The following is a 55,969-nucleotide window of genomic DNA, read 5'->3' as shown; positions in this document are numbered from 1 at the left end:
GTGATGAATATCGTCTCGAGGATTCGACGAGGTCGAGGTTTGTAGAGTGGAAGTAAAGAGCCAGCAACGATACCAACGCTCAGAAGCAACGCCCAGTACAGCGAATCACCGGTTAGTACGGTCACTTCAAGACGGTTGAACAGCGGAACGTAGGTGGTAAACAGATACTGAGACGCCGGATGGTTAGCGGCAATGACAGCGATACTGGTCGCCAGTATCACCCCGAACATACTGATAATACGATATCGCCATCCGGTAAGCATTCGATACAAGCGAGGGCAGGGCAATGATATAAACTTGTTGACTATGTCGAGAAATATGAGTCTATTTGGTTCTTTCGACGGACCGATTGATAGTATAAAATATCTCTCAGCAGAGGTTGGGAGCCGATGAGACCACATCAACTGTCCGCTGCTCACTTTCTCAGTGATCAGAGTCGGACTTGTCGGTGTTCTCGGCCTCGGTCTCCGAGTCGGAGTACGGAGTGAACCCCCGATTCGGCGTCACAGTTCCCGACTTCAGGGCCAGTTGACCATGGCCCGTCCGTTGCGAGGACTGTAGCCCGCAACGGAGGAATTTCCAACCGATATTCTTTGCCGCATTGTAATCCGCGTGCGTTTCCACTCCACATTCCTCACAGACGAAGTGATCTCGAGAGACTCGGTTCTGTCGGCTCTCGTGGCCGCACTCACAACAGCGTTGACTCGTGTACGCGGGGTCGACAAAGACGACTTCAAGACCTTCTTCCTCAGCCCGGTACTCGACGAACTCAACAAGCGTGCGGTGCGCCCACTGATGGAACGTCGGAGCGGTCGAGATCCGATCCCGGATGTGTCGGAGGTCCTCGAAGACGATGTGCGAACAGTCGTACTTTCGAGCCTCCTCGAGAATTGCATTCGCTACCTGATGAAGTGACTCTCGCTGAACGCGGCTTTCGCGATCGCCGATATCGGCGAGCGTGCGATGTGCCGATTGGGTACCGGTTTTCTGGAGTCCACGGCGAACGGCTTCGAATTGCCGTTGCTGATGTGCAAACTCTCGGCCTGACTCGAATCTGGCGGTCGATGTCACGGCGAGGTTCTCAATTCCCAGATCGATTCCGAGGACGTGTTTCGGATCGCGCTCTTTGATTGTCGGCCGCGGCCGGCGAAAGCCGAGATGGAGCAAGTATGCATCGTCGCACATGACGAGCGTCGATGCACCAATCTCCCATGCGTCGTCCTCGATGAACTGCCACTGATACCCGTCACCGTCGACGGGGAGTACCAACTCGCATCGAACGCGTTGATCGACCGTTGTCAGAGACACGGTCTGATCGTCGAATAGCGAGAGTGTCCTCGGCTCGTACCTGATAGTGGGCGACGTGAATTCCGGTTTAGACACAGGCTGACCGCACTCGTCTAGTGCTGTAACGGCGGAGAGCGCGTCCGCGGCCTGGTGAATTGCGAGGGTGGTGTGCATACTTCCCAAGTTAGTCTCCTCGCGGATGCGGTCGTATGCGAGCGATTGGAGTCGGCGTTTCCCGCGAACGTCGTTCCGCCAACCGATGTCAGCCGCGAGTTGGCAGCCCTCGCGCCATGCTCGACTGGTTTCCTCGAGCAGCTTCGCGTCCTCCGACGAGACGTGGAGCCGAGTGATCGCTGTTCGGGTGAGGTGGTCACTCGCCATACATCGAGTAGTGAGTCCTCGTCTTCGGGTGGCGAACTCTACATACGTGAGAGGGCCTCATGGAGGACAGCCCTCTTTCGGTGGACTGAACGCCCGAAGCGCCAGTTCGGTCAGACATAATCGATGTCTACGCGCTGTCGGTAACGCGATCGTCCCGAGACGTCCACCCACCAGGACCTCCGTCACCCCGAGCGTCGGCGAGCGGATCCTCTCAGGTGCACACCCGTGGCAATACAGTCTCGAGACGATCCAGTCCGCTGCCTCGACACAGCGATACGCGTACGCGAACACGATATCGACCTCGTGCAGCGCCTCGCCACAGCCGATGCAGACGGGGCCATTGGTTCGTGACCCAACGGGATGACCGGCTAACACTGCTTCCGGGGTAGCGATGACCGTTGTCCCGTCGTCGAGGACACCGTCTCTCGGCGATCGGTTCCGACACCTGTCGTCACCGAACATCGATCCTCTCCTCAGAGTAGGGTGTCGCGTTGAAGCACGCAAAACAGGGGAGCCGGTTCCCTGTCGGGCCGTTACACCAGTCGTGATCGCACAATTCGTCAACCGGATCGCTTTCAGTGATGGAATTCGTAGCTATCATTGCTTCTCGGGCCTTTGAGAAGCGCGGTTCGGTGTTCCAGCACCGAGCCACAGTATTTCTGTGACGCTTTGCGCCTCTCTAAGAGATACTTCACCAGCCAGTACCATATAGCTTTGCTTTGCAAAGTAGAGTGCAAACAGAGGAAGAAGGTGCACTACGAAAGATGTTCTACTATGAGGGACGGACGTATAGTATGAGCTAAGATATGGTCAATGAGCGATATGAACCGACTGAGAACGATGAGCTCGTCTTGAACGCTCTCAAACAAGGACGTGACAGCAATGAACCATGGGGACGGGCAAATCCACGATGGTTGATCGACGAAACAGGTCTCAAGAAAGGCAACGTTGAGTTCTCACTCCGAAGCCTGCGCGATGCAGGATGGATCCAACGCATTTCACGAGGCCTTTACGAATTTGTTGAGGATCCGCGTGAAGAGTAACACTACTTCGGCCCAGCGATGTCGCGGCGGTAGAACGAGATAAGTCAAGGCGCTCATTCCGATTGGTCACATCATAGCACGTCGAATCAGCTGGCGCTGAATTCCGCGTTACATCTCATATCAATCTTGAAACTCGCGAGTGAGCAGTACGCTCGAGTCTACAACGAGATCTATGGCCTCCCAACTGTTGCACTCCGCTATTTCACCGTCTACGGCCCCCGGATGCGCCCGAACATGGCGATGACGAACTTCGTCTCCCGCTGTCTCCACGACGAGCCACCGGTGATCTACGGTGACGGAAACCAAACCCGCGATTTCACCTATATCGAGGACATCGTCCGGGTCAACGCACAACTCCTCGAGGACGACAGTGCCGACGGCGAAATCCTCAACATCGGCTCGACGGACAACATCGACATTCTCACCCTCGCGGAAGTCATCCGCGACGCGATCGATCCGAGCCTCGAGCTCGAGTTCGACGAGGCCCGCGAGGGCGACGCCGAGCACACCCACGCAGACATCTCGAAGGCGAACGAAATCCTCGGCTACGAGCCGACAGTCGATATCCGCGAGGGCGTCTCGAAATTCATCGACTGGTACCGCGACAACCGCGAGTGGTACGATCTGCTCGTCCGATCGTCATAATCACATCTCCTCTCCAATTACCTCCGCGATCCGAAACGGTGGTTCAAACCTCGATTGTCTGCTGCCCACGCGAGGAGACCTCGAGTCGACCCGTGACGGCTCGAGCCGATACCGTAACGGGTACGGATTTTGTATACGTTTCAAACAATCCACCGAAAAACACATTTCAATATCCCATCCATTTATCTGTGATTCGTTCGAAATGTCTAGCCATGCGAAGACGCGAAGTTATCGCCGGAAGCGGTATCGTCGCGACCGTTGCCCTCTCCGGTTCAGCCGGCGCGGCGACAAACCAAACTGACGACGGTCAAGCGGCGTCGTCGGCTGACGGCGACCTCGAGACCGTCCTCGAATTGCTCCCCGCGGATGCGGCCCTCGACGCGAACTACCTCCGACTGCAGTACTCCCACGTCGATGGACGAGACGCGGAGACCGTCGACTATCAGACGCGGCAGATCTTGGAGGAGTTAGCGGAGATCGACGGCGAGATAGAGACGGAGGCGGTATCGGATGTTGTCTCGGTCAACACGGAGAACAGTGAGCTCCAACTCAGCGCCGCGACTGGTTCGTTCGACCGGCCGAGTATGGACGCCACCGACACCAAAGAACGTGGCGACTGGCGAATCGCTGAGGTGAGTGATGATGAGGCCTTCGCCGCCGCAGACGAACGACTGATCACCGTCTCGGCGACCGAAACGGAGCCGACGGATATCGCCGGAACGGCAGTCGACGCCGCCACCGGAGAGACTGAGACGGTCCTCGTCAGTCCCGACGCGACCGAAACCGTCTTCGAGCGCCTCGAGTCCGCAGAATTCGTCGTGTTCTTCCCTGACCTCGAAGCGATCGACTATCTCGAGTTCGACGACAGGGTCGAATCGTTCGGCGCTGGCTTCGAAGAGTCGCCGGCGGAGCGGTCGGGGACCGGGACGGTCGAGTCCGAGTACGTCTTGGAACTCGCGTCGGATGCTGACGCCGATGACGACTGGATCCTCGAGCACCTCGAGCGCATCGAACAGGGCGAGTTCGTCGAGACGACGATCGAGCGGGACGGAACGTTCGCCTACGTCGAGGCAGTCATCGATCTGCCGCCCGAACGCGACCGTGACGCAGCGCCCGATGCCCGCGTTCAGGCGAAGTCGAGCGCCGACGAGGGACAGGTGACGTTCGAACACAGCGGCGGCGAAGCGATCGACACCGCAGACCTCGAGGTATGGATCGACGGCGAACTCGCGGATCGACAGCTCGCCGATGAGTACGACACGTTTACCGAGGGAGATTCCTTCGAACTCGAGACAGGGCCGATCGCAAACGTCGGGCTGCGCTGGTTCGACGAGGCCGAAGATGTCTACTACTATTACGACACGACGCTCGTCGGCTCGGAATCGTTCGAGGCGAGCCACGATCCCGAGACGGATACGGTGGAGATCACGTACACCGGCGAACTCGAGGCGGATCCGGGCCGTCTCGAGATCGTTCATCGGCAGCGCGACGGCGGGCAGGACCGGAACAACGGAACGACGAGGACCGACCGAACGACGCTCGAGGATCTCGAGAGCGTGTCGGGATCGCTCGTACAGGGCGAGACCATCACAGTCGAAGACGTGACACTCGGTGACCGAGTCTCGCTCGAGCCGACGACTCCGGCCAATCCGAACCGCGGACAGCGGTCGCTGGCACAGATTCGCGTTCGACCGCCGCGTATCTACCTCGATCGCCGCGAGGGGACCCTCGTCGCACGGTACTTCGGCGATCGGGAACGCGACGCCGACGAATTCCGCGTGCTGATCGGCGACGAGCCCGCCGAAACGCAGTTCGCAGACGTAACCGATACCCTTTCGGCGAATAGCGAACTCGAACTCGGTGAGGTCTCACACGGAACCACCGTGACAGTCGAGTGGCTCGAGCCAGATCCGGACGATCCCGTCGTCATCGAGGAGCAGGTCCTCCGCCCGCACGCTCGCGTCGATTTCACGTACGACGACGCCGAGGGGACGGTCGTCGGTGAGTACCAAGAGGGCGACGAGATCGCCGCCGATGCCCTCGAACTTCGGGTTAACAACGAACCGGCGGCGACACAGCCGGCTGACGAGTACGAGACGTTTGCGCCCGGTGATGACATACGCGTTGCTGCTGCCCCGTTCAAAACGATCGAACTCGTTTGGGAAGGACCCGACGACACTGAATACGATCTCGGTCATATCACCGTTGGCCAGGACGCGCTCGACGCGGTTTACGAGCCCGAGGCGGAGGCGGTCGAACTCGTGTATACGGGAACACAGCCTGCCGACCCGTCGGCGCTGTTGGTCGACCACGCTGGTGACGGTACCCAATCGGGTGACGGGGATCCCCTGTTCTCCGAGCAGTACGACACTCTCACTGAGGGTGATAGCGTGGTGATCGAAGACGTGGCGATCGACGATCGGATCGCGGTTATGCTGGTTCAGGAGGGAGACGGCTACGTCTCCCACCGGTCGCTGTTCCACTTCACGCCGGAGCCGCGATGGGCGTTTAGATTCGAGGAACGCGACCAGGGCCTCGTCGCCGTCTACGGTGAGGAGACGAACCGTGACGCCGATGCCTTCCGGTTCCTCATCGACGACGAACCGGCCGACGTACAGCCGACCGACGAGTACGAGACGTTGACGGCCGGCGACGAGGTCGAACTCGGGGAGTACCAGGCCGGCACTGAGATCACGGTCGAGTGGACCGTTCCCGATGAGCCACGGGAGGTCACCGATCACGTCATCGTCCCGAATGCCGAGTTCGATGTCGAATACGACTCCGACGATGAGAGCGTGACCATCGAACACACGGGTGGTGATGAGATCGCCGCCGATGATCTCGGGGTCGTCGTCGAACCGACGATGCACGAACCGCAGGGCTGGGATGACTACGAAACGGTTTCCAAGGGCGATGCCACGACGGTGGACCTCGACGAAGCGAGCAAGCGCGACCGTGATCCGGTTGCGGTCGTGATCGTGTTCAAGGGGAGCGACGCGATCAGCCACGAACGTCTCGACGAGTAATCCGCTCCTGACGAGTAGCAGCCGCCGCCTTACTATTCCGGCCGGCGGACAACGCGCTGGCGATGTCCGCTCGTCTCCCGTTTCCGCGGCCGTCCGTTCGATGGGTCCCGGCCGTTCTCGTCGCGGGACTCATTTGGTACTGGTCGGTCGTCACATCGCCGCCGCCGATCGCGGTGCCCCTCGAGGCGGTACTGACCGGTCCCACCGATAGCGCGCGGGCAACGATTATCACCGTCCCCGAACTCGACTGGTTCGACCGGCGCCATGGACTCGCGTACGCAGTATTGGCACTGAGCCTCGAGTATGCCGTTACCGACAGAGAAGCAACCAGTGCCCGGACAATTCTCCTGCTGTTCTGCGTCACAATCACCTACGGCGCGCTGATGGAGGCCGGGCAACTGTTCCGCCCCGCCCGTGTCGCATCGATGGCCGATATCGCGAGCAACACTGTCGGAGCGGGGACCGCACTCGCACTCTCCAGCCTTAAGTGCAGGCCTCACCTCGGTCCAAATCGCTCGAGTGGCGAGTCCTGAGACCCGACCCCAAACACGACTCGAGAATCGACCTCGCTCGAGTACCGATACGATCAAGAACACACTGTCCATCGTCGTGGACAACGAATGCGTCCCGCGATCAGGCTGGCCGTCGTGGCTACACTACTCGTCGTCCTCGGTGGGCTCTGTGTCCACTACGGCGCGGCGTACGACGACAACTGGCCGCATCCGACCGGCGATCAGATTCAGGACCGAGGAGCCGACGCCCTCGTCGGCGACCGCGTGCTCCTATTTGGCGAGGTCACGGCCGTCGATGCGGACGCCGAGACGGTCACCATCCACGTCATGGACGAAAACGACGAAGTCGCGGCCGAACTCGAGGTCCGCGGCGTCGAACAGCGAGTGGAACCGGGCGGCGTCGTGCAGGTGTACGGCGTCCTCGAGTCAGCGTCGACGATGCACGCGGACCGAACGGTGATCGTGAACCGCGATCCGTCGGCGACCACGTTCAAACTCGGGACATCAGTTATCGGCCTGCTACTCGCGGCGGGGTACTTCCTCTGGCACTGGCGGATTGATACCCGAGAGTTCGCGTTCGAACCGAGAGCTGTCGACCCCGAACGCGACGCCGACCGTACGGAGGGACACCGCCGTGGCTGACCTCCTCTCGCACGTCCTGCTCGCGTACGCGGGGTGTACGATCGCGAGCTGGTATCATCCGATCCCGGACCGCTGGATCGCCGTCGTAATGGTCGGTGCGATCTTGCCAGATCTCAATCGAATCACCCTGCTCGTCGCAAACGGAACGCTCGAGGCGGTCCTCGGTACCCCCTTCGACTTCGGAGCACTGTCGACACTCGGCGGCGGCATCGTCCTCGCGGGCATCGGCGCGATGGTTGTCGCGGACCGGCATCGGCGGGTGTTCGCCGCCCTCTTCGTGGGCATGCTCTCTCACCTCGTGGTCGACGGGGTCAAGGCCTACGCAGACGGGGCCGCCGGCGCGTGGCTGTACCCGTTCACGTGGGCGCGTCATCCGACGCCGAGTCTGTACGTATCCTCGGATCCGGCGGTCCTCTCGGTTGCCGTCTCGCTGGCGGCGATCACGTTTGCGCTCGACAGATTCGTGGTTCGACTGCGATAGACCGCAATCGATCACAGAGCATCGACATGACAACGACTATGGTCCCACAACCGGCTCTCTCCCGCATGAACAAGCGAGGGAGGACTCTATGCCGCTGATCGACGACGAGGGGAACCTCTTCGGCGTCGTCAACGTCATTGATGCGCTCGCCATCTGTCTCGTCGTTGCCGTTCTGGTTGCGGGCGTCGCCGTTGTCGGCGTCCTCGGCGGCGGAAACGGGGCTGCAGATCCCGAACCAGATTCTGATAATTCGAATACGACAGCAAGCAACGAAACAGATACCGAGGGCCAGCTGGCGACGCGCTACGCCACGATCGATCTCGGGACGCAGCCCGATTACGTCGCAGAGGCCGTCACGGAGGGCGATCAGGCGGCCGTCGCTACCGAGGATCACAACCTCACGATCACCGACGTGTACGTTTCCCCGACGAACGGCGGCGACGACGGACACGTGGTCGTCCGCGCCGAGATCGACGGTGAGTATCCGCCGACTGACGCCGACGAGACGGCGTTCCAATTCGACAATCACTCGGTTCGAATCGGTTCGAACGTCGCGATCGACACGGCCGATTACGAACTCACGGGAACCGTCCAGCGACTCGAGGAGGACGGCACGACGCTGCGAACTGCGAGCACAACCGTTCGTCTCGAGTCCGAGGTAGCAGCGACGACGGCCGACGCGATCGAGTCGGGCGACGAGTATCGGTTCGCGGGACGAACCGCCGCGACCGTCACTAACGTCACGACGACCGAACTGAACAACTCGTCGGCGATCGGCGTCGAACTCGAAGCGAATCTCGTGACGTTCAACCGGGCGGGCACGCAGACGTTCGGCGGCCAATCGCTCGATATCGGCTCCCGACTCACCCTCCGGACGGAGAGCTACGATCTCAGTGGTGATCTGCTTCGTCGCGGCCCGTCTGAACCGATCGACGAGACCGACTGACCATGCTGGATCGCGCACTCGAGCGGTCGCGGATCGTTCGGTTCCTCGAGTCGCTCCCCGAGCGGGCCACTACCGCAGTCCAGACCAGCAGCCTGCGACACCTTGGCGAGTCCCTCTCCCGGTGGGTTCGCAAGTCGTACTGCTACCGGTGGCTCACGGCCGAGCCCGATCCGGACGTTATCGTGATCGATCTCCGAGAGACGTACACGGTCGGCCCGATCATTCGAATTCTCGAGTGGGCGGGCGACCGGCTCGCGGACGGCTACGCGAATTCGCGGACCGAACCCGCCGTGTCGCGAGCTGCCGCAACGGTTCAGGCGCAACCGATTCGGGCCCTTGGCGCGATGGGGCTCGTCTGCGTCCCAGTTTCGTTGCTCGCGCTCACTCTGTTCGGCGCGCTCTCGGTCGCGCTGTTCGCCGGCCACCTCGTCGCCGCGGCGCTCTCGGCGGCCGCGCTCCGATCGACACGGTCGCTTACGGAACTCCGTGAAAGCCGGCCGGTTTCCTTGCTCGTAGCTGCACTCGAGCCGCCGGAGCCACCCGAATCCCACGGACAATTAGCGGAGAACGAGTCGGACGAAACCGTGAATAAACCAGAGGAAACTGCCGGCGACGAAGACCTCAAGCGATAGAACAGAGAACCGACTAGAGGTCCATCCCGCCGTTGACGTCGATCACTTCGCCGGTGACGTACGACGAATCCTTGCTCGCGAGGAATCGGACCACCGCAGCGATGTCCTCGACCTCCGCTAATCGCTCGAGCGGGATTCCCGAGACGATCCGTTCGAGCACTGCATCGGGGACGCTCTCGAGCATGTCGGTGGCGGTAAAGCCGGGTGCGACGCAGTTGGCCGTCGAGCCGCCTTTGGCGAGTTCGAGCGCGATCGTCCGCGTGAAGCCGAACATCCCGCTTTTGGCGGCCGCGTAGTTTGCCTGTCCGAAATTGCCCTGTTTGCCGACGACACTCGAGATGTTGATCAGGCGGCCCTCCTCGGCGTTCCAGATGTCGTCGTAGAACAGTTGCGTGCAGTTGAACATGCCGCCGAGATTGACGTCCATCACGCGGTCCCACTCCTCGCGGGACATCTCGGTGAACTGCTTGTCGGCGGTGATGCCGGCGTTGTTCACCAGCACGTCACACGTGCCGAACGCCTCGTGGCAGACCTCGCGCATGTGTTCGACGCCTTCGCGGTTGGACACGTCGGCTTGTGCCGCGACGGCGGAGCCGCCCGCCGACTCGATGGCGTCGACGGCCTCGTAGGCATCGCCTTCAGACGTGCGGTAGTTGATCACCACGTTCGCCCCCTCTTCGCCGAGGTGCTCGGCGATTCCGCGACCGATCCCCTTCGCCGAGCCCGTGATTACGCAGGTGCGACCATCCATGGACATGACTCACACATTCGATCGCCGAGGATAAATAACGACCCGTTCAGTTCTCTCTATATTCGACAGATAATAACCCGACTAGCCGTCCCCGAGAGAAAGTGCGGGGGCGTTACAGTTCTCGAGCCTGGTCGATCCAGTCCTCGAGCCGGCTCGGCGAGATGCCGGTCTCGGCGGCGAGTTCGGCCACGTCGGCCGCGGCGAGTTGATCGAACGTCTCGATCCCGGCCGCGGTGAGATCGTCGGCGTACGCTTGACCGACGCCGGTGAGATCGGTGAGATCGTCGGTTTCGGATTCGATTTCGGATGCCGCTTCCTCGCCCGCGACTTCCTCGACGACGTCCTCGTCGACGGTCATCTCGCCCGGTTCCGCGGGTTCTTCTTGGATATCGTCTTCGCCGCGCTCGACGATTTCGTCCGTGGAGCGGTCTTCGCCGTGAAGTTCGCTCGTCTCGGCATCCGACCCCGTCTCAATGGCCGTCCCGCCATCCGCGAGATCCTCGGCACCGGATTCGTCGCCTTCGACGTCTTCGGCGAGAGCGGCGTCCGCGTCCTCGGGTTCGGGCGTCGAGGGCTCCGAGTCGACCTCGGTTCCGTTCGAGCGCTCCTCGAACCACTCACAGACCTGCGGCCAGAGTTCGTCGTGGCTCCGCGAGGAGACGGACATCCCGATGTGGCCCGTCGGGAACTCGAGGATCTCGGTGTCGTCGGAGGCGATCGCGTCGTTGAACGGTTTCGAGGCCTCCGGGGGGATGAGGTGGTCGTACTCGGCGACGATCTGGAGGACGGGCATGTCGATGTTCGTGATGTCGACGTGCTCGCCGCCCAGTCGAAGCTCGTTCTCGTAGAGCTTGTTGTCCTGGTAGATGTCGCCGATGAACTCCTCGTAGGTCTCGCCGGCCATGTCGATCCCCTCGTCAAGCCAGCGCTCCATGCGCGCGAAGTTCTCGACGAAGTCTTCGTCCTCCATGTTGTCGTAGAACCGGACGTACTTCGTCACGTTGTTCGCGACGGGATCCATCAGCGCGAAGCCGACATCCAAGAACCCGGCGGGGACGTTGTCGAAGGTCTCGGTGACGGTTTCGGGATCGTAGTAGTCCTCGGCACCCCAGAGCTCGAGGACGCCGCCGTCGCCCGCAAAGCAGAGGCCGGCGGCCATCAGCGCGAGGTTCTCGACTTTTTCGGGGTACAGCGAGGCGTACATGGCCGACTTCGTGCCGCCCATACAGTAGCCGAGGATGTTGATCGAATCCCGTCCGGAGCGCTCGCGGACGACATCGACGCAGTTGTCGATGTACCGGTTGACGTAGTCGTCGAGCGAGAGCGAGCGGTCCAGCTTGGACGGCTCCCCCCAGTCGATCAAATAAACGTCGAAGCCGGCCTCGAGCAGCGTCTGGACGACCGAGCGGTCGGGCTGGAGATCGAGGATGTAGGGCTTGTTGATCAGCGCGTAGACGACGAGGATGGGGATGTCGTGTTGCTCCTCGGTCATCGGCTCGTAGTGGAGGAGCCGGAGCTTGTTCTCCTCGTAAACGACCTTGCTCGGGGTCTGTCCCACGTCGATGTTCTCGACGGTTTCGGTGCGCTCGGGGGCGACACGGGACTTTTCGGCCAGGTCGGCGGTTGCCTCCCAGGCCTGGCGTTGCATGTTCAGTGCGGTTGCGAAGGGGTTGTTCATTGCTCGTCTTCTACGTGCTCGAGGACGCGGTCGAGTTTCTTTTCGACGGCGTGCTGGCGGCGCTCGAGTTCGACGAGCCGGTCACCGATCTCGACCACGTCGTCTTCGGTCGCGAATCCGAGCGTTCGGAGCGTGTCTTGGGCCGCCTCGTCGGCTTGCTGCTGGAGTTCGAGTACGTCACCGACCGTCTCGCCGGTCATTCTGGCGAACGCGGTCGTCGACATGACGTCTTTGAACGCGTCGTTTGCCGTGTTGAGCCAGATGTCGCGGAACTCCTCGATATCCACGTCCTCGCCCTCGAGTTGGTCGTTCATCCGGTCGACCATCTGCTGGGAGGCGTTCATCCACGTCTCGTAGGCCTTCGCGTAGCCCTCGACGCCGTCGGAGAGTTCGTTCTCTTCGCTGACCTCGCCGACCGTCTCCGACCAGCTTTCGACGAACTGCGCTTGGGCCTCCATGTTGTCCTCGAGGGCCTCGAGGAATTGTTCGTTCCACTGTTCGGCGAACTCGTTCCAATCTTGCATGGAGGGTTGTGAGTCTGACATGGGTGAAAATTGACGGTGTAGTGTAAAAAGCGGTTCCCCGAGTTACGCCGACGCGTCGAACTCTTCGGCGGCCTCTTCGACGTTTTCGGCGACGGCGCCGACGTTCTCCTCGACCTGTTCGTGGGCCTCGAAGGCGGCGTCGAAAGAGGTGTCGACGACCTCGGAGTAGCTCGCCGTGAACTCCTCGTAGGCGACTTCGGACTCCTCGAGCGCTTCGAGGTAGGCGTCGATCGACTGGGACTGGGCCTCGGTGGCCGACTCGAAGCTCTCGTCGACGAGTTCGCGGAGCTCACCGAAGTCGGCGGCCTCCTCGGGCAGCGAGGCCTCGAGGGCGTCGAAGTAGGCGTGAATTGCGCCCTTGGTCAGCTCGGCGTTGGACTCGGCGATCGAACTCGAGGTCTCGATCGCGTCGGCGAAGGCGCTGATCGAGGTTCGCTGTGCCTCGAGGGCGTCGTGGGTCAGGGACTGGCTCTGTTCGAGTGCGGTGCGCTGTGCGTCGAAGACTGCGGTGAATGGGTTCTGGGTCATGGTTGTGATTACTCCTTTCGGTCGCGTTTGACGGGGACGACGATCGTCTGGACGATATCGCCCTCTTCGATGTCGAGGGCCTCCCGTTCGGGGCCGGGAATGCTGATCCGACCGCCGCTCTGGACACGGGCCTTGAACGTCGCCGTGCCCATGTTCATCGGCCCGAAGGCCGACGTGTTCTCGAGCGGGTTCGCCGACGTGGCCTGCAGCAACTGTTTCATCATCTCCTGCTGGGATTCGGCGACCTGCTCGCCGGCTTCCTGCATCTGCTCGGTAAACATCGCAGGCGGGAACCACGGCGATCGGTCGGAGTCGTCCGTCATCGACAGTACGTTGGATCGCCGACGTGATAAGCCTTTCCACTAGATACCATCAAATGGCACAGGATGGTAGCTGGAGGAGCGGCCCGGCAACTGACGGGTACGGTGACCGTCAGGATCGGCTAGACTCGGTTCGAGCGGGAGGTGATGTAAGGGCGAAACCGCCGGTAAGCGCTGCTCCAAGCGCGTATTACCGGTATTTCGAGGCAGTAAATCCGAGTTGTGACAGCCAAAGAAGTAATATACACCCCACTCTTAGCCGCCCGTAGATGCCATACCAGAACGCCGGCGAAGATAACCTGACCGCCATGACCGACGCGTGGTCGGCGATGACACGCGGGTTTCTTCGAACTGCGACCGCGGCGAATCGTGCGGCCGTCTCCGCGATGGTCCCCTCTACCGACAGCGAGGACGACGCGGAGGCCGACAGGGTCGCGCCGTCGATCCCGTCGGTCGACTATTCCGATCTCGACTGGCAGTTCGACCGGACCGTCGACGACCCAGACCACATCAGCGTCGGCGACACCGTCACCTTCGAGAAGGGCCTGACCGACGAGGATGTTCGGGCCTTTGCCGCCGTCAGCGGCGACACGAACCGACTCCACCTCGACGATGAGTTCGCAGCCGATACCCGCTTCGGCGAACGCATCGTCCACGGCACGCTCGTCTCCGGTCTCATCAGCGCCGCCCTCGCTCGGCTCCCCGGGCTCACGATCTACCTCTCGCAAGACCTCGAGTTCAGCGGTCCCGTCGGCGTCGGCGACCGGGTTTCGGCCCGCGTCGAGATCGTCGAGGACCTCGGTAACGACCAGTACCGACTCGAGACGGTCGTCCGCGACGAGGACGACGACGCGACCGTGATCGACGGCGAGGCCGTCGTCCTGATCGACGACCTGCCGGCCGAGTAACAGTAATATCGATCCCAGAATCTTGTGCGCGATCAACGAGAGAGTCGGTCTCCGAATGCAGTAGGTCAACTACCCCACCCTAAGCGCCTTCGGCGCTTTGAGGGTGGGGCTTGTCCGTTGAGACTGGGCATCTCAATGCATATGGCAGTCTGGCACAGTTCATAAATAGTATGAAGGCGTAGTCTGGGATAGAACGATGGCACGAATCACCGGTTCCTATCCAGACGACCTCGATCTCCTCATCGAGGGTGCTGTCGAGGCTGGCGTGTTCGGTGGCAAGAGCGATGCGTTACGTGAATTCGTCCGCGAATACTTCGAGGACCACGAAAACGAGCGCATTGCGGCCGCGGTTGCGCTCTACGAACGCGAACGAATTACACTCGGTGACGCTGCGAGACTCGCTGATGTCGACCGCTGGACGATGCGGGATATCCTCCGTGAGCACGGCGTCGAACTCCGCCTCGGACTCGCTGACGAAGACGACGCAGCCTACGAGGTAGAGACAGCGAACGAACTCGAATTCGATGATGAGGACTCGGACAACGATGAGTGACGTGCCAAATGACAGGTAACGATATTCCAGCAAACCCGAGCGTCGTGAACTACCCTACCCTACTCGCTCACGGCTAACGCCGTTCGCTCCTTGAGGGTAGGGCTTCCTGCTTCAACGACGCGCTTTGCAGACACAGGTGTATCCACAGGGAGTGCAGTCTCCACAGGCGTTGATTCGGAGTGTCCCACTCCTACATCGTCGAGGCCGCGAGAAAGAATGTTCCACGCCGCGTTCGCGTCCCTGTCCGCCTCAAATCCGCAGGCAGGACAGGAGTGTTCACGGACCCACAACGGCTTATCGGTCGAGACACCGCAGGCAGCGCACTCTTTGGTCGTCCCTCTCGGGTTGACCGCGACGAAGTGCGCCCCCTCGCGCTCGCACTTATATTCGAGCAACGAGAGGAACGTCCGCCACGCAGCGGAGGCAGTGTTGCGGCTGTTCGACGGCGACTCCATCATGCCCTTGACGTTCAGGTCTTCGACCGCCACGAGGTCGTACTCCCGAGCGTAGTAGTTCGAGAGCTTGTGCAAGAAGTCGCGGCGCTTCCGTTGAAGGTCCGTGTGACACTCCGCGACTCGACGCCGTTGTTTCTCGTAGTTGTTCGACCCGTGCTGTTTGCGCGAGAGCTTCCGTTGCTCGCGTTCCAAGCGTTCGCGTTCGTCCGAGAGGTCGAGTGACCCAACCGCCGTGCCGTCGGTATCGTGAGCGTACGTGAGAATCCCCACGTCGATACCGACGCACTTCTCGGGATTCTCAGGCGGCTCGGGCGGTTCTCGGTCCATTTGAACGCCGAACGTGGCGAACCACTCGCCCGTCGGTTCCTTTTTGACTGTGACCTGCTTGAGCTTCGCGTCGTCGAGGATGGTTCGGTGGAGCCGAATCGGGATGTCCGCAAGTTTCGAGAGTGACAGGACAGTCTGACCGCCCTTCTTGTCGAGCTTGAAGCCAGACTGACTGTACGTGAAACTGCAGAACTCCCGTGGCGGCTTCCACTTGAGGTGGCCGACACCGTAGCCGTTCTCCTTGAGTGCGGAGAGGCCTTTCAGGTTGTCGAACAGGCGTTCTACGACGGTTTGGAGGACCTTCGAGTAGACGTCCGAGAGATCGTCCCACCACTGCTTGAGGTCGGGGAGTTCCGACCGCAGAGTGGTCATAGAGGGAAGTTCTCCGTGTTCGTCTTGGTACTCGTTGAGGCGGTAGAGGGTGTGGTTGTAGAGTTGCCGACAAATGTCTCGGTGACGATCCAACTCCTCGCGGTGGGCGTCGGATGGCTTCAGACGGTACTTGTAGGCGTAGTACATCCGTTACTCTCGCTCTTCGATTAGTTCGTCCAGTTGTTCGCGGACGAACGACGATAGGTTGAGGTGTTGATCCTCAATCCACTCATCTTGATCCTCCCGAATGGTGATTGTCTTCCGTTTCACCGTAATGCACGCTATGCACATCACACGTATATTATCTTCGATAAAGCGTTGGCCTGTGGGCTGAGTGTCGAGCGTGTTTGATACTCATGCGGAGCTGTATCCCCTCCCTACTCGCTCCCTTCGGTCGCTCCTTGAGGAAGGGGGCTTAGCGCCTACTTTCAGCTAATCGACGCTGGACTCCTCGCACGCTACGTGTACGAACCGAGCGATACAAAACGTGATCTCCCCTCGCAGTTCTATGGGTTCACGAAGCGAGGCGTCGAGATTCTCCACGACTACAAGTATCTACGCGGTCTCCCAGTCGCTCGCGCCCTCTACGAAAACACGCGCAAAACCGAGAAAATCGAACGGCACGAATCAGCACCACGCCCGGAACTTCCCGAAGCTGTTGCAGCGGCACTCGAGTTTGACGAACCTGATCTCGACGCCGTTGATGTCGGCACAACTCGGTAGTGAGTGAGCACTGTAGTGCCGATGTACCTCGGCTCAGCGACGTGGGCGGCGATGAGGAATCGTGGGTCGTGTACACGGTCACTTCACCAGCAGTGAGTGAGATGATCCGGTGGCCTGCACTGGCGAGTCGCGAGAGGAGTCGACTTCCCCGAGTGGGAAATCCTTGTCGGTTAGGCTAAGTAGCTGCTCGCGGAACGGCCGCACATGACTCTCTTTGGAACCGCGGGAATCCGCGGTCCGGTCGATGAAGTATCGCCGTCGCTGGCGCTTTCGGTCGGTCAAGCCGCCGGCGAGCCCGGCGAAACGTTCGTCGTCGGCCGCGACGGTCGGGAAACGGGACCGGCACTCGCGGCGGCGATGGAAGCCGGCCTCGAGAGCGCCGGTGCCGACGTCCGCCGCGTCGGACAGGTGCCGACACCCGCACTCGCCTTTGCCTCACAGGGGCGTCGCGGCGTGATGCTCACCGCGAGCCACAACCCGCCCGAGGACAACGGGATCAAACTCTTCGTCGACGGCGTCGAGTACGACAGCGACGCCGAACGGACCATCGACGACCGCGTTGCGAGCGACGACTCCCGGCTCGCCCGCTGGGACGAGTGGGGCGAGTCCGAACGGCTCGCGGTGCTCGATCGCTATCGGTCGGCCGTCGAAACCTACCTGCGCGAGCAGTTTGGCGCTCGGCCACGGGACGGCGACGCGGACGGCCCCCTCGCGGGACTTCGGATCGCCGTCGACTGCGGAAACGGCGTCGGCGCGCTCGCGACGCCGCAGGTCCTCGAGCGCCTCGGGGCCGAGGTCATCGCGATCAACGCTTCTGTCGACGGCCACTTCCCCGGCCGGGAGAGCAAACCGACCCCGGAGACGCTCTCGGAGTTCACCGAGTTCCTCGCCGAGGGGAGCGCGACCCCGCGCGACTCGGACGTGGCGAGCGGCGAGTTCGATCTGGGACTCGCTCACGACGGCGACGCCGACCGGCTCGTCGTCCTCGGCCCCGACGGCGACGTGATCCACGAAGACACCGTCCTCGCCGTCGTCGCGGCCCACTACGCGGCCGACAGCGATGCCGATGACCCCGTCGTCGTCACCACGCCGAACGCCTCCGCGCGCATCGACGAACGGGTCCGCGCGGCCGGCGGCCGGGTCGAACGGGTCCGACTGGGATCGCTTCACGAGGGCATCGCCCGGGAGCGCGCTCGCGGAGCCGACGACACCGAGATCGTCTTCGCCGCCGAGCCGTGGAAACACATCCACACCGCCTTCGGCGGCTGGATCGACGGCGTCGCGAGCGCCGCGGTCGTCGCCGCGCTCGTCGCCGAGGCCGGCAACACCGAGGCGCTTCGAGAGCCGGTCACCGAACGCCCCTACCGGAAGGTCAGCGTCGAGTGTCCCGACCCGGCCAAACCCGCCGTCATGGCCGCCCTCGAGAGCGACCTGCCCGAGGCGTTCCCGGATGCGACCGTCGACACGGATTACGGCGTCCGCCTCGAGTTCGCGGACGCCTCGTGGCTGCTGGTCCGCCCCAGCGGCACCGAACCCTACGTGCGCCTCTACGCGGAGAGCGACACCGTCGATGAACTCGTCGCCGAGGCTCGAGCTGTCATCGAGACGGCAGTCACTCAAACCGTCTAAGTGGAGTAGTTCACCAGTTTACCGTCCGCAGGTCACACCGATGGGACGCAGAGCGAATGAATAGTTGACACTCGGTCACTCTCTTTCCGAAGTTTCGACGGGTATATACCGCCCCTCTACGCTATTTCGGCTCATGGTACAGAATCGACGACGGTTTCTCGAGGGTGTGAGTGCGGTCGGGCTCGCCGGTATCGCCGGCTGCGTCGGCGGGTTCGGCGACGAAGGCAACACGTCGTATCGTGTTGGGATGGTGTACGCGACTGGCGGCACCGGCGACGACTCGTTCAACGATATGGCACAGCAGGGAGCCAGAGACGCGCGCGACGAATTCGATCTGTCGTTCGCCGAAACGGAACCGGATAACGAAGGCCAGTTCGAGAGCGCACAGCGGGACTTCGCCGAGTCCGGCGACTACGATCTGATAAACTGTATCGGCTACGCTCAAGCGGGTGCGCTCTCGGAGAACGCCCCCGATTATCCGGACCAGAACTTCATCATCGTCGACGAGGTCGTCGAGGAAGACAATGTCCGGAGCTACACCTTCGGCGAGCCCGAGGGCTCGTTCCAGGTCGGTCACCTGGCCGGCCTGCTAACCGATCGCGAGTTCGCCGCCGGTGCCGGCGAGACGAACCCCGACGCCAGCACCGTCGGCTTCGTCGGCGGCACCGAAACGCCGCTGATCCAGTCGTTCGAGGCCGGCTTCCGGGCCGGTGTCGAATACGCGAACGACGATGCCGACGTCGTCTCCTCGTACGTCGGCGACTTCAACGACACGGGCCAGGGACAGTCGACCGCCCGATCGATGTACCAGAACAACGACGCGGACATCGTCTTCCACGCGGCCGGCCGAACCGGTATCGGCGTCTTCCAGGCGGCCCAAGACGAGGGTCGGTTCGCGCTCGGCGTCGACGACGATCAGTCGCTCTCCAACGAGAGCTTCGCCGACGTTATCCTCGCGAGCATGGTCAAGCGCGTCGACAGCGCCGTCTACAACGCCATCGAATCCGTCGTCAACGACAACTTCGAGGGCGGCGAATCCGAAACCCTCGGTCTCGAGGAAGACGGCGTCGGCGCCGTCTACGGCGACCAACTCGGCGACGAGATCCCACAGGAGATCAAAGACCAGCTCGAGGAGTCCCGGCAAGCGATCATCGATGGCGAAATCTCCGTCCCAAGCGAACTGTAACCGCATGACTGAGTCGGACGTGGAAACGACTGACGGGACGGGACCGACCGAAGCGGTGGGGCGGGACGCTGCCGATCTCTCGGAGACGGGGAGCGACCTCGCCGTCCACCTCGACGGTATCACCAAGCGGTTCCCGGGTGTCGTGGCGAACGACGACGTGGACCTCCGCGTCGAACGGGGGACCGTCCACGCCTTGCTCGGCGAGAACGGGGCTGGCAAGACGACGTTGATGAACGTCCTCTACGGTCTCTACGAACCCGAGGCTGGACGGGTCGTCGTCAACGGCGAGGAGCGCGCGTTCGACTCGCCCCGGGACGCCATCGACGCCGGTATCGGGATGATCCACCAGCACTTCATGCTGGTCGATCCCATGACGATCGCCGAGAACATCGCCCTGGGGAACGAACCGACGAAGTGGTTCGGGATGGCCATCGATCGCGACCGCATCCGCCGCGAAATCCGCGACCTCTGTGATCGATACGGGTTCGATGTCGATCCGAACGCCATCGTCGAAGATGCAAGCGTCGGCGTCCAACAACGCGTCGAGATCCTCAAGGCACTGTTTCGCGGTGCGGACGTCCTCATTCTCGACGAGCCGACCGCCGTCCTCACTCCCCAAGAGGTCGAGGGCCTCTACGACGTTCTCGAGGAACTCACCGACCAGGGGAAGACGATCATCTTCATCACGCACAAACTCGAGGAGGCGACCCACGCCGCCGACGCGATCACCGTCCTCCGGGACGGGGAGTCCGTCGGAACGGTCGACCCCGGGCAGACGAACCGGGAGGATTTGGCCGAGCGCATGGTGGGCCGTGAGGTCATCCTCGAAGCGGAATCGGAGCCGGTCGAGACGGGCGAGGCCGTCCTCTCGACTCGAGACATCATCGTCGAGGACGCCCGCGGCGTCGAGGCGGTCTCCGGGATCGACCTCGACGTACATGCGGGCGAGGTACTCGGCATTGCCGGCGTCGACGGCAACGGACAGACCGAGCTGATCGAGGCGATTACCGGCCTCAGAACCCCCGACGAGGGGACGATCACCTACGAAGGAACGGACATCACGGCGTGGTCTCGCCGCCGCCGAATCGAGAACGGGATGGCCTACATCCCGGAAGATCGGCAGGAAAACGGGCTCGTGATGCCGTTCGACCTCGTCGAAAACGGCCTCCTCGGGAGCCAGCGATCGCCACAGTTCGCCGCCGGCGGCCGCATCAATTGGGATGGTGTCCGCGACCACACCGAGGACATCATCGGGACCTACGACGTTCGACCGCCGGACGCCGACGCGGCGGCACAGTCGTTCTCCGGGGGCAACCAGCAGAAGTTCATCGTCGGCCGCGAGTTCGAACGCGACCCCTCGCTCGTCGTCGCGACCCATCCGACCCGCGGCGTCGACATCGGATCGACCGAGTTCATCCACGATCGCCTCCTCGAGCTTCGCCGGGAGGGGGTCGCAGTCCTCCTCGTCTCCTCGAACCTCGACGAGATCCGATCGCTGTCGGACCGGTTGGCGGTCATCTACGAGGGCGAGTTCATCGACGTCACCGATCCCGACGACATCACCGAAGAAGACCTCGGGCTCCGCATGGCCGGCCAACGGCCGGACGAGAAGCCCCATGACGGCCCCGACGCGGGTGAGTCGCGATGAGAGATCGATTCGAGTCGCTCTTCGAACGCCTCGCCCGGCTGTCGGTCCTCGATCGGATCGTCCTCAGCGTCGCGGCGCTGTTGGCCGCCGTCGTCGTCGGCGGGATCCTCGTCTTCGCCTCCGGGGCATTTGCCTCCTGTCGGAGCGGCCTCCAGCTGGGCGGCACGACGTTCTGTTACAACCCGGTGCAGGTCTACTACGAGCTGTTCCTCGGGGCCTTAGGCCACCCACTCGAGGGCGGCTGGTCGCTGACCAATTACAGCCTCGGACGGACGCTCCAGCAGACGACGCTGCTGATCTTCGCGGGGCTGTCGGTCGCGGTCGCGTTCCGCGCCGGGCTGCTCAACATCGGGACGCAGGGACAGTTGGTCGTCGGCGGCCTCGCGACGGCCGTGACCGTCGTCTACGCGGCGTCGGTCGTTCCCGGCGGCTTCGTCGGGACTGTCGTCCTCATCCCGCTCGGCGTCCTCGCTGGCGCGGTCGGCGGCGGCCTCTATGGCGCGATTCCGGGCGCGCTCAAGGCCTACGCCGACGCCAACGAGGTCATTACGACGATCATGCTCAACATCATCGCGGCCGGCATCACGTCGACGCTGCTCTCCTGGCAGTTCCAAGACCCCAACAGTAGCAATCCGGAGACGAGACCGATCCCCCAGTACGCCGAGATACCGAACATTCCCGTGATCGGGTTCAGGGAGGTGAATTTCTCGCTGCTCGCGCTCGCGTTCGCCGTCGCGCTCATGATCGGCATGGCGTGGCTGCTCGCTCGAACCTCGTTCGGCTACGAACTCCGGACGAGCGGGGAGCAGCCGGGCGCGGCCGCCTACGGCGGCGTCGACGAGAAGCAGATGACCGTCGCCAGCATGACCCTCTCGGGCGCGCTCGGCGGGATCGGTGGTGCCTTCTGGGTACTGATGGTCCACGGCCAGTGGCTCGAGAACGTGCCGTCACTCGGCTTCGACGGGATCGCCGTCTCGGTGCTTGCCGGTAACAGCCCGATCGGCGTCGGCGCGGCGGCGTTTCTGTTCGGCGTCTTCCAGAGCGGCTCGCAATCGATCAGCACCGCCACGAGCGTTCCCAAGGAACTGGTCGGCGTCCTAACCGGGCTCATCATCCTCTTCGTCGCGATGCCGGAGTTCTTCCGGCTGATCGGTCGACGATACGTCGATCCCGGGACGACCGAACCGGTACGGACCGACGGCGGTGACCCAGCGGTCGACGATGGGGGTGACGGCGATGCGTAACCCGTTGTCTCAGACACGAGACGCCCTCTCTCGGCGGCCGCTGGCGGCAGCACTCGGTGCCGTGGTCGTCCTCCTGCTCGGCCTCTGGCTGACGCCGGCGAGCTGGCAGACGGCGACGCTCCGACTTGCCGTTCCGATCGCCCTCGCGGCGATCGGCGGCATCTTCGCCGAGAAGAGCGGCGTCATCAACATCGGCATCGAGGGACTGCTGATCGTCTCGGCGTTCTCGTCGATCGTCGTCGTCAACTGGCTCGGCGACGCGAGCGCGACGCTCGGCCTGACGAATCTGTGGTGGGGAATGCTGGCCGGCGTCCTCGTCAGCGTCCTCTTCGCACTCGTCTTCGCGATCGTCTGCCTCGAGTTCGAGGCCGACCAGATCATCGCCGGGCTTGCGGTCTGGCTCATCTCGCTCGGGCTGGCACCGTTCGCCTCACAGATCCTCTTCGAGAGCCCGAACACCGCGAACGTCGCTCGCTTCGACAACGTGACCGTCCCGGTGCTGTCGGAGATTCCGCTCGTCGGCTATCTGCTGTTCGACACCGAACCGCAGGTGTACATCATGCTCGTCGGTGCCGTCGCGGGCTGGTATCTCCTCTCCCGGACGAACTTCGGGCGGTGGGTTGTCGCGAGCGGCGAGAACCCGAAAGCGCTGGATACGGCCGGTATCGACGTCCACAGGGTCCGCTACGCGGCGGTGCTCCTCTCTGGCGTCTTCGCCGGACTCGGGGGCGCAGGCTTTGCCCTCGGAACGCTCGGCACGTTCTCTGGTGCCGGCGACACCGCGATCAACGGCCGCGGGTTCATCGCGATCGCGACCTACCTGCTCGCGAACTACCACCCGATCGGTGCCCTCATCGGGTCGTTCCTCTTCGCGGGGCTCAACTCGATGCAGGACATGCTTCAGACGGCGGGTTACTCCGTTCCGACGGAACTCATTCGGACGATTCCGCACATGACCGTCATCGTCGTCCTCGTCCTCGTCGGCCGCACCCGCCTGCCGGATGCCGCCGGCGACCACTACGAATCCGGCGAGGACTGACCACCGCCGGCCACGGCGGCCGTCGAATCCGCACCGGTCGATGCCTTCTTGCATCCGCTCGAGTTACCACTCGTCGTGACAGAACACGATCTCATCGACGCCGCTCGCGACGTTCAGGAGCGAGCACACGTCCCCTACTCCGAGTACCCGGTCGGTGCCGCCCTCGAGACCGACGATGGCGAAGTCTTCGTCGGCTGCAACCTCGAGAACGCGAACTTCAGCAACAGTCTCCACGCCGAGGAGGTCGCCGTCGCGGAGGCGGTCAAGAACGGCCACCGCGAGTTCTCGCGGCTCGCCGTGAGTTCGGGCCGCCGGGACGGCGTCACGCCCTGTGGCATGTGCCGGCAAACCCTCACCGAGTTCTGCGACGACGACCTCGTCGTGCGCTGTGACGAAGGCGAGGGCGAGGAGCCGACCGAGTACACGCTCGGCGAACTCCTGCCGAACACGATCACGCAGGAAACCCTCGAGTAACATTGAGACGGCGGTTCGGAACCGCTTCTGAGGGCCCCGGGGCGTCCGCTACGATGTCGCTTCCTCGAGGAACTCCCTGAGAATCGTCCGGTGACACCGCTTTTTCTCGGTGTTCTCGAAACAGACCAGCGCCAGCGACTCGCCGGCGGCCAGCCGTTCCGCCAGCGTCGCGATCGCGTCCTGGGCCTCGCTCGAGTCCTCGAGATACGCCCGATACGCCTCCTCGAACCCGACCTGGTCCCACGCGGCGTTGTGGGCCCCCTCCTCGCAAAGGCCCTGCATCTTCATGTCCTCCTCACGCTGGCGGAACGACTCGATCAGGTCGGCCGGCGGCCCGAGTTCGGGCCGGTTCTCGTCGACGACCGCGTGAAACCACGACGTCGGCTGGCGGACGACGCCGACGCGCGTCGCCTCGGCCGGCACCTCGGCGAGGTCGTGCTGGATCGCCGCGACGTAGGTGTCCGCGAGCGTCCCGCGTTCCATACCGGGAGCCACGCACGCCCCGCATTTATATACACCGTCGGATCGAACCGCCGGTACTCAATGGCTCGCGACAGCGAAGATCCGAACGCCGATGTCCAGTACCACCTCGAGGTCGGTCCCGAGGACGTAGCCGATACCGTGCTCCTCCCCGGCAATCCCGAACGCCTCGAGAAGATCGTCGCCTTCTGGGACGACCACGAACTCCGGGCCCACCACCGCGAGTACCGAACGGCGACGGGCACCTACGAGGGGACGCCGATCTCGGTCACCTCGACCGGCATCGGCAGCCCCTCCGCCGCGATCGCCGTCGAGGAACTGGCTCGAGTCGGCGTCGACACCTTCGTTCGGGTCGGCTCCTGTGGGGCGATCCAACCCGAAATGGACGTCGGTGATCTGGTGATCACGACGGGTGCGGTCCGCCAAGAGGGAACCAGCGACGAGTACGTCCGGGAGGATTACCCGGCCGCCGCAGATCACGAGGTCGTCTCCGCGCTGGTCGCCGCCGCCGAGCGGCTCGGCTACGACTACCACACCGGCGTCACGATGAGTGCGGACTCGTTCTACGCCGGGCAGGGCCGGCCCGGCTTCGAGGGCTTCGAAGCCGCCGGCGCGGACGACCTGCTCGACGAACTCAAAGAAGCGAACGTCAAAAACATCGAAATGGAGGCCAGCGCCGTCCTGACGCTTGCGAACCTGTACGGACTCCGTGCGGGTGCGGTCTGTACCGTCTACGCCAACCGCGAGACCGGCGAGTTCCGGACCGAAGGCGAATCTCGCGCCGCCGAGACGGCCTCGCTCGCGACGCAACTCCTGGCGAAAATGGACGCGGTCAAACGCGAGGCCGGCGTCGATCGCTGGCACGCCGGCCTCTCGCTCGAGTAGCGATAGCTGTCTTCCCGCTCGAGGAATCTACAGAATCAACGTCCCGTCAATTGACGCGTCCCGTTAGTCCCGCATCCGGACGATCCCGTTCTCGAAGACCTTCCGGTTCGGGACGATGTACTCCTCGGAGTCGTCCTCGATCTTGGTGACGAACAGATCGACCTCTTGGACGATGCCCGTCTGATCGCCGATCCGGATCTCGTCGCCGATTCCGTAGGGCTGGTTGAGCAACAGATAGATCCCCGCCGCACTCGAGACGAGGAAGTCCTTGAAGGCGACGGTACCGACGATGACGATGCCGACCGCATAGACCGTCAGCAAGATGAGCAGGGCCAGTACGTGGACGCCGACCTGCCCGAGGGCGATGATGAAGGTGACGTACAGCACGGAGTACTTCACCAGTTTCGGGATGACCGACACCTCGGGGAGCTTGACGCCGCGCAGATACTCGCTGACGATCAGTTCCGTCTTGTCCGCGACGATAAAGCCGAGGATGAGCACGAGGACGGCGATAAACAGCTGCGGGATGAACTCCGTAACGCGGAGCCAGAACGCATCGGTATCGAGCAACTGGGCGATGTGGATCGCTGTCAGGACCGCGATCCCGTAGATGAACCACGAACTCAGGCGGGCGACGATCTCGACCGTCGAGGTCCCGATCGACTGTGCGGTCCGCTCGAACGGCGTCCCCTCGACGGCTTCGGGCACGCCCGAGGCCGAGAGCAGTTCCTCGTTAAGCCGGCCGACCAGGTAGCCGACGACGAACCCAAGCGCCAGTACCGCTGCCGCTATCACGGCCGGCTCGTTGAACAGCGGCTGCCACGCTACCATATCAGTACGCCTCCGGATCGACCTCCAAGATAAGTTCACCGGCCTTGAACGCCCGGACGAGCCCGTCGCTTTCGGAAAGCACGATCGAAATCGCGTTCGTATCCCGCGTGATCGCGCCGCCGGCCATGTGTCGTGCACCGAGTCCCTTCGGGATGTCGACCCCCTCGGCCGACGGCTCGAGGTAGCGATAGGCTGAGACGATCTTGCCCGCATCGGAGATGATAAACGCGCCGTCGAGCCGCGAGAATTCCTTGAGCATGACGTTCACGATCGGATCGCCGACGTGGACGTGGGACTTCTCGAAGGGGTTGTACGAGAGCGGGCGGGACTTGTTCATCACCTTCCCCGCGTCGCCGACGACGAACAGCGCGCCGACCGGCTTCCCCTTCTGGCCTTTCTGTCCCAGTTCGATCGCCAACTCGAGGACCGCCTTGACCACTTCCGGGTCCGCGCGGGATTTGACGAACAGGTCGTAGATCCCCGTCTGGGTCTCCGCGTCCGCCCGGACTCGAGAGACCGTATCGATGCTGTCGCCGAAGACGCTCGTCGCACAGGCCAGTTCGTCGCCGTCCTCGATCACGCCCTGCTCGAGTGCGCCCTCGAGACCGAACCGGATCCGGTCGGTGATCTCCTCGAACTCGAGGGGGAGTTCGACGAACGTCTCCGCCCCGACGGCATTTTCGGTTCCGACGACGACCAGGTCGAGGTCCTCGACGTCGGCGAACCGTTCGTAGTACGAGCCACTCGGCGAAAAGAGCACAACCGCATCGACACTCGCAAAGAGCTCCCCGAACACGTCGTCTAACCCGGCCATTGGTGATACAACCCGGGCCTGCGCGAATAAGCGTTATGGAGTGTCTGACGCACGTCTGCTGATCAGCACCGAGTCAGCCCGGTATTCGTCCCGATTCGCGATCACCGACTACGGCGTCGTGACCTCCTCGAGTCGCCTGTGACCCGTTCCTGACGGTGCCCCCGCAGGTCTATTCTCGCGATTGCTCGAGGATGCGGTCAGTGTCAGAATCGGATTCGAACTATAGTAGCCACTGAAACGATTTACATACTGATCGCAACGGGGTCGTGCGATCAGGTGTGCACTGACTTTCAGTGGCTACTATAGGTGAAGATGAATGGGTAGGGGCCGCTCGAGTGCTGTGACTGAGATGGCTCTTGGTGAAAACGCGCGGGACCGGATTCGAACCGCGAGGACTTCGCTCCGCTCGTCCTCTGGGCTGCGAATTCGGCCCTGCTCCTTCGCTCACTTCGTTCGCTCAGTGCGCGGGACCGGATTCGAACCGGAGCAAGACGGTCGCTCTCGCTTCGCTCGAGCGCTGCGACTTGCAGGGTTCGAATCGGTCGGCGATTCCTGTCGCTCGCGGGTTTGCTCGCGACAGGAATGCGCGGGACCGGATTCGAACCGGCGGACCCCTACGGGACAGCGTCCTAAGCGCTGCGCCGTTGGCCTAGCTTGGCTACCCGCGCTCGTCTTCCGATTTTCGCGAATCGAGTAAGTACCTGTCGGTCCGAGTTAGCTGTGTTTGACCGGCTCCTCCGGCGACCAGTCCGGCGGGACGATAAACGTCACGTGTTCGGGGTCCCGAAGCTGGTGGAGCTCCGCGGCCTGTTCGGCCAGCGACCGCTCCCGGTAGGGCATCTCGAGCCCGCAGCCGGTACAGACGAGTTTGCAGGTTGGCTCTTTCATGGAGATGGGACCGCCGCCGCCGACGGGTGCTGGTCTCACCTTGGGACGACGGCTGGTTTAGTAGTCGTCTCCTAGTGAAATCGACCGAGAACGGCCGTATTTCCGAGGTATTCGTATCTGAACGTTGCCGTCCGTAGTGGCCCATTGGTGGGTGAGACGGTCGTCCGTCGGCCGACCGGCGTCGCCGACGCCGCGGTCCGTACGTTTATGCCGGCCGCTCCGGTAGCCGTTTGCATGTACAGCGCTCGGGATCGCATCGAGTACGAACCGTGGCTCGAGGAACTCGAGACCGTCGCCGACCGATTGGAGCTCTCCTCGGAAGCGCGGTCGTGTGCGGTCGATCTCTTCCTCACCGACGTTCCTGCGGCCGACCGCTCGAAACGAGCGGTGCTGGCCGCCAGCCTCTATGCCGGCTCGCTCGTCGCCGGTGACGGCCGCACGCAGGGGGCGGTCGCCGAGGCTGCAGATGTCTCTCGGCTCTCGATCCAATCGCGCTGGAAGGACCTCCTCGAGTCGGCCGGACTCGAGCCCCCGCGGTGGTAAGACGCTCGTACAGGGACTGTTCCCGACACAGTGACGGACTATGTTCGCATAAGTATACGATACGAGAACGAAGGTGGCAGTGAGTTTCTATCGGAAATTGGCGATAGAAACGCCGTTCGAACAGTATTGTGTTTCTTGCTGCGCACTGTCCGACCGGTCCACGATCGGTTCGGAGAAATTCGTTCGTATCAGTCAGCGACCGTGTCAGTCGTCGGTGACGATATTCCCGTGTTCGTCGATTTCGTCGTTGACGATCCGGGTGCTCGAGATGATGTCGCCGTCGTCGGCGAGTACGTGCGGGACGACGACGACCTCGAGCGGGTCGTGGCCGCGCTCGCGGCGGATTTCGTTGATCCGCTCACCGCCCTCGCGGGTCTCGGGAGAGACCACGAGGTAGTCGTATTGTGATTCGGTCGCGATTCCCGTCGGCGACTCGAGCTTTCGGACCTCGAACTCGCGGTCGTGATCGGCCGCGATCGACTCGAGTTCGGTCTCGAGGGCGGCGTTCCGTTCGTCGTAGGAACGGACGCGTCGGTCGACGTCTCGTGTCTTCGGCGCGAGCTCGTCGCTGGTCAACCCGACGGTCACGTCCCCGAGTTCGAACGCCCGTTCGAACAGCCGCCGGTGGCCGTCATGAACGGGGTCGAAGGTCCCACCAAGCGCGACGTCCATACCCCACGTCACTGCCGCGGTGCGTATAAAAGGGTCGAAACACCGTACTTTCTCTCGGGACGGCTTGGACTCCGCTATAACAGTTTCTTTCGACGATTGTCGAAACTCCCCTTCGCATTGTTTTTAGTAGTCCCCTGCAGTGTCTCCCGGTATGGGACTAGACGAGGACGCACTGGAGTACCACCGCACCGATCCGCCCGGAAAAATCGAAATCTCGACCACGAAGCCGACGAACACGCAGCGGGATCTGTCGCTCGCATACTCGCCCGGCGTCGCCGCGCCGTGTCTCGAGATCGACGAAGACGAGACCGACGCCTACAGTTACACGGCGAAGGGCAATCTCGTCGGTGTCGTCTCGAACGGCTCGGCCGTGCTCGGACTCGGCGATATCGGCGCACAGGCCTCCAAACCCGTCATGGAAGGCAAGGGGGTCCTGTTCAAGCGCTTCGCCGACATCGATGTCTTCGACGTTGAACTCGACGAGGCAGACCCCGACAAGATCGTCGAGGCCATCAAGATGATGGAGCCGACCTTCGGCGGCGTCAACTTAGAGGACATCAAGGCACCGGGCTGTTTCACCATCGAGGAGCGCCTGCGCGAGGAGATCGACATCCCGGTCTTCCACGACGACCAGCACGGCACTGCGATCATTTCCGGCGCAGCGCTGCTCAACGCCGCCGACATCGCCGGGAAGAGCCTCGAGGAACTCGAGGTCGTCTTCTCCGGTGCCGGCGCGAGCGCGATCGCGTCGGCTCGCTTCTACGAGTCGCTGGGCGTCCGGAAAGAGAACATCACGATGTGTGATTCCTCGGGGATCATCACCGAGGAACGCGCGGACGCGGGCGGCGTCAACGAGTACAAACAGCAGTTCGCTCGAGATCTCCCCGAAGGCGGGCTGGCTGACGCGATGGAAGGCGCGGACGTCTTCGTCGGCCTCTCGATCGGCGGCATCGTCTCGCAGGACATGGTCCGCTCGATGGCCGACGATCCGATCATCTTCGCGATGGCAAACCCCGATCCCGAGATCGGCTACGAGGAGGCCAAGGAGGCCCGCGACGACACCGTCATCATGGCCACCGGGCGCTCTGACTACCCGAATCAGGTCAACAACGTGCTCGGGTTCCCCTTCATCTTCCGCGGCGCACTCGACGTGCGCGCGACCGAGATCAACGAGGAGATGAAAGTCGCCTGCGCCGAGGCGCTAGCCGAACTCGCCAGACAGGACGTGCCCGACGCGGTCGTCAAGGCCTACGGTGACGAGCCGATTCAGTACGGCCCCGACTACATCATCCCGAAGCCCGTCGATCCGCGGGTGCTCTTCCGTGTCGCGCCCTCGATCGCCGAGGCCGCGATGGAGTCCGGTGCCGCACGCACTGAAATCGACCTCGAGGAGTACGAAGAGCAACTCGAGGCCCGCCTGGGCAAGTCTCGCGAGATGATGCGCGTCGTCCTCAACAAGGCCAAGAGCGACCCCAAGACGGTCGCGCTCGCGGAGGGCGAAAACGAGAAAATGATCCGCGCGGCCTACCAGATCAAAGAGCAGGGAATCGCCCTGCCGATCCTGATCGGCGACGAAGACGAGATCAAAGGGACCGCCGCGAACCTCGGACTGGACTTCGAGCCCCAGGTCGCCGATCCGTCCGTCGGCGACTACGAGGAGTACGCCGATCGGCTCCACGAGCTCCGCGCCCGCAAGGGCATCACGCGCAGCGAGGCCGGCGAACTCATCGAGCGCGACACCAACTACTTCGGAAGCGTGATGGTCGAACAGGACGACGCCGACGCCTTGCTGACCGGGCTCTCCCATCACTATCCCTCGGCGCTGCGACCGCCGCTGCAGGTGGTCGGCACCGACGACGACGTCGACTACGCCGCCGGCGTCTACATGCTCACGTTCAAGAACCGCGTGATCTTCATCGCCGACGCGACGGTCAATCAGAACCCCGACGAGGAGGTCCTCGCCGAGGTCACCAAACAGACCGGCAAGCTGGCGCGACGGTTCAACATCGAACCGCGGGCGGCCCTGCTCTCGTACTCGAACTTCGGCAGCGTCGACAACGAAGGGACTCGAAAGCCGCGCAAGGCCGCCGCAATGCTGCAGGACGACGCCGAGGCCGACTTCCCCGTCGACGGCGAGATGCAGGCCGACACCGCGGTTGTCGAGGACATCCTTGAGGGCACCTACGGCTTCTCCGAACTCGAGGAGCCCGCGAACGTGCTGGTCTTCCCCAACCTCGAGTCGGGCAACATCGGCTACAAGCTCCTCCAGCGGCTGGGTGGAGCGGACGCCATCGGCCCGATGCTGGTCGGCATGGACAAGCCCGTTCACGTCCTCCAGCGGGGCGACGAGGTCAAGGACATCGTGAATCTGGCGGGCGTGGCTGTCGTCGACGCCCAACAGGAGTAACGCGTGAGCGAGGACGCCGCCGACCGCCGGGACGCCGGCTCGAGTCCCGACCACCGAGACGCCCAGGGCGATCAGTCCTCGGCGACGGCCGTCGGGGACCGACACAGCCGTGACGCCGGCGACACACGGCTCTCGAGGCGGCGACTCCTCTGTACTGCGGGAACTGTCGGGACGGCTGGACTCGCCGGCTGCGCTCGACGACAGTACCGCTCGCAACCGGACTGTTCGTCGGTCGCGTCCGCTACCGGCGGGGACGGCTACGTCCCGCTACCGGCCGACGACGACATCTCGATGTTTCGGCGCGGCCTGCGTCGGTACGGCTACTACCCCGAGGAGACCGTTCCGGACGCGGTTCGGGTCGACTGGTCGTTCCCGACCAACGGGATCGGCCACACCGCGGCCAAGTCGACGCCCCGGCCGACGCCGGACGGCGAGACCATTCTCATCGCGAGCGACACCGGCCGAATCGACGCCGTCACGCCGACCGGCGACCGCCGCTGGCGCATCGATACCGGCGCGTCCAGAAGCCTCGGGTTTCACGGCACGCCGGCGATCGTCGACGGCACCGCCTACATCGGGGGCTACGACGGCGACTGCTACGCCATCGATATCGCCTCCGGCGACGTGATCTGGCGAACGTCCGCCCGCGAGTTCGGCGGCGCGATCGCGATCGGCTCGAGTCCCGCCTACATCGACGGCAACCTGTACCTGCTCACCGAGCACAAGAACCCGGCCAGCGGCACGCTCTGGGAGATCGACGCCGCGACCGGGAACCCGACGTGGAGCGACGACCGCCTCTGGGGAATGCCCCATCCCTCGCCCGCGATCGACTGTCGGGCCGGCCGACTCGTCACCGGCTCGAACGACGGCGTCGTCTACTGCTGGGAGTTTCCCTCCCTCGAGTTCGCGTGGTCGTTTCAGGCCGGCGGCGAGAGCGGCCCCGACGGCGATCCCATGGCGGGCGGGCGGTTCAACCTCGGCGCGCAGGTCAAGGGAACGATCCCGGTCTACGACGGCGCGGCGTTCGTCGGCTCGTGGGACGGCCGGTTCTACCGCCTCGATCTCGAAGACGGCAGCGAGGAGTGGTCGTTCCAGACGGACAACATCGTCATGTCGAACCCGGCGATCGACCCCAACGAAGGAATCGTCTACGTCGGCAGCGACGACCGCCGCGTGTACGCCCTCGACACCGACACCGGCGACGAACTGTGGGCGACGAACGTCGGCGGCCGCGTCATCGGGTCAATAACCGCGACGGCGGAGACGATTCTCGTCGGCACCTACGACACCCACCTGTACGCCCTCGATCGAGAGACAGGCGAGCGGCGCTGGCGGATCGAAAACCGCGGCCACGTGACCAGCGGCGCGATCCCGCGAGACGGCCGCATCTACTACGCCGAACGGGGCGTCTTCTCGAACTATTACGACGACGAGGAGGAGACGGTGCTCGAGGAACGCGGCCACGCCTACTGTCTGGTGCCGGACGACGGCTGACCGTCGGTTCTCGGTCGGGTACCTGTAGCGATCAGGTCTCGAGGAATCGGTTCAGTTCGCGAAATTCGTCAATCGAAAGAATGACTTCAGTCGCGAACGCATCGAACCGTTCGAAGTCATAGTCGATCGTTAGAACAGTGTTCACTCCTTCTTCGATCGCTACCTGTGCGTAGTATCCGTCCCAGCCGCCGATATTCACAGCGTGTGCGTGGTCGAATCCACCGCGAACGATCTCTTCGGGCAGTCGGTCGTACCAGTGAATTCGCTTCGCATCCATGAAGTTCTGTAGAAGCCGAGAGGCATCCGCGTTCGATTGTCCGTAGTACGTCGTCAGGACGTTGTGTGCTCCGAACAGCGCGGGATAGGGAACAACGGCTTCGATATCTCCATCGATCGCGTCTCGGACGTACGAGAGCGCGGCATCGCGGACCGGCGTCTTCGCGTGTGCGAGAGCGATCACCCCGACGTCGAATAAATACGGGCCACCCGCGTCACTCATCGCTGTCGTTCTCTGCGCCTCGCCGAACAGCGTCCCTGTGCTTTCGGGCGATCGGATCGACGTCTTCATCGATTGGGATCGTTTCCTCGCCTTCAGACGCCGCTTCTTCGACGAGCTGTTCCATCCGATCGATAATCCGTTCGGGATCGTCTTCGGGCTCGACGACCGCTTTCCCGTCTTCCTCGTGGACTTCGACTTCGGTACCGGGAGTGATACCGAGGCGGTCTCGCAGCTCCTGTGGGAGGACGATTCGCCCTTTCGAATCCACCTTCGCCATATTCCCACATAGAGTGGGATCGATCATAACCGTTCTGGTGAGGCTACCGGTCCCATCCCGACTGTGAACAGGGAACCCGTATCATCAGCGACGATGCCGGAAAGGGGGGAAACGGAGACGTCGATATTCTCGGAGCGCGCTGGCAGTGAATTCCGTAGCAGTGCATTCAAGTACACGCCCGGATTTTTACCGGGTATGCAAGATCAGGGACGCTCTACGCGCAAGCGAACCGGTGGTCGACTGAAGAACGTTCGAAAGCGCCGCAAAGACGAACTCGGTCGGCTCCCGACCGAGACGGAAGTCGGCGACCAGCGATTCCGAACCGTCGACGCTCGCGGGAACGTCACGAAGACGCGAGCGCTCTCGACGGACGTCGCGAGCGTCAACAAGGGCGGCGAGACGGTCTCCGCGGAGATCGAAGACGTCGTCGAGAACGACGCCAACCCGAACTACATCCGCCGAAACATCATCACGAAGGGTGCCGTCATCGAGACGAGCGAAGGCGAAGCTCGTGTTACCTCCCGTCCCGGCCAGACCGGTCAGGTCAACGCCGTTCTCCTCGAGTAGCGCCACCTCCATTTTCGATTCGCCGTACCCGGTGAGCGTGCCATCTGCGAGCGAGTCGTCTCTCCGGTCTTCGGAACGTTTCAGGTGCCCCACTGACAGAGACGGGCCTATTTGGGGTCGAGACGACGAAAAACGAGTGCGGGTCCACTGAGTGCCGTTCCGAGCGCGGTCAGGGCCGCGGTGCTGCTTTCTGGAGCGCTGTTTCAGCGATGTTGCCGCCATAGTCGGCGCTTCTGGACAGCGAGTCGACGATCAGCCCCAGCGACTGGGCCTGTGCGGGCTCGAGGTCGCGGAGCATATCGTCGATCTGGCGCGTGTGCTCGTCGATGTCGACGACGGCCGCGAGGGCGTTGTGGCCGAGCCGGTTCGCTTCGTCGGACTCCTCGGCGAACAGCGCGTCCATCGACTGCTCGAAGACGGTCGCGGCTTCGGCGTGAAGGCCGTGGATCGCATCAGCCACGTCAGCGGGGAGGTCGTCGAGCTTGAGCGCGATATCGCTGATTTTGACCGCGTGGTCGGCGATCCGCTCGAGTTGGCGAGCACTCGAGTGGAAGTCGAAACAGTCCTCGCGGGAGACGCCGAGTTCCTCGACTGCGCGGGGCGAGCGAAGGGTCGCACGGAAGATCCGCGAGACGACCAGCCAGAGCCGGTCAACGTCGTCGTCGCGGTCGATCACGTCGTGAGCGATGTCGTCGTCGTTCTCGATCAGGGCGGTCACCGCGTCCTCGAGCATCGATTGGGCGATCAGGCGCATGCGCGTGACGGCGTTGACGATCGACAGTTCGGAGGAATCGAGCAGGTCTTGGATGACCACGCTATCGCCCGTCTCTTCTAAGACTTCGACGCCGACGAGGCGCTGAGTCGCATCGCGGATCGCGCTGCGCTGTTCGGTCGTGATTCGGCCGGCTTGGAGCGTGATCTCGTCGAACCCGCTGACGTACATCGTCATCACTGCTCGCATCAGTTCTTCGCCCTCGAGTCCCGAGACGTCGATAGTCCCTTCCTCGCGGTGTGTTTCCCGTTCGGGCGTCAGGAGGAGTTCGTCTCCTTCGGGATAGAATTCGACTGTGGTTCCGCTGCTGACGTCGTTGTCCGTCGCCCAGGTCTTCGGCAACGAGACGGTGAAGGTCGACCCTCCCGTCACCTGAACCTTTCGCGTCTCCATGCGGACACAATCTGACTACAACAATATAAATCCACTAGTCTATAGAGGTATACAGACAACCGTTTTATGCCCAGAAGACGACCGATTAGCGGCATTTTAGATATCTACCGGACAGTACTACTCAATCGATAACAGTTGTCATATATAGTTCTATATAGCCGTTCGAATAGGGGGATAAGAGCTGCTATCGAATCAGCCACTTCCGAATCGGTACACTCGAGAACGACAAACTGTCGACCGAACTCTCGGACTCGAGGCAGGCAGTATCGGACCGAATTATCGCATATCGGCGAGGTCGGCGACGACATCAGTGTTCGCCGACAGCCACGTCGTCATCCGCTCGGCCTCAGGACACTCACGCGGCGTGATCGTACACCGGTCGGGGCGGTTCTCGTATCGGACGACGATCGACTCGAGGTCGAGCGTCTCGTCGGAGTGGTCCGCGGCCGCGGCCAGTCGCTTGCGAGATGAACGGTCGTTGTAATCGGTGGTGGATCCGGTCATGGGTCGGGAGCAGGCGCGTATGTGAACCGACCGAAGACACGTACAAAGCCACTGCTAATTGTGATATTGAGCGGTCCGTACGGATCATAGGGACTCCCTATCAGTGCCGATTGCCGCCCGGAACGCGGTACTCGCCGAATCATCCGTGAATCCAGCGGCGCGAATCGGCGACGAGGGTCGTGCGTCTCCGCCGGTTACCGCTACGAGGCGACGCGCGAAAAATACAGCCGGACCAAAACGCTGGGTTCGAACTGCACTGCGACCAGGTGATCGCTACTTGCGAGTCGTGGGGCGAATATCGTCGAGTGCGGAGCGCATGAATTTTTCGTGGACGCTCGTCGTCGAGCCGTCTCCGGCGGGTTGGCACCGTTCGTAGCTCCCGTCGGATCGCATCACCCACCGGTTCTGATCGTCCGAGAGCAGCGTCTCGAGGATGCCGTCGAGCCGCCGCTGGAGCCGCGGGTCGTCGATCGGCGTGATCGCCTCGACCCGGTTGTCGAGGTTGCGGGTCATCCAGTCGGCCGAGCCGATGTAGTATCGGCCGTCGCCGCCCGCTCGGAAGTAGAAGATCCGCGAGTGCTCGAGGAAGCGACCGACGACGCTGTAGACGTCGATCGTTTCGCTGACGCCCTCGATGCCCGGCCGGAGCCGACAGATGTCACGGACGATGAGGTCGATGTCGACGCCGGCCATCGACGCCTCGTAGAGTTTCCGGACCATTTCCGGGTCCTCCAAACGATTCATCTTGGCGACGATGCGTGCGTCTTCGCCGTTGCGTGCGCGCTCGGCTTCGGCGCGGACGAGGTCGACGAACCGATCACGCATGTTCCCGGGGGCGATGAGCAGTTCCCGGTAGTCCCGGTGCATCGAGTGACCGGTGAAGTAGTTGAAGAGCTTGACGAGGTCCTGTCCGATATCCCGATCGGCCGTCAGCAGGCCCAGATCCTCGTAGCTCTTTGCGGTCTCGGAGTGGTAGTTGCCGGTCCCGATGTGCGAGTAAAGTCGGACCCCGTCGGCTTCCTCGCGGACGACCAACGAGGTCTTCGTGTGGGTCTTGTAGCCGATCGTCCCGTAGGCGACGTGGATCCCCTCCTCCTCGAGTTTCTTCGCCCACTCGAGGTTGTTCTCCTCGTCGAAGCGGGCCTTGAGCTCGACCATGACGGCGACCTGCTTGCCGTTGCGAGCGGCCTCGAGCAGGCTCTCGATGATCTGTGAGTCGCTTGCCGTCCGGTAGATCGCCGCCTTGATCGCGAGCACGTCGGGGTCGTTGGCCGCCGCCTCGAGGAACCGCTGGACGGTCGCCTCGAAGGAGTGGTAGGGGTGGTGGACGAGCACGTCGTCGTCGCCGATCGCATCGAACACGTTCGTCCCGTCCTCACACCGCCCCAGTCGCGGGTGGGGCTGTGGCGACCACTCGGGGAGTTTCAACTCGGGCCGGTCGAGATCGGTCAGGTCGGCGAAGTCCCGATAGTCGAGCGGCCCCGCGAGGTCGAACACCTCCCGGTCGTCGAGATCCAGTTCGCGCGTGAGGATCTCGCGGATCCGCTCGGGCGCGTCGGGTTCGATCTCGAGCCGGACGGCGGTAGCAAAGCGCCGTTCCTCGATGACTTCCTCGATCATCTCGATCAGGTCCTCGGCGACCTCCTCGTCGCGTCTGACCTCGGCGTTGCGGGTCACCCGGAAGAGGGCAGTGTCGACGACTTCGACGTCCGGGAAGAGCAGGTCGAGGTTCGCCCGGACGATGTCCTCCAAGAGGACGTACCGAGTGTCGTCGCCGAACTGGACGAACCGGAGCTGGTTGCGCGGGATCTTCACCCGGGAGAAGGTCAGTTCCGCGTCGGGTCGTTCCCGCGTCAACACCGCAAGCGAGAGGCTCTGGTTCGAGATGAACGGAAACGGGTGGGCCGGGTCGAAGGTCAGTGGGGTCAGGGTCGGCAGGACGGAACTCTCGAAGTACTCCCGCAGCTGTTGGCGTTCGATGGCCGTGAGGTCGTCGTAATCGACGACGTAAATTCCCGCATCGGCCAGCGCCGGCCGGATCTCCTCGCGGTAACACTCAGCCTGCTGTTCGAACAGTGGTCTGGCCTCCTCGAGGGACGCTTCCCACTGCTCGCGAGGCGTGCGGCCGTCCGGTGTCTCCTCGGTGACGCCGGCTGCAATCTGCTGTTTCAGCCCGCCGACGCGTTTGCGGAAGAATTCGTCTAAATTCGTCGTAACGATCGCGAGGAACTTCACGCGCTCTAACAGCGGGTTGTCCGCGTCCAGTACCTCGTGGAGCACGCGACGCTGAAAAGCGAGTTCGCTGAGTTCGCGGTTCAGGTAGTACGACGGGTCCGAGAGGTCAACGTCGGGTCGATCCGGCTTCGAAACGTCGTCCCTGACGACCGGTAACTCGTTTCCATCGGCGTTCGCCGCCGAGTCGACTCCGTCGGTCACATCGGGGCGCTCGATTTCGACGGCATCGGTGGACTCGTTGGAGTCGGCGGATTTGTCGGCTTCCTCGGATTCGTCGAGCCCATCGGCCTCCGGATCGGAATCGCTCACCGCCTCGAGGTCGGACTCCGTATCGGGGACCAGGTCGACCTCGTCGGTGCCGGTCGTCGACTCGGTGTCCGCAGCCGCCGTCGCCTCGACTGTCGTCTCCGTTTCTGCCGTCGATTCCGTCTTCGTTTCGCCTTCGTTGCTCTCTTCGCGTTCTTCGCGCTCGTCTGTCTCCTCTGGGGACTCGGCGTTCCCTCCCCACCCGTCTCGAGCGGGCGAGCGGGAATCGCCCGCAGCGTCGTCTCCGCCGTCGAACAGCGATCGGAACGCGAACTCCGTGCATTCGCTCGCGGTTTCGTCGGACGTCTGTTCTTCCGTGGATGATACTGCCTCGTCGTTCGCCTCCGAATCTCGTTCGTTCATCCCGAAATCCCCCTCGTCGCAGTCAGCCATCTGCCGTGACGAACTTCTCGGACGAGCGCTCTACGTGCCCCGTCCCGGGGACGCTGTGTAACTCGTCGCGGCGGACGTCGTAGGCCGTGAGGTCGCCGCCGTAGACACAGCCCGTGTCGAGTCCGACCGCCCACTCCCGCTCAATCGGCTCCTCGAGGACCGTGTGGCCGAAAAAGACCCGCGGCGGCCCCTCGTACGTCTCGAACCAGAACGGGCCGTCGTAGCCGTCGCCGTTCGGCGACCGCATCGTCAGCACGTCGTCACCCGAGTGCCCCGACAGCGGTCGGCTCGGATCGACCCCGCCGTGGACGACGACCCCGCCGTCCCACGAGATCGCCGTCGGAAGCGATTCGATGTACTGGTGATCAACCGCGTCGAGCGCCGGCAGCGAGGCGTCGCCCTCGAGCAGCTTTCGCTCGTTGTTGCCCCGAACCGAGATCAGCCGCGGCGACCGCCTGACGCGGTCGAGAACGGCCTTGCTCTCCGGCCCCTTTCGGACCAGATCACCGACGAACACGGCGAGATCGTTCGCGCCGAGATCGAGCGTTTCCAGCAACTCCTCGAGAGCGTCGAGACAGCCGTGGACATCACCGATGACGTAGACGTCGTCTCGGTTCTCGAGGTCGATATGCCGGTGGTCGAACGATACCGTGTCGTCGAACGCGGAGTTGGCGGTCGTCACGTTATGCGTTCGAACGGTCAGCCGAGACCGGATAAGTCGTTTATATGTTCCGTATTGTCCGGTATATAGGGCCGTATAGCGGTCACGAGACCGCAAATTCGTGGCGTGCAGTATGTCGAGCCGCGGTGTCGAGATCGGGGGATTTCTGTACGATCCCCGCCACAGCACGGATATGTACGTCATCGTCAACGCCGCCGTGAGCGCGGACGGCAAGCTCTCCTCGCGCCGGCGCGAACAGATCGCGATCAGCGGCGCGGACGACTTCGCGCGCGTCGATCGGCTGCGGGCCGAGAGCGACGCTATCGCGGTCGGCGTCGGTACCGTCCTCGCGGACGATCCGCACCTGACCGTCAAAGACGACGACCTGCGGGCCCAGCGCCGCGAGGACGGCCGGCCCGCAAACCCCGCTCGGGTCGTCGTCGACTCGAGCGGGCGCACGCCGACCGATGCGGCGGTCCTCGACGACGCAGCGACGACCTACCTCTGTCTGAGCGAGGCCGCGCCCGTCGACCGACGGATGGACCTCGCCGAGAAGGCGGAGTTGGTTACGGCGGGCGACGACCGGGTCGACCTCCTGCGCGCGTTCGCGGCGCTACAGGAGGCCGGCCTCGAGCAGGTCATGGTCGAGGGCGGCGGCGAACTCATCTTCTCGCTGTTCGAGGCCGGGCTGGTCGACGAACTCCGGGTGTTCGTCGGCCCGCAAATCATCGGCGGCCGCGACGCCCCGACGCTAGCCGACGGCGAGGGGTTCGTCGCCGACTTCCCGGCGCTCGACCTCGAGGCGGTCGACCGGGTCGACAATGGCGTCGTGCTCACGTGGCGCGTCGAGGATCGCTAAGTGGCCACTGACAGTCAATGCGCACCTGATCGCCAAACAGCGTTGCGATCAGTATGTGAATCGTTTCAGTGGCTACTTGAGGTTACTCGAACTCCGGCTCTCGGTCCTCGACGAACGCCGCCATCCCCTCGCGCTGGTCGTGCGTGCCGAAGAGACTCGCGAAGGCGCGTTTCTCGTACGCGAGGCCGCTTTCCTGTGAGCCCTCGTAGCCCTGATTGAGCGCCTGTTTGGCGGTCCGCATCGCGAAGGCCGGTTTCGAAGCGAGTCGGGCGGCCAACTCGCCGACGACCGACTCGAGTTCGTCATCCGCCACGACCTCGCCGAACAGGCCCGCCTCGGCAGCCGAGTCGGCGTCGAGCCGTTCGCCGAGGAAGATCATCCGGCGGGCGGTCGCGTCGCCGACCAGCCGGGGCAGCCGCTGAGTAGCTCCCCAGCCGGGGATGATCCCGAGGTCGATCTCCGTGTTGCCGATCAACGCTGATTCGCTCGCCACGCGGAGATCACAGGCCAGCGCCATCTCGCAGCCGCCGCCGAACGCGTAGCCGTTGACCGCCGCGATCGTCGGCGCGGGAAACGCCTCGAGCGCGTCGGCGACGTCGTGGCCGAGTTCGCCCCACTCCTGTGCCGCTTCGGCGGAGAGGTCCTGCATGTAGGTGATGTCCGCGCCGGCGATGAACGCGTCGCCGGCCCCCGTCAGGACGAGCGCCCGCGCATCCTCGGCAGCTGCTTCCGCGAGCGCCTCGCCCATCGCCTCGAGCGTCGAGACGTTCAAGGCGTTGAGCGCGTCGGGTCGGTCTACGGTCAGCGTCGCCACGTCGTCGTCCCACTCGAGTCGGACTGTATCCCACGACATATTCCGCCGTTTGCGAGCCACCGTGAAATCAGTTCGCACGGCGGCGACCGCGATCGCCGCGACGGCACTGTTCGACGGCCACCCGTCACATCTTTCCTCGGTCGCGCCCTACGGGCGGCTATGGAACGAGCCACGTTCGGCGGCGGGTGTTTCTGGTGTACCGAAGCGGCCATGAAGGAACTCGAGGGCGTCGACTCGGTCACGTCCGGCTACGCCGGCGGGCACACCGAGGACCCCTCCTACCGCGAGGTCTGTTCGGGCGACACCGGCCACGCGGAGGTCGTCCAGGTCGAGTACGACCCCGACGCGATCGGCTACGACGAACTACTCGAGGTCTTCTTCGCCACCCACGACCCGACGCAGCTCAATCGGCAGGGACCGGACGTCGGAACGCAGTATCGCTCTATCGTCCTGTATCACGACGACGAGCAACGAGCCCAAGCCGAGGCCTACATCGACGCGCTCGACTCCGAATACGATGACGACGTGGTAACCGAGTTAGAACCGCTCGAGACCTTCTACCGCGCCGAGGAGAAACATCAGGACTACTTCGAGAAGAATCCCAACGACGCCTACTGTACGATGCACGCGGCCCCGAAGGTCGAGAAGGTCCGCGAGAAGTTCGCCGAGAACGTTGCTGCGGAACACTAACTGGGACCGTTAGCGGAGACGGACACTCAGTGCGGGACCGAAACGCAGAACGGAGTTTCTCACTCTTCCTCGAGAGACCCCGGTTCTCTCAATGCTTGCGGGTCCACCCCTGCACTATATCGGATTTCGCCGAAACGTCCTAACGTGGGAATGCCGCGCACAAAGTATTCGCTGGGGAGCGTGCGAAGAGGGCTCCGCAACCCCGACCTCGTCTGGACGGAGCTTTGCAAATACCTCTGGTCGGCCCATCGGACCGCCTACGAACTCCGCCACGGGGACGGCGTCGACGTGATGACGGAAGACTGGGACGACCTGCTGATACTCGACGCCTGTCGATACGACGCCTTCGCGGCCCGCAATCGGATCGACGGCACCCTCGAGTCCCGGCTATCGGCCGGCTCGAGCAGCCCGGGATGGATCGACGCGAATTTTTCGGGGGAGAGCCACCACGATACCGTCTACGTCAGCGGAAATGCGTTCACGGCCGACATCGACGACGACGTGTTTCACGCGATTTACACGGTCCCGCCCGAGCCGGTCACGGAGTCAGACGCCGTCGACACGGACGCGATTACGAATCCCGAGATGCTGGAGAACAGTTACGTCATCCGTCCGGAAACCGTCGTCGAGAAAGCGATCGAAGCCCACGAGCGCCATCCGCGAAAGCGGCTGATCGTCCACTTCCTCCAGCCACACGTTCCGCTCATCGGCGAGACCGGGCTCGAGATCTACCAGCAGATCGCCTCCGAGGGCGATCTTTCAGCGCTGTCACGCGGCGGTCGCGGGGACCGATTCGGCGCGTTGAACGTGCAACTGTACCGCGTCGTCGAGGACGATGCGTTCGATATCGACGTCGCCGACCTCCGGCAAGCGTACGCCGAAACCCTCGATCTCGTCCTCCCGTACGCCGAGCGATTGACTCGAGAGCTCTCCGGCAAATCCGTTATCTCCGCCGACCACGGCGAGCTGCTGGGTGAACGGCTCCTGCCGTTTACGAACAGAAAGTACGGCCACTTCGAGTACCTAGCGGCCGACGAGTTGCGACGGGTCCCGTGGCACATCGTCGACAGCGACGATCGGAGACGGATCGTCGAAGACGCGCCGATCGAATCCGCTCGGATGGACGAAGCGGAGGTGACCGAAAAGCTCCGAGTACTGGGCTACCGGTAGCGAGCGGTCGGGTCCCGCTCGAGGCGGAAGGCCGCTGTCCCGGTATCCGATGCGGACAGTTCTTCGGCGTCCTGCCCGAGCAGTGAAAGGTACGTCCGTCTGGGGGTCCTCGCTCGAGTATGGACAGTGACACGGACGTTCTCGTGATCGGCGGCGGCGCAACTGGGACGGGAATTGCCAGAGACCTCGCGCTCAGGGGTGTCGATGTTACACTCGTCGAGCGGGACGGACTCGCGTCGGGAACCTCGGGCCGCTCGCACGGGTTGCTCCACAGCGGCGCGCGCTACGCCGAGGCCGACGGTCCGGAGGCGCGAGAGTGCCTCGCGGAGAATCGAATCCTGCGCCGGATCGCGGGCGAGTGCGTTCGGGAGACCGAGGGACTCTTCGTGCAACTCGCTGCGGACGATCCGGCCTACTTCGACGCGAAGCGCGAGGCCTGTGAAGACGTTGGGATCCCGACCGAAGTCATCGACGGCGATGCCGCCCGCGAGGCGGTTCCGGACCTCTCTACGGATGTCGAGCGCGCGATGTGGGTCCCCGACGGCGTGGTCCTCCCGTCGCGGCTGGTCGCCGCGAACGCGGCCGACGCTCGAGATCACGGGGCGGACGTTCGCCCCCATGCGCCGGTCGAGTCGATTCAGCGCGAGAACGGGCAGGTCACGGCGGTCGCACTCGGCGGCGATGCCGACGAGACGATACACCCGAGCTACGTCGTGAACGCGACCGGCCCCTACGCGGAGCGGATCGCCGACATGGCGGGCGTGTCCGTCGAGATGCGCCCGACCCGCGGCGTCATGGTCTCGGTCGAATACGACGGCCTCGAGCCGGTATGCAACCGGTGTCGCGACCCCGACGACGGCGACATCATCGTCCCGCACGGCGGCGAAGTCGTCCTCGGGACGACGAGCATTCCGGTCGGCGACCCCGACGACTACGAACGGGCCGACTGGGAGATCGAGGAGACGGTCACGGAGTGTGCGGCGATGCTCCCGCCGGTGGCCGACGCCGAGCGCGTCCGGACATGGTGGGGCGTTCGCCCGCTGTACGAACCCGACGAGGCCGCCCGCGGCGGCCGCGGGATCTCACGCGGGTTTCACCTGCTCGATCACGCCGACGAAGGCCTCGAGAACTGCTGTAGCATCGTCGGCGGGAAGCTGACGACCTACCGGCGGATGGCCGAGGCCGCGACGGATCTCGTCTGCGATCGACTCGGCGTCGACGCCGATTGTGTCACCGCCGACAGACAGCTCCCGGGCGCGTCGGAGCCGGCCCGACTCGACGAGTTCGTCCGGCAGTTCGACGGACAGGGACCGACCGACGCGGATATTGTCGGAAAATAACGGTAGCATCGGCCCTCGAGCCGAGCGAGAGCGCGATCAAAACTCGCAGCTGAGTTCCGACCAGAAGTCGTGTTCCGTCGAGTGATCGATCTCGACGCGCAACTCGTTTGCGTCGTCGAGGCCGATCGAGATCCGCTCGAGATTGGCGACGTACCGGGCCTTCTGATGGCGGCCCTCGCGGACGCCGACGGCTTCCTCGACCAGCCCGGCCTCGGTCAGACAGTCGAGTTTCCGGTAGGTCGTCGAGAGCGGACGGTCCGCCGCCTCGGCGATGTCCTCGACGGTCATCGGGTCCTCGAGCACCGCGATGATTTCCCGGCAGGCACCGTCGTCGAGTGCGGCGATCACGCGCTCGAACTCTGGGGAGCCGTCGGACGAGGAGAACTCGAGGGACATGGGTGCAGCCACGTTAGGAGCGAGGCCTAAAGACACGTTTGGTTGGGTGTGTCACTGGATGGACGACCCGATCGGGAGCGGAATGGGATGGAGCAACTACATGTGCAACGGGGCCGACCGACTCCGTATGAGCGACGATCCGACGCCCGAATCCGCGGTCGAGAACACGCCGGGACAGGGCCGAACGCCCGAGGCCGAGCGAATCGAACCCGCCGCCCCCGAGGAGTTCGGCCTCGTCCAGGTCTGGTGGGGAGACGGGAAAGGAAAGACGACGGCCGCTCTCGGCATGGGGATGCGCGCCGCGGGCCACGGCTATCGGGTCCACATGCTCCAGTTCATGAAAGGCGGGGCCTCGAGCGTCGACGCCGTCCGCGGCGAGTACAACGCGATGGCCGCGCTGCCGGGGATCAGCTACGAGAACCTCGGCCACTACGGCTGGCACGGGATGGCAGACGGCAGCGATGAGGCCGACCACGAAGCCGAGGCCCAAGCGGGCCTCGAGCGCGCTCGCGAGTTGCTCGAGGCGGCGAACGACGCCGATCTCGACGCGCCGATCGACCTCGACGCGCCGCCGGAGGCGGGGATGCACATGCTGATTCTGGACGAAGTGCTCTACGCCGCGGATCGCGGTCTGCTCTCGGAACAGGATGTGCTCGATCTCGTCGACGCGAAGCCGGACGGCCTCGAGTTAGTGCTGTCGGGAAGTCATACGGAACCCGCGTATCTCGAGGATCATGCCGACCTGATCACGAACGTTCGCAAGGTCAAACACCCGATTGACGACGGCCAGCGGGCGCGACGTGGAACCGAGTTCTGACCGGTTCGCTGCGCTCCGTCACGTGCGGCAACCGCGCTGTCACTATTTATCTACCTGAAATAGCGAGAGAGTCCGCCGCCGTTCACGGCGAGCGTGATGCTTGCCACTCGGCTACACAAACTACCGGGTTACTCCCCATCTAAAGTCTCTAGGTCGTCTGGGGCGTGAATTAACATCCGACACCATGTCAGTCCGATTTGTTTTATACATTTCAACCGCTCGTGCTGTTCATTATCCGGCACCTCGATGTGGATATTCGCACTCATAACACATTTGATTATAGATAAAATTATGTATGATACGACTGTAACAGTAGGTGGCGATGAAGCGCACCAATGAGTTCGAAGTCGTGCCTCAGTCCGATGCGGACGAGGAGTTGCTTCGACGGCACTTGGACGCTTCAGCTGCTCTCTGGAACGAGATCAATTACCAGCGCCGAACCAACTTCGAAGACCCGGATGGCGACGTTTGGAAAATCGATGAGTATCGCGGTCGGTACGGTGGAACTCTCGGCGCTTCGACGGTTCAACAGATCGAACGCAAGAACCGCGAAGCGTGGCGCTCATTCTTTGCGCTCCGAGAGAAGGGCGAAGCCAACGGCAAGCCTGGCTTCTGGGGCAACCAAGACGAGGGCCGCGAACTGCGGACGTACATCCGAAACACGTCGTACTCGGTCGAGTGGGGAGAATACTCTCGACTCGAAATTCTTGTCGGTCAAGACCTAAAACAGGAGTACGGTCTTGGATATCAAGAACGACTCCGACTCGAGGTTCGGGGCGAGCCGAACTGGAAAGAGTACGACAAACAGGGCCGGTTGGAACTGTATTACGACAACGTGGGCGAGAGGTTCAGGGCCTTTCAGCCAGTCACTATCGACAATTCTCGACTGGCACGACCACTGGCGGACGAAACCGCCGCTCTGGACATCGGCGTGAACAATCTCGTCGCCTGTACGGTTTCGACCGGCGAGCAGTACCTGTACGAAGGCCGCGACCTGTTCGAAGGGTTCCGCGAGACCACACAACAGATAGCCGAACTACAATCGAAGCTTGAGGATGGCCGGTACAGTTCGAAACAAATCGACTCACTGTACCGACGCCGGACGCGACGGCGCGACCACGCACAGGACGCGCTTGCACGCGACCTAATCGAACGGCTGTACGACCATGGCGTCTCGACAGTGTACGTCGGCGACCTCACCGACGTGCTCGAGACTCACTGGTCAGTTCGGACGAACGCCAAACTGCACAACTTCTGGGCGTTCCGCGCGTTCATCGACCGATTGGCGTGTACCGCCGAGGAGTACGGCATCGCCATCGAAGTGCGAACGGAAGCGTGGACCTCACAGACCTGTCCGAACTGCGGTTCGATCGAGGACACGACGCGGCATCAGAACACCCTGACCTGTCACTGTGGCTTCGAAGGCCATGCGGACCTGACCGCGTCGGAGACGTTCCTGAGACGATACGAAACGGTAGCACGGCCGATGGCACGGCCCGTGTGCCTCAAGTGGGACGACCATTCATGGTCAGCGTCATCACACGCTCATCGTCCCAACGAGGAGCACACGAACCCGCAAGTTGCCTCCGTGGACTCGGCATAGTCGAGACTTCCAGCGCGAGGAAGCCCCGCCGTTTACCGCGGGGTGGATGTCATCAACACAGTTATGATCAAATACTGAGAACGAATCGCTGTTCAATGGGTGCGATTCACGTAGACGGGCTGCGGAAGTCCTACGGCTCCGTCACCGCCGTCGACGGCATGGAATTCGCCGTCGAGCGAGGGGAACTGTACGGCTTTCTCGGCCCGAACGGAGCCGGGAAAACGACCACGATCCGAGTGTTGACCGGCCAGATTCAGCCGGACTCGGGCGACGTCTCAGTCCTCGAGACGGACCCGGTCGCGGAGCCGATCGAAACGCGTCGGAACGTCGGTATTCTGCCGGAACAGGGGTCGCCGCCGAGCTTTCTCACGCCCCGCGAGTACCTCGAGTTCGTCGGCGACGTGCGCGACCTCGAGCCGGAGCGGGTCGCCGACCGGACCGCGATGTGGGCTGACCGTCTCGGGTTCGAAAGTAAACTCGATACGTTACACACCGACCTCTCTCGGGGCCAGCAACAGAAGGTGATGATCGCGCAGGCGTTCGTCCACGAGCCCGACGTGGTCTTCATCGACGAGCCGCTGGCGAACCTCGACCCGCTCGTCCAGGAACAGGTCAAGCAGTTCCTCGTCTCCTACGCAGTTGGCGACAACGCCGTCTTCGTCTCGACGCACAACATCGACGTCGCCGAGGAGATCTGTACCCGCGTCGGCATCGTCGCCGACGGGCAACTCGTCACCGAACGGTCGCTCACCGACGACGACGGCGACGAGTCGCTGCTCGAGGTGTTCCTCGACCGCGTCGAGGGCGAGGACGCGCGAGACACTCCGACGCTCGAGCAATTAGATGCATGACTGAGCCCGCGACCACCGAGCCGGCCGGGTCGGACCGAACGGGTGCCGGTCTCTCGACCCGGCGACTGCTTGCGGTGCTCTTCCGCGAGGAGTGGCGGCTCCACACGCAGTTGTTCGGCGGCTGGCGGTTCGCGCTGTTCCCGTTGGTCATCGCCGTACTGGCCGTAAGCGGGACCGTGGCGCTCGTCGAAACCGGCACCGCGCCGGGGACCGTCATCGTCGGCTTGCACGTCCTCGCCGCCGGCTTCGGGCTCTACAGCGGCACCGCGGGCTTTGCCGGCTCGGACATGCTCGAGAACGTGTTCGGCCGGTTGTCGCTGCTGCTCTCGTCGTCGACGACGCTGCCGCTCTCGCGCCGGCGGCTACTGGGCGCGTTCCTCCTGAAGGACGCGCTGTTTTACGGCGTCGCGTTCGTGTTGCCGATGGCGCTGGGAAGCGTGGCCGTCAACGGCCTCTCGGCGATGACGCCGCTTTCGGTCGGACTGTTCTGGCTCTCGCTGTGTCTCGTCTTCGCGGTCGGAATGGCGACGACCGTCGCGCTGATCGCCGTCCGTACCCGCGGTGTGCCGCCGTGGGTGATCGGACTGACGATCGCGGCCGCCATCGTCGGCAGCTGGGCAACTGGCGGGCTCGGCACGCTCCGGACCGTGCTCGTCCCGATCGACGGCTCACCGGTCACCGCCGGCGGGCTGACCGCCGTCACCCTCGTCGTCGCCGCGGGATCGCTCTTGCTGTACGATCCGACCTACGGCCGCCCCTCGCGGACCGCGACCGACCGCTTTGCCGGGCTCAGCGAGGCCCTCCCCACCGATAACGCGGCGCTCGTCACGAAGTCGCTGCTCGATCTCGCGCGCTCGTCGGGCGGCGTCTGGAAACCGTTCGTCTCAGCCGGTATCCTGCTTGCGCTCGTGGCCGCGCTCGTCGGCGTCGTCGACTCGATCACCGGCATCGCGCCCGCACCCGGGATCTTCTTCGGCGGCGTTCTCGGCCTCTCGGCCTTTACCACGTACAACTGGCTCACCCAGTTCGACTCGCTCGAGGCCTACCTCACCTACCCGGTCTCGATCGAGGACGTCTTCCGAGCGAAGCGGATCGCGTTCGTGCTGGTCGGCGCGCCGACGGTCGCCGTGCCCTATCTGGCGGCCGTGCTCTGGTTCGACGCGACGCTGCTTGACGCCGTCGTCGGAGCGGTGTTACTGGCCGGCTACGCGCTGTACTACTACGGACTGACCGTCTACATCGCCGGCTTCGATCCCAACGAGTTCCTCTTCGACGCCGTCCGCTTTGCAACCTTTACCCTCGGCGTCGCCGTCGCGCTCGTGCCGACGCTGGTCGCCGGCTTCGTCGTCGTCCCGCCGTCGCTCGAGCTCGCCGCCATCCTCGGCGTCGCCGGGATCGGCTTGGGCGTCGTCGGGATCGTCCTCTCGAGTCGGGCCGGGCCGCGCTGGGACGCACGATATCGGGCAGAATAGTCGTTCGCAAACGACTGGAATCGGGGCCCAAGGAGACTGAATAGTCGTGAAGGAGGCGAGAGCGGGATAGACCTACTCACACGGATCTCTTTGCTCTCCTTCCATCCTAGTAACTTTGGAGAAAACCTTTTAATGAGACTGAGTACCGTGATTAACGAAAACCTCCCTCGAACAATGGATGTCGCTCAAGCAAACGGACTCACGTTCTATGACGCGGCTTATCTTGCTACTGCAGAGCGGAATGATCTTACACTGGTGACTGAAGATAGCGCGCTTCGTGATTCCGCATGTGATCAAGATATTTCAGTGGATAACGTTCGTACCAGTTCTCTGGGATAACAAGTGCGGTATGAACACGAACCGATAGGACGATACTCTCTGCTACTCAAGTACCGCCCAACGCGGATGACCAGAACCCTTCTCGTCGCCGGAACTGCGAGCCACGTCGGCAAGTCGACGGTCGCCGCCGGTCTCTGTCGACTGCTGGCCGACCGCGGCGTCGATGTCGCCCCGTTCAAGGGCCAGAACATGAGCAACAACGCCCGCGTCGTCGTTCGACCGGACGACGGCGAGGGAGCCGACGACGGGACCGGAGCGAGCGCCGACGCCCGATGGGGTGAAATCGGCGTCTCCCAGTTCGTCCAGGCTCGAGCGGCCCGGACCACCCCGACCACCGACTGCAATCCCGTGCTCCTCAAGCCCCGCGGCGACGGAGAGAGCCAGTTAGTGCTTCAGGGCGAGGCCCACGACCACGTCCCCGCCGGCACCTACTACGATGAGTACTGGGAGCGAGCGCGCGTGGCCGCCGAAGCGTCCTACCGCAGGCTGGCGGCCGACAACGACGTGATCATCGCCGAGGGCGCGGGTAGTATCGGCGAGATCAACCTCCACGATCGGGACTTGGCGAACGTCGAGACAGCTGCGTTCGCGGACGCCGACATCCTCCTGTTGGTCGACATCGAACGCGGCGGGGCCTTCGCCAGCCTCTATGGCACCATCGAACTCGTGCCCGAGGCGATCCGCGACCGCATCGTCGGCGCGCTCATCACGAAATTCCGCGGAGACCCGTCGCTGCTCGAGCCCGGTATCGAGGAGATCGAATCGAAGACCGGCGTGCCGATTCTGGGGGTCCTTCCCTACGACGATCCCGGACTCCCGGAGGAAGACAGCGTCGGCCTCCCGGGAAGCGAGGAACGGGGCGTCGTCGGCGGCGACGACGGAGTCCCGGACGAGCGACGGGTTCGGATCGCCGTGCCTCGCCTCCCCCGAATCTCGAACGCGACCGACCTCGAGGCGCTGGCAGCCGAACCCGGCGTCTCGGTGGTCTACGTGCCGGTCGACGGCGAGGGGCGGAGCGACCCGCTCGCTGGCGTCGACGCCGACGCGGTCGTGATCCCCGGAACGAAAAACACGGTCGACGACTTACTGGCGCTACACGAAGCCGGGTTCGCCGACGCGCTCGCGGGCTTCGACGGCCCGATCGTCGGCGTCTGCGGCGGGTACCAGCTGCTCGGCGAACGGATCACCAACGCCGCGCTCGAGGGAACGGGTGAGGACGATGTCGTCGAGGGGCTGGGCCTGCTCCCGGTCGAAACTCGCTTCGCGGGCGACAAGCGCCTCGAGCAGACGACGGTCCCCGTCGACGGGACGGCCTCGCCGTTGCTCTCGGGAGCCGACGGCTCCGCGTCGGGCTACGAGATCCACGCCGGCCGAACGCGGGCGCTCGAGGACGTGAGACGGCCGCTCGGCGACTCGAGTGCGGCCCGCGGGGAGGTACTCGGGACGTACTTGCACGGCCTGTTCGACAACGAATCGGTCCGGACGGCGTTTCTCGACGCCGTTGGGAAGCAGGCGGGCGTCGACCGGCCGGCCGGTGAGGGTTCGGCGGCGTCACCGTCGATGGCGGCGGACGAAACCGGATCGACGCCGTCCGACCGCGCGGCGCGGCTCGTTCGCGAACACGTCGATTTGGCGGCGCTCGGCGAGCCGTTCGGAGCGGGAGATAGAAAACGGGAGTGAGTCGATCTGCAGCGTAGAGGGCGGCTACGGCGGCCGCCTGATTACGCCGAGTCGCCGCGATAGGTACCGAGCAGTTCCTCGAGGATGATACACTCCTGATCGGTCTCCTCGTAGTGCGTATCGATGAACCGTTCGGCGGCCTCGTAGTTGCCGCGCAGTCCGTGTTTTCGGACGTTGATCACGGCGTCGAGGAAGAACGTGCCACCGTCGGCCCCGAGCGCTTTGGCGTGGTCCTCGTCGCTGATGTCGAGTTCCGACTTGATCTCGTCGAAATTGAACGTCTTTACCTCGTGATCGGAGTCGATCAGGGCGAGGACGTACTCCGCGGAGAATCGATAGAACTCGGATTTGCTCTCGAACATACCGTCTTCGACGAGCGCGTCGATCTCTTCGACCACGTCGTCGGGGTACCTGACGGTATCTTTCGCCATATCCGGACACTGCTCGCTGCTGACTAATTATTGTTTCTACTGTTCAACGTATGTGTCGGTTCGGATATGTTATGGGACATAGCACAGTGCCCGCAGTCTCGAGCAAGTCGGCGGCTCCGTATCGAGTCTCGAAACGGAACGAACGTTAAAGGGATCGGACTGGGTTCACTCGGACGTGTGGATCGACGTGTATCCCGGCGTTCTCCTCAGCTCCCTCCCGTGGTGGATCGCGGCACCGCTGGTCCAGCTTGCGGTGCTGGTATTCGGGATGGCGCTCGACGAGACCTACGTCAACCGAACGACGGTACTGACGGGCGCGATCGCGGTCCACATTCACGGCTTCGTCGCCGGCGAGGTCGGGCTTCTGGTCGGGCTCTACGCCGATATCGGCCTGCTCGTCGGCGCGTACGGCGTGTACGCCTACGTCGTCGACGCCTACGTCGGGAACGCCTTTCGGCTCGTCGCGTTTCTCGTCTACTCGCCGCTGTCGGTCTTCCTCGTGATTCTGACCGCGGGGCCGACGCTGTTCGGAATCGAACCGCTGTTCGTCCCCGCACTCGCGCTGGCGGGCTACGGAAACATTCAGCTCCGGGAGTACCTGTCCCCGAGTGATCCTTACTACTTCGGCCCCGAATCCGAGGCGGCGTTCGAGTCCGCCGTCGAAGCCGCCGCCGAAGCGGAAGCAGGGACGGGAACGAGCGACAGCGCGGCGGCGGGGGCTAATACCGACGCCGCAACGCCGACTGAAAGCGACACCGGGACAGCGGCCACTGCGAGTGCTGACGGGTCGGATCCCGACCCGTTCGCCGAGGCTCGCGACGGCAGCGGGACCGACCCTCCCGCCGGCGAACCGGCCGCGGCCGCCGACTCGAGCGAGCGGGGGATCCTCCCCGAGTTCATGCGCCGCCTCTGATCGGCCGCGGCCCTCGAGTCGTTGCCGTCGGCGCGCGACGCCGCTCGAAACCACCTGCAAATTTATTGTTTCTGCCCTCGAATCGCGGTCCGTAATGGCAGACGAAGCCGAACTCCGCGAGCAGTTGATCGACGCCTTCAAGGACGCCGACTATCCGGTCTCGGGGCCGATGGACCTCGTTCCGGCACTGCCGAACGGTCCCGGGACGAAGTTCGAATCCGGCGACTTCTCGATGACCGCGATGGAACTGAATTCCAAGACCTCCGGCGGCGATTTTCCCTACGATAACGTCGAATCGCTCGTCGACGACCTGCTCGCACAGCTGCGAGAGCGAGGCGAGTTATAACCCGACCGCGTTCCGACAACGGCGCTCGGCCGCATCCTGCTGGTGGGTGACAAACGACCAGCAGGCTTTTATTCCGTATCCGTCTTGATAGAACGGAGTGCGGTGACGGACGAAGACGGTCGCAACTGCGCGAATAGAGGGTAACGGATGACTGGGACAGACCGATCGGGATCGATCGTGGTCGTGATGGATACGCGAGCGGGAGAGAGCTATCTCCGCCCGCGCCTCGAGACGGCGACCGAACACGACGTTCGAACAGTCCCCGCCTCGGGCGACCTCGAGGATGTTCTCGGATCGGCCGCCGACGAAGCGGTGTCGGCCCCACGCGCCATCGTCCTCGAACTCGACTGTCCCGGCGAGATACGGACGATCCTCCAGCGCATCCACGCGATGTGTCCGGACGTTCCGACGATCGTCGCGCCACGGGAGGGCAGCGAACGGCTCGCGACGGTCGCGCTCAGGGCCGATGCGACGGAGTACGTCCCGACCGAACGCGACGAGGACCCGATCGATCGGATCGTCTCGACGATTCGATCGCGGCCACAGCCGCCGTCGGACGACGACGACGGCCGATACCACCGCATCCTCGCCAACGAACTGCCCGACGAAGCCTTCGTCATCGGCGAGGACGGCACGTATCTCGAGGCGAAGGTCAGACCCGACTCGGCCGACCTCTACTCGATGACCGTCGACGAGCTTCCGGGAACCCGACTCGAGGCTGCGTTCCCCGATCAGGTCGCCGCGAAGCTCCAGGACTGTCTCGATCGGGCGATCAGGACCGACGACGTCCAATCGATCGAGTACGACGTGAAGACGACCGAGGGCCGCCGTCGGTTCGAGGGACGGGTCGTCCCGATCGACCAGCGAATTCGAGGGCAGCGAGCCGTCGTCTGGCTCGCGCGAGACATCACCGAACGGGTCCGGCGCGAACGGCAACTCCGCTCGCGACAGGACCAACTCGAGACGCTCAACCGGATCAACGCGGTCGTCCGGCAGGTGATCGAGACGCTGGTCGAAGCGCCGGCCCGTGACGCGATCGAAGACGAGGTCTGCGACCAGCTCGTCGACTCGGAGCTGTACTGTGGCTCGTGGATCGCAGAACGGACCGGCGACGGCCAACTGTCCGTCCGGACCGGAGCCGGCGAGGCCGAGACCTACCTCGACCGCGTCCGCGATCTCGACGGCGGAGACGAGCGACCGGTCGCGCGGGCGATCCGAACCGACGAGATCCAGACGACCAACCGGATTCTCGAGGCAGAGACGATCCCGGAGCCGCTACAGGAGGCCGCCCGCGAGGACGACGTTCGGTCCGCTATCGCCGTTCCGATCACCCACGAGGACGCGACCTACGGCGTTCTCACCGTCCTCGCGAGTCGGGACGACGCGTTCAGCGAACGCGAACGGGCCGGGTTCAGGCTGCTCGGCGAGACGATCGGTTTTACGATCATGGCCGTCAAGAACCGCCAACTGCTGTTTGCCGACACCGTCGTCGAACTCGAGTTCCGGATCGACGGCGGTGACACGTTCGCGTTCGATCTCTCCGAGGAGTACGGCTGTCCCTGCTCGCTCGAGTGGGCGGGCACCACGGCGAACGGACGGACCTTCCAGTACGTCACGATCGACGGGCTCGACGGCGAGACGGTCCTCGAAGCGGCGAGCGGTGACGACTCAGTCGAGGAGTGTCGGCTCATTCACGACGGCGAGGAGAGCTGTACGATCGAGATGCGGCTGTCGGAGTCGGGCGTCCGAACGCTGACGAAACACGGCGCGACGATCCGAGATGTCTCGGTCGAGGACGGTGTCGGGACCTGTCTGGTCGAGGTCTCACAGGACGCCGACGTTCGGGAGATCGCCGAGGCGCTGACCCGCATCTACGAGCACACCGAACTCGTCGCCCGGCGAGAAGTCGACCGACCGGTTCGGACGGCGGCCCAACGCCGCAGTCGCATCCTGGATCGCCTTACCGACCGCCAGCTGACGACGCTGCGACTCGCCTACTACGGCGGCTTCTTCGAGTGGCCCCGCGAGAGCACCGGCGAGGAGATCGCCGAGGCGATGGACATCTCGCCGCCGACGATGCACCAGCACCTTCGGAAGGGGCTCAAGGCGATTCTCGGCGAGTTCTTCGAGGGTGGCGGACACAGTTAGGAAGCGGCCAGCGGCGATCTGCCGCCGGCAACTGTACCAATTGAGCCCGCGGCTCACGGGCCTCGCGGGACTCGTCGTTCCCTGCCGAGATCACATTCAGTCCGTCCTGACTCTCACGTTTTTGTAAAGGTAGTCCATATGAACCCCAGTAGCGATGCGGACGAGGGCCGATCGATCGGGGTAGGAATGACGACCGTACGGGGGACGCAGTTCGGCCGCGGATCGCGGAGAGGCACGGGGGCGAGATTGCCGTGGTAGCGCTACCGTTCGGGACCCTCTTTGAGGGTTCGAACAACCGGTACTACACCGACTGGCAGGTCAGGCGGCGGCTGCGGACCGGTGCGTGGGCACTCTGTATGCGACAGCGAGCGCCGGACCGGTGGCTGGTCGAAACCGAAGCCGAGGCGTTGCTCTCGCTTTCGCCGATCGAACCGGCCGAGTTGCCGACCGGTCTCGAGATTCGCGTCGCCGGCGATCGCGCTCGAGTCGTCGACCCTCGAGCGC

General features: G+C 63.6%; 55 protein-coding genes, 1 tRNA gene and 2 pseudogenes (1 of these 58 cut by a window edge). 34 read left to right on the top strand and 24 right to left on the bottom strand.

All coding sequences use genetic code 11. The features are described from left to right. The 3 genes from ACJYUO_RS20725 to ACJYUO_RS20715 all read right to left on the bottom strand — a co-directional run. Positions 1–263: the 5' portion of a sugar transferase gene (locus ACJYUO_RS20725; RefSeq protein ID WP_494347234.1), read on the bottom strand. Its footprint begins 1,198 nt before the window's first position; 263 of the gene's 1,461 nt are visible here — the first part of the coding sequence; it begins with the start codon at positions 261–263; its stop codon lies off the left edge, out of view. 160 nt (positions 264–423) lie between these two features. Beyond that, the gene (locus ACJYUO_RS20720) at positions 424–1,668 is read right to left on the bottom strand and encodes an RNA-guided endonuclease InsQ/TnpB family protein (RefSeq protein ID WP_494347219.1); all 1,245 of its coding nucleotides are present in this window, start codon (positions 1,666–1,668) and stop codon (positions 424–426) included. A gap of 57 nt (positions 1,669–1,725) precedes the next feature. Further along, positions 1,726–2,130 (bottom strand): DUF8112 family protein, encoded by a 405-nt coding sequence (locus ACJYUO_RS20715; RefSeq protein WP_494347218.1) that lies wholly within the window; start codon positions 2,128–2,130, stop codon positions 1,726–1,728. Between the two features lie 704 nt (positions 2,131–2,834). Between ACJYUO_RS20715 and ACJYUO_RS20710 the strand changes: the two are divergent. From ACJYUO_RS20710 to ACJYUO_RS20680, 7 genes and pseudogenes are all read left to right on the top strand, one after another. Continuing rightward, positions 2,835–3,356 (top strand): annotated as a pseudogene (locus ACJYUO_RS20710) (GDP-mannose 4,6-dehydratase); the annotation flags it as partial. A gap of 212 nt (positions 3,357–3,568) precedes the next feature. Then, positions 3,569–6,382 carry a type IV pilin N-terminal domain-containing protein gene (locus ACJYUO_RS20705; protein WP_494347217.1) on the top strand — a complete coding sequence of 938 codons (2,814 nt, stop codon included), beginning with the start codon at positions 3,569–3,571 and terminating at the stop codon, positions 6,380–6,382. Positions 6,383–6,444: 62 nt separating this feature from the next. Continuing rightward, the gene (locus ACJYUO_RS20700; protein WP_494347216.1) at positions 6,445–6,915 is read left to right on the top strand and encodes a VanZ family protein; all 471 of its coding nucleotides are present in this window, start codon (positions 6,445–6,447) and stop codon (positions 6,913–6,915) included. 87 nt (positions 6,916–7,002) lie between these two features. After that, on the top strand, positions 7,003–7,536 hold the full coding sequence (locus ACJYUO_RS20695; RefSeq protein WP_494347215.1) for an OB-like fold-containing membrane protein: 534 nt from the start codon (positions 7,003–7,005) through the stop codon (positions 7,534–7,536). Further along, positions 7,529–8,017: a metal-dependent hydrolase gene (locus ACJYUO_RS20690; RefSeq protein WP_494347214.1), complete on the top strand. Its 489-nt coding sequence runs from the start codon at positions 7,529–7,531 to the stop codon at positions 8,015–8,017. The genes ACJYUO_RS20695 and ACJYUO_RS20690 overlap by 8 nt, the downstream gene beginning before the upstream one ends. Positions 8,018–8,105: 88 nt before the next feature. Beyond that, complete coding sequence (locus ACJYUO_RS20685) at positions 8,106–8,963, top strand: DUF4330 family protein (RefSeq protein ID WP_494347213.1); 858 nt, start codon at positions 8,106–8,108, stop codon at positions 8,961–8,963. A 2-nt stretch (positions 8,964–8,965) separates the two neighbouring features. Then, positions 8,966–9,595, top strand: a complete 630-nt coding sequence (locus ACJYUO_RS20680) for a hypothetical protein (RefSeq protein ID WP_494347212.1) — start codon at positions 8,966–8,968, stop codon at positions 9,593–9,595. A 13-nt stretch (positions 9,596–9,608) separates the two neighbouring features. Here ACJYUO_RS20680 and ACJYUO_RS20675 read toward each other — a convergent pair whose 3' ends face one another. The 5 genes from ACJYUO_RS20675 to ACJYUO_RS20655 form a co-directional block, all read right to left on the bottom strand. Then, the gene (locus ACJYUO_RS20675; protein WP_494347211.1) at positions 9,609–10,352 is read right to left on the bottom strand and encodes a beta-ketoacyl-ACP reductase; all 744 of its coding nucleotides are present in this window, start codon (positions 10,350–10,352) and stop codon (positions 9,609–9,611) included. 106 nt (positions 10,353–10,458) lie between these two features. After that, positions 10,459–12,024 (bottom strand): class III poly(R)-hydroxyalkanoic acid synthase subunit PhaC, encoded by a 1,566-nt coding sequence (gene phaC, locus ACJYUO_RS20670; RefSeq protein WP_494347210.1) that lies wholly within the window; start codon positions 12,022–12,024, stop codon positions 10,459–10,461. Next, positions 12,021–12,569 (bottom strand): poly(R)-hydroxyalkanoic acid synthase subunit, encoded by a 549-nt coding sequence (locus ACJYUO_RS20665; RefSeq protein ID WP_494347209.1) that lies wholly within the window; start codon positions 12,567–12,569, stop codon positions 12,021–12,023. Before ACJYUO_RS20665 ends, phaC begins: the two co-directional genes overlap by 4 nt. A 42-nt stretch (positions 12,570–12,611) precedes the next feature. Continuing rightward, positions 12,612–13,097: a hypothetical protein gene (locus ACJYUO_RS20660; RefSeq protein ID WP_494347208.1), complete on the bottom strand. Its 486-nt coding sequence runs from the start codon at positions 13,095–13,097 to the stop codon at positions 12,612–12,614. A gap of 8 nt (positions 13,098–13,105) precedes the next feature. Next, positions 13,106–13,420 (bottom strand): AbrB/MazE/SpoVT family DNA-binding domain-containing protein, encoded by a 315-nt coding sequence (locus ACJYUO_RS20655; protein WP_494347207.1) that lies wholly within the window; start codon positions 13,418–13,420, stop codon positions 13,106–13,108. A 266-nt stretch (positions 13,421–13,686) separates the two neighbouring features. Here ACJYUO_RS20655 and ACJYUO_RS20650 point away from each other — a divergent pair, with 266 nt between their 5' ends. Both ACJYUO_RS20650 and ACJYUO_RS20645 read left to right on the top strand, forming a co-directional pair. Then, entirely contained in the window at positions 13,687–14,325 is a 639-nt protein-coding gene (locus ACJYUO_RS20650) for a MaoC family dehydratase (protein WP_494347206.1), read from the top strand. A gap of 196 nt (positions 14,326–14,521) precedes the next feature. After that, on the top strand, positions 14,522–14,878 hold the full coding sequence (locus ACJYUO_RS20645; RefSeq protein ID WP_494347205.1) for a UPF0175 family protein: 357 nt from the start codon (positions 14,522–14,524) through the stop codon (positions 14,876–14,878). A 59-nt stretch (positions 14,879–14,937) separates the two neighbouring features. On the opposite strand, the gene ACJYUO_RS20640 is transcribed toward ACJYUO_RS20645, so the two are convergent. Further along, positions 14,938–16,179 (bottom strand): RNA-guided endonuclease InsQ/TnpB family protein, encoded by a 1,242-nt coding sequence (locus ACJYUO_RS20640; RefSeq protein ID WP_494347204.1) that lies wholly within the window; start codon positions 16,177–16,179, stop codon positions 14,938–14,940. Between the two features lie 285 nt (positions 16,180–16,464). Between ACJYUO_RS20640 and ACJYUO_RS20635 the strand changes: the two are divergent. The 7 genes and pseudogenes from ACJYUO_RS20635 to cdd form a co-directional block, all read left to right on the top strand. After that, positions 16,465–16,755: pseudogene (locus ACJYUO_RS20635) on the top strand (ArsR family transcriptional regulator); the annotation flags it as partial. Between the two features lie 204 nt (positions 16,756–16,959). Continuing rightward, positions 16,960–18,384 carry a phosphohexomutase domain-containing protein gene (locus ACJYUO_RS20630; RefSeq protein WP_494347203.1) on the top strand — a complete coding sequence of 475 codons (1,425 nt, stop codon included), beginning with the start codon at positions 16,960–16,962 and terminating at the stop codon, positions 18,382–18,384. 133 nt (positions 18,385–18,517) lie between these two features. Next, entirely contained in the window at positions 18,518–19,570 is a 1,053-nt protein-coding gene (locus ACJYUO_RS20625; protein ID WP_494347202.1) for a BMP family lipoprotein, read from the top strand. A 4-nt stretch (positions 19,571–19,574) separates the two neighbouring features. Continuing rightward, on the top strand, positions 19,575–21,218 hold the full coding sequence (locus ACJYUO_RS20620; protein WP_494347201.1) for an ABC transporter ATP-binding protein: 1,644 nt from the start codon (positions 19,575–19,577) through the stop codon (positions 21,216–21,218). Then, on the top strand, positions 21,215–22,462 hold the full coding sequence (locus ACJYUO_RS20615; protein ID WP_494347200.1) for an ABC transporter permease: 1,248 nt from the start codon (positions 21,215–21,217) through the stop codon (positions 22,460–22,462). Before ACJYUO_RS20620 ends, ACJYUO_RS20615 begins: the two co-directional genes overlap by 4 nt. Next, a complete protein-coding gene (locus tag ACJYUO_RS20610) occupies positions 22,455–23,501 on the top strand; it encodes an ABC transporter permease (RefSeq protein WP_494347199.1) in 1,047 nt (348 codons plus the stop codon). Before ACJYUO_RS20615 ends, ACJYUO_RS20610 begins: the two co-directional genes overlap by 8 nt. A gap of 75 nt (positions 23,502–23,576) precedes the next feature. Beyond that, positions 23,577–23,975, top strand: a complete 399-nt coding sequence (gene cdd, locus ACJYUO_RS20605; RefSeq protein WP_494347198.1) for a cytidine deaminase — start codon at positions 23,577–23,579, stop codon at positions 23,973–23,975. Between the two features lie 48 nt (positions 23,976–24,023). Here cdd and ACJYUO_RS20600 read toward each other — a convergent pair whose 3' ends face one another. Continuing rightward, entirely contained in the window at positions 24,024–24,458 is a 435-nt protein-coding gene (locus ACJYUO_RS20600) for a DUF488 domain-containing protein (protein WP_494347197.1), read from the bottom strand. A 60-nt stretch (positions 24,459–24,518) separates the two neighbouring features. Here ACJYUO_RS20600 and ACJYUO_RS20595 point away from each other — a divergent pair, with 60 nt between their 5' ends. Then, entirely contained in the window at positions 24,519–25,340 is an 822-nt protein-coding gene (locus ACJYUO_RS20595) for a nucleoside phosphorylase (protein WP_494347196.1), read from the top strand. Positions 25,341–25,403: 63 nt separating this feature from the next. On the opposite strand, the gene ACJYUO_RS20590 is transcribed toward ACJYUO_RS20595, so the two are convergent. From ACJYUO_RS20590 to ACJYUO_RS20575, 4 genes are all read right to left on the bottom strand, one after another. Then, positions 25,404–26,171 (bottom strand): mechanosensitive ion channel family protein, encoded by a 768-nt coding sequence (locus ACJYUO_RS20590; RefSeq protein WP_494347195.1) that lies wholly within the window; start codon positions 26,169–26,171, stop codon positions 25,404–25,406. Between the two features lies 1 nt (position 26,172). Beyond that, the gene (dacZ, locus tag ACJYUO_RS20585) at positions 26,173–26,985 is read right to left on the bottom strand and encodes a diadenylate cyclase DacZ (protein WP_494347194.1); all 813 of its coding nucleotides are present in this window, start codon (positions 26,983–26,985) and stop codon (positions 26,173–26,175) included. Between the two features lie 583 nt (positions 26,986–27,568). Beyond that, a tRNA-Leu gene (locus ACJYUO_RS20580) sits at positions 27,569–27,653 on the bottom strand. Between the two features lie 46 nt (positions 27,654–27,699). After that, entirely contained in the window at positions 27,700–27,912 is a 213-nt protein-coding gene (locus ACJYUO_RS20575) for a hypothetical protein (RefSeq protein ID WP_494347237.1), read from the bottom strand. 195 nt (positions 27,913–28,107) lie between these two features. Here ACJYUO_RS20575 and ACJYUO_RS20570 point away from each other — a divergent pair, with 195 nt between their 5' ends. Continuing rightward, a complete protein-coding gene (locus ACJYUO_RS20570; protein WP_494347193.1) occupies positions 28,108–28,416 on the top strand; it encodes a transcription initiation factor IIB family protein in 309 nt (102 codons plus the stop codon). 204 nt (positions 28,417–28,620) lie between these two features. Here the strand turns inward: ACJYUO_RS20570 and ACJYUO_RS20565 are convergent, their stop codons facing one another. Then, positions 28,621–29,088, bottom strand: coding sequence for a phosphopantetheine adenylyltransferase (locus ACJYUO_RS20565; protein WP_494347192.1), 468 nt, complete (start codon positions 29,086–29,088; stop codon positions 28,621–28,623). Positions 29,089–29,239: 151 nt separating this feature from the next. Between ACJYUO_RS20565 and ACJYUO_RS20560 the strand changes: the two genes are divergently transcribed. Further along, complete coding sequence (locus ACJYUO_RS20560; RefSeq protein WP_494347191.1) at positions 29,240–31,495, top strand: NADP-dependent malic enzyme; 2,256 nt, start codon at positions 29,240–29,242, stop codon at positions 31,493–31,495. A 3-nt stretch (positions 31,496–31,498) separates the two neighbouring features. Further along, positions 31,499–32,989: an outer membrane protein assembly factor BamB family protein gene (locus ACJYUO_RS20555; RefSeq protein WP_494347190.1), complete on the top strand. Its 1,491-nt coding sequence runs from the start codon at positions 31,499–31,501 to the stop codon at positions 32,987–32,989. Positions 32,990–33,020: 31 nt separating this feature from the next. Here ACJYUO_RS20555 and ACJYUO_RS20550 read toward each other — a convergent pair whose 3' ends face one another. Beyond that, on the bottom strand, positions 33,021–33,488 hold the full coding sequence (locus ACJYUO_RS20550; protein ID WP_494347189.1) for a type II toxin-antitoxin system VapC family toxin: 468 nt from the start codon (positions 33,486–33,488) through the stop codon (positions 33,021–33,023). Further along, the gene (locus tag ACJYUO_RS20545; protein ID WP_494347188.1) at positions 33,481–33,765 is read right to left on the bottom strand and encodes an AbrB/MazE/SpoVT family DNA-binding domain-containing protein; all 285 of its coding nucleotides are present in this window, start codon (positions 33,763–33,765) and stop codon (positions 33,481–33,483) included. Before ACJYUO_RS20545 ends, ACJYUO_RS20550 begins: the two co-directional genes overlap by 8 nt. A gap of 195 nt (positions 33,766–33,960) precedes the next feature. On the opposite strand from ACJYUO_RS20545, the gene ACJYUO_RS20540 reads away from it, so the two are divergent. After that, the gene (locus ACJYUO_RS20540) at positions 33,961–34,332 is read left to right on the top strand and encodes a 30S ribosomal protein S8e (protein WP_494347187.1); all 372 of its coding nucleotides are present in this window, start codon (positions 33,961–33,963) and stop codon (positions 34,330–34,332) included. Between the two features lie 169 nt (positions 34,333–34,501). On the opposite strand, the gene ACJYUO_RS20535 is transcribed toward ACJYUO_RS20540, so the two are convergent. The 4 genes from ACJYUO_RS20535 to ACJYUO_RS20520 form a co-directional block, all read right to left on the bottom strand. Further along, positions 34,502–35,497, bottom strand: coding sequence for a PhoU domain-containing protein (locus ACJYUO_RS20535; RefSeq protein ID WP_494347186.1), 996 nt, complete (start codon positions 35,495–35,497; stop codon positions 34,502–34,504). 276 nt (positions 35,498–35,773) lie between these two features. Beyond that, the gene (locus ACJYUO_RS20530; RefSeq protein WP_494347185.1) at positions 35,774–36,001 is read right to left on the bottom strand and encodes a DUF7511 domain-containing protein; all 228 of its coding nucleotides are present in this window, start codon (positions 35,999–36,001) and stop codon (positions 35,774–35,776) included. Between the two features lie 273 nt (positions 36,002–36,274). After that, entirely contained in the window at positions 36,275–38,905 is a 2,631-nt protein-coding gene (ppk1, locus tag ACJYUO_RS20525) for a polyphosphate kinase 1 (RefSeq protein ID WP_494347233.1), read from the bottom strand. A 22-nt stretch (positions 38,906–38,927) separates the two neighbouring features. Then, a complete protein-coding gene (locus tag ACJYUO_RS20520; protein ID WP_494347184.1) occupies positions 38,928–39,617 on the bottom strand; it encodes a metallophosphoesterase in 690 nt (229 codons plus the stop codon). Between the two features lie 172 nt (positions 39,618–39,789). Here ACJYUO_RS20520 and ACJYUO_RS20515 point away from each other — a divergent pair, with 172 nt between their 5' ends. Beyond that, the gene (locus tag ACJYUO_RS20515; protein ID WP_494347232.1) at positions 39,790–40,455 is read left to right on the top strand and encodes a 2,5-diamino-6-(ribosylamino)-4(3H)-pyrimidinone 5'-phosphate reductase; all 666 of its coding nucleotides are present in this window, start codon (positions 39,790–39,792) and stop codon (positions 40,453–40,455) included. Positions 40,456–40,537: 82 nt separating this feature from the next. Here ACJYUO_RS20515 and ACJYUO_RS20510 read toward each other — a convergent pair whose 3' ends face one another. Beyond that, positions 40,538–41,308 carry an enoyl-CoA hydratase/isomerase family protein gene (locus ACJYUO_RS20510; RefSeq protein ID WP_494347183.1) on the bottom strand — a complete coding sequence of 257 codons (771 nt, stop codon included), beginning with the start codon at positions 41,306–41,308 and terminating at the stop codon, positions 40,538–40,540. Between the two features lie 120 nt (positions 41,309–41,428). On the opposite strand from ACJYUO_RS20510, the gene msrA reads away from it, so the two are divergent. The 3 genes from msrA (at position 41,429) to ACJYUO_RS20495 (ending at position 44,469) form a co-directional block, all read left to right on the top strand. Further along, positions 41,429–41,959 (top strand): peptide-methionine (S)-S-oxide reductase MsrA, encoded by a 531-nt coding sequence (msrA, locus tag ACJYUO_RS20505; protein WP_494347182.1) that lies wholly within the window; start codon positions 41,429–41,431, stop codon positions 41,957–41,959. A gap of 150 nt (positions 41,960–42,109) precedes the next feature. After that, positions 42,110–43,129: a hypothetical protein gene (locus ACJYUO_RS20500; RefSeq protein WP_494347181.1), complete on the top strand. Its 1,020-nt coding sequence runs from the start codon at positions 42,110–42,112 to the stop codon at positions 43,127–43,129. Between the two features lie 119 nt (positions 43,130–43,248). Continuing rightward, a complete protein-coding gene (locus ACJYUO_RS20495; protein WP_494347180.1) occupies positions 43,249–44,469 on the top strand; it encodes an FAD-dependent oxidoreductase in 1,221 nt (406 codons plus the stop codon). A 36-nt stretch (positions 44,470–44,505) separates the two neighbouring features. Here the strand turns inward: ACJYUO_RS20495 and ACJYUO_RS20490 are convergent, their stop codons facing one another. Continuing rightward, positions 44,506–44,865: a helix-turn-helix domain-containing protein gene (locus ACJYUO_RS20490; RefSeq protein WP_494347179.1), complete on the bottom strand. Its 360-nt coding sequence runs from the start codon at positions 44,863–44,865 to the stop codon at positions 44,506–44,508. 127 nt (positions 44,866–44,992) lie between these two features. Between ACJYUO_RS20490 and ACJYUO_RS20485 the strand changes: the two genes are divergently transcribed. From ACJYUO_RS20485 to ACJYUO_RS20465, 5 genes are all read left to right on the top strand, one after another. After that, a complete protein-coding gene (locus ACJYUO_RS20485; RefSeq protein ID WP_494347231.1) occupies positions 44,993–45,682 on the top strand; it encodes a cob(I)yrinic acid a,c-diamide adenosyltransferase in 690 nt (229 codons plus the stop codon). Between the two features lie 322 nt (positions 45,683–46,004). Then, complete coding sequence (locus ACJYUO_RS20480; RefSeq protein ID WP_494347178.1) at positions 46,005–47,285, top strand: RNA-guided endonuclease InsQ/TnpB family protein; 1,281 nt, start codon at positions 46,005–46,007, stop codon at positions 47,283–47,285. Between the two features lie 95 nt (positions 47,286–47,380). Then, complete coding sequence (locus ACJYUO_RS20475; RefSeq protein ID WP_494347177.1) at positions 47,381–48,136, top strand: ABC transporter ATP-binding protein; 756 nt, start codon at positions 47,381–47,383, stop codon at positions 48,134–48,136. Continuing rightward, complete coding sequence (locus ACJYUO_RS20470) at positions 48,133–49,608, top strand: hypothetical protein (protein ID WP_494347176.1); 1,476 nt, start codon at positions 48,133–48,135, stop codon at positions 49,606–49,608. Before ACJYUO_RS20475 ends, ACJYUO_RS20470 begins: the two co-directional genes overlap by 4 nt. A 405-nt stretch (positions 49,609–50,013) precedes the next feature. After that, positions 50,014–51,627: a cobyric acid synthase gene (locus ACJYUO_RS20465; protein ID WP_494347175.1), complete on the top strand. Its 1,614-nt coding sequence runs from the start codon at positions 50,014–50,016 to the stop codon at positions 51,625–51,627. A 41-nt stretch (positions 51,628–51,668) separates the two neighbouring features. Here ACJYUO_RS20465 and ACJYUO_RS20460 read toward each other — a convergent pair whose 3' ends face one another. Further along, positions 51,669–52,058 carry a ribbon-helix-helix domain-containing protein gene (locus tag ACJYUO_RS20460; protein ID WP_494347174.1) on the bottom strand — a complete coding sequence of 130 codons (390 nt, stop codon included), beginning with the start codon at positions 52,056–52,058 and terminating at the stop codon, positions 51,669–51,671. Between the two features lie 175 nt (positions 52,059–52,233). Between ACJYUO_RS20460 and ACJYUO_RS20455 the strand changes: the two genes are divergently transcribed. From ACJYUO_RS20455 to ACJYUO_RS20440, 4 genes are all read left to right on the top strand, one after another. Beyond that, on the top strand, positions 52,234–52,971 hold the full coding sequence (locus ACJYUO_RS20455; RefSeq protein ID WP_494347173.1) for a hypothetical protein: 738 nt from the start codon (positions 52,234–52,236) through the stop codon (positions 52,969–52,971). Between the two features lie 94 nt (positions 52,972–53,065). Continuing rightward, on the top strand, positions 53,066–53,317 hold the full coding sequence (locus ACJYUO_RS20450) for an MTH865 family protein (RefSeq protein WP_494347172.1): 252 nt from the start codon (positions 53,066–53,068) through the stop codon (positions 53,315–53,317). Between the two features lie 147 nt (positions 53,318–53,464). Continuing rightward, complete coding sequence (locus ACJYUO_RS20445; protein ID WP_494347171.1) at positions 53,465–55,465, top strand: bacterio-opsin activator domain-containing protein; 2,001 nt, start codon at positions 53,465–53,467, stop codon at positions 55,463–55,465. 251 nt (positions 55,466–55,716) lie between these two features. Then, on the top strand, positions 55,717–55,969 hold a 253-nt coding region (locus tag ACJYUO_RS20440), incomplete at its 3' end, for a hypothetical protein (protein ID WP_494347170.1).

It is taken from the genome of Natrinema sp. CRL1 (assembly GCF_059162405.1).
This window is presented reverse-complemented; position numbering and strand designations above follow the sequence as displayed.

What these genes read in the sequence shown, in the direction of transcription:
- ACJYUO_RS20490 (WP_494347179.1), bottom strand. Translation starts at nt 44,865, where the DNA reads ATGTCCCTCGAGTTCTCCTCGTCCGACGGCTCCCCAGAGTTCGAGCGC.
- ACJYUO_RS20705 (WP_494347217.1), top strand. Translation starts at nt 3,569, where the DNA reads ATGCGAAGACGCGAAGTTATCGCCGGAAGCGGTATCGTCGCGACCGTT.
- ACJYUO_RS20570 (WP_494347193.1), top strand. Translation starts at nt 28,108, where the DNA reads ATGTACAGCGCTCGGGATCGCATCGAGTACGAACCGTGGCTCGAGGAA.
- ACJYUO_RS20685 (WP_494347213.1), top strand. Translation starts at nt 8,106, where the DNA reads ATGCCGCTGATCGACGACGAGGGGAACCTCTTCGGCGTCGTCAACGTC.
- ACJYUO_RS20695 (WP_494347215.1), top strand. Translation starts at nt 7,003, where the DNA reads ATGCGTCCCGCGATCAGGCTGGCCGTCGTGGCTACACTACTCGTCGTC.
- ACJYUO_RS20565 (WP_494347192.1), bottom strand. Translation starts at nt 29,088, where the DNA reads ATGGACGTCGCGCTTGGTGGGACCTTCGACCCCGTTCATGACGGCCAC.
- ACJYUO_RS20495 (WP_494347180.1), top strand. Translation starts at nt 43,249, where the DNA reads ATGGACAGTGACACGGACGTTCTCGTGATCGGCGGCGGCGCAACTGGG.
- ACJYUO_RS20715 (WP_494347218.1), bottom strand. Translation starts at nt 2,130, where the DNA reads ATGTTCGGTGACGACAGGTGTCGGAACCGATCGCCGAGAGACGGTGTC.
- ACJYUO_RS20460 (WP_494347174.1), bottom strand. Translation starts at nt 52,058, where the DNA reads ATGGCGAAAGATACCGTCAGGTACCCCGACGACGTGGTCGAAGAGATC.
- ACJYUO_RS20660 (WP_494347208.1), bottom strand. Translation starts at nt 13,097, where the DNA reads ATGACCCAGAACCCATTCACCGCAGTCTTCGACGCACAGCGCACCGCA.
- ACJYUO_RS20445 (WP_494347171.1), top strand. Translation starts at nt 53,465, where the DNA reads ATGACTGGGACAGACCGATCGGGATCGATCGTGGTCGTGATGGATACG.
- ppk1 (WP_494347233.1), bottom strand. Translation starts at nt 38,905, where the DNA reads ATGAACGAACGAGATTCGGAGGCGAACGACGAGGCAGTATCATCCACG.
- ACJYUO_RS20650 (WP_494347206.1), top strand. Translation starts at nt 13,687, where the DNA reads ATGCCATACCAGAACGCCGGCGAAGATAACCTGACCGCCATGACCGAC.
- ACJYUO_RS20655 (WP_494347207.1), bottom strand. Translation starts at nt 13,420, where the DNA reads ATGACGGACGACTCCGACCGATCGCCGTGGTTCCCGCCTGCGATGTTT.
- ACJYUO_RS20625 (WP_494347202.1), top strand. Translation starts at nt 18,518, where the DNA reads ATGGTACAGAATCGACGACGGTTTCTCGAGGGTGTGAGTGCGGTCGGG.
- ACJYUO_RS20510 (WP_494347183.1), bottom strand. Translation starts at nt 41,308, where the DNA reads ATGTCGTGGGATACAGTCCGACTCGAGTGGGACGACGACGTGGCGACG.
- ACJYUO_RS20480 (WP_494347178.1), top strand. Translation starts at nt 46,005, where the DNA reads ATGAAGCGCACCAATGAGTTCGAAGTCGTGCCTCAGTCCGATGCGGAC.
- ACJYUO_RS20675 (WP_494347211.1), bottom strand. Translation starts at nt 10,352, where the DNA reads ATGTCCATGGATGGTCGCACCTGCGTAATCACGGGCTCGGCGAAGGGG.
- ACJYUO_RS20560 (WP_494347191.1), top strand. Translation starts at nt 29,240, where the DNA reads ATGGGACTAGACGAGGACGCACTGGAGTACCACCGCACCGATCCGCCC.
- ACJYUO_RS20700 (WP_494347216.1), top strand. Translation starts at nt 6,445, where the DNA reads ATGTCCGCTCGTCTCCCGTTTCCGCGGCCGTCCGTTCGATGGGTCCCG.
- ACJYUO_RS20540 (WP_494347187.1), top strand. Translation starts at nt 33,961, where the DNA reads ATGCAAGATCAGGGACGCTCTACGCGCAAGCGAACCGGTGGTCGACTG.
- phaC (WP_494347210.1), bottom strand. Translation starts at nt 12,024, where the DNA reads ATGAACAACCCCTTCGCAACCGCACTGAACATGCAACGCCAGGCCTGG.
- ACJYUO_RS20630 (WP_494347203.1), top strand. Translation starts at nt 16,960, where the DNA reads ATGACTCTCTTTGGAACCGCGGGAATCCGCGGTCCGGTCGATGAAGTA.
- ACJYUO_RS20595 (WP_494347196.1), top strand. Translation starts at nt 24,519, where the DNA reads ATGGCTCGCGACAGCGAAGATCCGAACGCCGATGTCCAGTACCACCTC.
- dacZ (WP_494347194.1), bottom strand. Translation starts at nt 26,985, where the DNA reads ATGGCCGGGTTAGACGACGTGTTCGGGGAGCTCTTTGCGAGTGTCGAT.
- ACJYUO_RS20550 (WP_494347189.1), bottom strand. Translation starts at nt 33,488, where the DNA reads ATGAGTGACGCGGGTGGCCCGTATTTATTCGACGTCGGGGTGATCGCT.
- ACJYUO_RS20680 (WP_494347212.1), top strand. Translation starts at nt 8,966, where the DNA reads ATGCTGGATCGCGCACTCGAGCGGTCGCGGATCGTTCGGTTCCTCGAG.
- ACJYUO_RS20590 (WP_494347195.1), bottom strand. Translation starts at nt 26,171, where the DNA reads ATGGTAGCGTGGCAGCCGCTGTTCAACGAGCCGGCCGTGATAGCGGCA.
- ACJYUO_RS20465 (WP_494347175.1), top strand. Translation starts at nt 50,014, where the DNA reads ATGACCAGAACCCTTCTCGTCGCCGGAACTGCGAGCCACGTCGGCAAG.
- ACJYUO_RS20470 (WP_494347176.1), top strand. Translation starts at nt 48,133, where the DNA reads ATGACTGAGCCCGCGACCACCGAGCCGGCCGGGTCGGACCGAACGGGT.
- ACJYUO_RS20640 (WP_494347204.1), bottom strand. Translation starts at nt 16,179, where the DNA reads ATGTACTACGCCTACAAGTACCGTCTGAAGCCATCCGACGCCCACCGC.
- ACJYUO_RS20485 (WP_494347231.1), top strand. Translation starts at nt 44,993, where the DNA reads ATGAGCGACGATCCGACGCCCGAATCCGCGGTCGAGAACACGCCGGGA.
- ACJYUO_RS20475 (WP_494347177.1), top strand. Translation starts at nt 47,381, where the DNA reads ATGGGTGCGATTCACGTAGACGGGCTGCGGAAGTCCTACGGCTCCGTC.
- msrA (WP_494347182.1), top strand. Translation starts at nt 41,429, where the DNA reads ATGGAACGAGCCACGTTCGGCGGCGGGTGTTTCTGGTGTACCGAAGCG.
- ACJYUO_RS20500 (WP_494347181.1), top strand. Translation starts at nt 42,110, where the DNA reads ATGCCGCGCACAAAGTATTCGCTGGGGAGCGTGCGAAGAGGGCTCCGC.
- ACJYUO_RS20665 (WP_494347209.1), bottom strand. Translation starts at nt 12,569, where the DNA reads ATGTCAGACTCACAACCCTCCATGCAAGATTGGAACGAGTTCGCCGAA.
- ACJYUO_RS20600 (WP_494347197.1), bottom strand. Translation starts at nt 24,458, where the DNA reads ATGGAACGCGGGACGCTCGCGGACACCTACGTCGCGGCGATCCAGCAC.
- ACJYUO_RS20450 (WP_494347172.1), top strand. Translation starts at nt 53,066, where the DNA reads ATGGCAGACGAAGCCGAACTCCGCGAGCAGTTGATCGACGCCTTCAAG.
- ACJYUO_RS20515 (WP_494347232.1), top strand. Translation starts at nt 39,790, where the DNA reads ATGTACGTCATCGTCAACGCCGCCGTGAGCGCGGACGGCAAGCTCTCC.
- ACJYUO_RS20610 (WP_494347199.1), top strand. Translation starts at nt 22,455, where the DNA reads ATGCGTAACCCGTTGTCTCAGACACGAGACGCCCTCTCTCGGCGGCCG.
- ACJYUO_RS20530 (WP_494347185.1), bottom strand. Translation starts at nt 36,001, where the DNA reads ATGACCGGATCCACCACCGATTACAACGACCGTTCATCTCGCAAGCGA.
- ACJYUO_RS20545 (WP_494347188.1), bottom strand. Translation starts at nt 33,765, where the DNA reads ATGGCGAAGGTGGATTCGAAAGGGCGAATCGTCCTCCCACAGGAGCTG.
- ACJYUO_RS20615 (WP_494347200.1), top strand. Translation starts at nt 21,215, where the DNA reads ATGAGAGATCGATTCGAGTCGCTCTTCGAACGCCTCGCCCGGCTGTCG.
- ACJYUO_RS20620 (WP_494347201.1), top strand. Translation starts at nt 19,575, where the DNA reads ATGACTGAGTCGGACGTGGAAACGACTGACGGGACGGGACCGACCGAA.
- ACJYUO_RS20535 (WP_494347186.1), bottom strand. Translation starts at nt 35,497, where the DNA reads ATGGAGACGCGAAAGGTTCAGGTGACGGGAGGGTCGACCTTCACCGTC.
- ACJYUO_RS20645 (WP_494347205.1), top strand. Translation starts at nt 14,522, where the DNA reads ATGGCACGAATCACCGGTTCCTATCCAGACGACCTCGATCTCCTCATC.
- ACJYUO_RS20720 (WP_494347219.1), bottom strand. Translation starts at nt 1,668, where the DNA reads ATGGCGAGTGACCACCTCACCCGAACAGCGATCACTCGGCTCCACGTC.